This is a genomic window from Lentzea aerocolonigenes (assembly GCF_000974445.1).
GTDB classification, from domain to species: Bacteria; Actinomycetota; Actinomycetes; order Mycobacteriales; family Pseudonocardiaceae; genus Lentzea; species Lentzea aerocolonigenes.
Genome location: NZ_BBOJ01000015.1, coordinates 222319 through 264123, shown reverse-complemented (window position 1 = coordinate 264123; position 41805 = coordinate 222319). Strand labels below are relative to the sequence as shown.

The 41805-nt window shown below is 70.5% G+C and carries 39 protein-coding genes and 1 pseudogene (1 of these 40 only partly in view); 19 read left to right on the top strand and 21 right to left on the bottom strand.

Annotated features, from left to right (window positions below):
- Positions 1-330: transposase (locus AOM45_RS29045; protein ID WP_156249745.1), on the top strand; the 330-nt coding region annotated here is incomplete at its 5' end.
- Between the two features lie 658 nt (positions 331-988).
- Here the strand turns inward: AOM45_RS29045 and AOM45_RS29040 are convergent.
- The gene (locus tag AOM45_RS29040; protein ID WP_030466165.1) at positions 989-1750 is read right to left on the bottom strand and encodes an SDR family oxidoreductase; all 762 of its coding nucleotides are present in this window, start codon (positions 1748-1750) and stop codon (positions 989-991) included.
- Between the two features lie 99 nt (positions 1751-1849).
- Here AOM45_RS29040 and AOM45_RS29035 point away from each other — a divergent pair, with 99 nt between their 5' ends.
- Positions 1850-2689 carry a helix-turn-helix transcriptional regulator gene (locus AOM45_RS29035; protein WP_030466164.1) on the top strand — a complete coding sequence of 280 codons (840 nt, stop codon included), beginning with the start codon at positions 1850-1852 and terminating at the stop codon, positions 2687-2689.
- Here AOM45_RS29035 and AOM45_RS29030 read toward each other — a convergent pair.
- On the bottom strand, positions 2682-3161 hold the full coding sequence (locus AOM45_RS29030; RefSeq protein WP_301313768.1) for a GNAT family N-acetyltransferase: 480 nt from the start codon (positions 3159-3161) through the stop codon (positions 2682-2684). The genes AOM45_RS29035 and AOM45_RS29030 overlap by 8 nt on opposite strands.
- Before the next feature lie 193 nt (positions 3162-3354).
- Between AOM45_RS29030 and AOM45_RS29025 the strand changes: the two genes are divergently transcribed.
- The 3 genes from AOM45_RS29025 (at position 3355) to lnt (ending at position 7895) form a co-directional block, all read left to right on the top strand.
- On the top strand, positions 3355-4923 hold the full coding sequence (locus AOM45_RS29025) for a sigma-70 family RNA polymerase sigma factor (protein WP_051782914.1): 1569 nt from the start codon (positions 3355-3357) through the stop codon (positions 4921-4923).
- Between the two features lie 91 nt (positions 4924-5014).
- Entirely contained in the window at positions 5015-6430 is a 1416-nt protein-coding gene (gene mptB / locus AOM45_RS29020) for a polyprenol phosphomannose-dependent alpha 1,6 mannosyltransferase MptB (protein ID WP_051782913.1), read from the top strand.
- Positions 6417-7895 carry an apolipoprotein N-acyltransferase gene (lnt, locus tag AOM45_RS29015; protein WP_051782912.1) on the top strand — a complete coding sequence of 493 codons (1479 nt, stop codon included), beginning with the start codon at positions 6417-6419 and terminating at the stop codon, positions 7893-7895. The genes mptB and lnt overlap by 14 nt, the downstream gene beginning before the upstream one ends.
- A 2-nt stretch (positions 7896-7897) precedes the next feature.
- Here the strand turns inward: lnt and AOM45_RS29010 are convergent, their stop codons facing one another.
- From AOM45_RS29010 to AOM45_RS28980, 7 genes are all read right to left on the bottom strand, one after another.
- Entirely contained in the window at positions 7898-9343 is a 1446-nt protein-coding gene (locus tag AOM45_RS29010) for a phenylacetate--CoA ligase family protein (protein ID WP_030466159.1), read from the bottom strand.
- Between the two features lie 96 nt (positions 9344-9439).
- A complete protein-coding gene (locus AOM45_RS29005) occupies positions 9440-10717 on the bottom strand; it encodes a cation:proton antiporter (protein WP_051782911.1) in 1278 nt (425 codons plus the stop codon).
- Entirely contained in the window at positions 10714-11994 is a 1281-nt protein-coding gene (locus AOM45_RS29000) for a cytochrome P450 (protein ID WP_030466157.1), read from the bottom strand. The genes AOM45_RS29005 and AOM45_RS29000 overlap by 4 nt, the downstream gene beginning before the upstream one ends.
- A complete protein-coding gene (locus tag AOM45_RS28995; protein ID WP_030466156.1) occupies positions 11988-12983 on the bottom strand; it encodes an alpha-hydroxy acid oxidase in 996 nt (331 codons plus the stop codon). Before AOM45_RS28995 ends, AOM45_RS29000 begins: the two co-directional genes overlap by 7 nt.
- Positions 12980-14524, bottom strand: a complete 1545-nt coding sequence (locus AOM45_RS28990; protein ID WP_030466155.1) for an NAD(P)-binding domain-containing protein — start codon at positions 14522-14524, stop codon at positions 12980-12982. Before AOM45_RS28990 ends, AOM45_RS28995 begins: the two co-directional genes overlap by 4 nt.
- Before the next feature lie 15 nt (positions 14525-14539).
- On the bottom strand, positions 14540-15928 hold the full coding sequence (locus AOM45_RS28985; protein ID WP_063756982.1) for a class I adenylate-forming enzyme family protein: 1389 nt from the start codon (positions 15926-15928) through the stop codon (positions 14540-14542).
- The gene (locus AOM45_RS28980; RefSeq protein ID WP_030466153.1) at positions 15915-17459 is read right to left on the bottom strand and encodes an NAD(P)-binding domain-containing protein; all 1545 of its coding nucleotides are present in this window, start codon (positions 17457-17459) and stop codon (positions 15915-15917) included. Before AOM45_RS28980 ends, AOM45_RS28985 begins: the two co-directional genes overlap by 14 nt.
- 63 nt (positions 17460-17522) lie before the next feature.
- Here AOM45_RS28980 and AOM45_RS28975 point away from each other — a divergent pair, with 63 nt between their 5' ends.
- Entirely contained in the window at positions 17523-19013 is a 1491-nt protein-coding gene (locus AOM45_RS28975) for an aromatic amino acid ammonia-lyase (RefSeq protein ID WP_030466152.1), read from the top strand.
- A 77-nt stretch (positions 19014-19090) separates the two neighbouring features.
- Here the strand turns inward: AOM45_RS28975 and AOM45_RS53575 are convergent, their stop codons facing one another.
- The 5 genes from AOM45_RS53575 to AOM45_RS28950 all read right to left on the bottom strand — a co-directional run bounded on the left by AOM45_RS53575 (position 19091) and on the right by AOM45_RS28950 (position 24468).
- Positions 19091-20326: a sensor histidine kinase gene (locus AOM45_RS53575; protein WP_035909375.1), complete on the bottom strand. Its 1236-nt coding sequence runs from the start codon at positions 20324-20326 to the stop codon at positions 19091-19093.
- Positions 20323-20970 carry a response regulator transcription factor gene (locus tag AOM45_RS28965; protein WP_030466150.1) on the bottom strand — a complete coding sequence of 216 codons (648 nt, stop codon included), beginning with the start codon at positions 20968-20970 and terminating at the stop codon, positions 20323-20325. The genes AOM45_RS53575 and AOM45_RS28965 overlap by 4 nt, the downstream gene beginning before the upstream one ends.
- A gap of 289 nt (positions 20971-21259) precedes the next feature.
- A complete protein-coding gene (locus AOM45_RS28960; RefSeq protein ID WP_156249744.1) occupies positions 21260-22051 on the bottom strand; it encodes a glycoside hydrolase family 20 zincin-like fold domain-containing protein in 792 nt (263 codons plus the stop codon).
- Positions 22052-22085: 34 nt separating this feature from the next.
- Positions 22086-23783 carry a HAMP domain-containing sensor histidine kinase gene (locus tag AOM45_RS28955; protein ID WP_030466148.1) on the bottom strand — a complete coding sequence of 566 codons (1698 nt, stop codon included), beginning with the start codon at positions 23781-23783 and terminating at the stop codon, positions 22086-22088.
- Positions 23773-24468 carry a response regulator transcription factor gene (locus tag AOM45_RS28950; protein ID WP_201780083.1) on the bottom strand — a complete coding sequence of 232 codons (696 nt, stop codon included), beginning with the start codon at positions 24466-24468 and terminating at the stop codon, positions 23773-23775. The genes AOM45_RS28955 and AOM45_RS28950 overlap by 11 nt, the downstream gene beginning before the upstream one ends.
- An 80-nt stretch (positions 24469-24548) precedes the next feature.
- Here AOM45_RS28950 and AOM45_RS28945 point away from each other — a divergent pair, with 80 nt between their 5' ends.
- The 5 genes and pseudogenes from AOM45_RS28945 (at position 24549) to AOM45_RS28925 (ending at position 29054) form a co-directional block, all read left to right on the top strand.
- Positions 24549-25586, top strand: a complete 1038-nt coding sequence (locus AOM45_RS28945) for an efflux RND transporter periplasmic adaptor subunit (protein ID WP_030466146.1) — start codon at positions 24549-24551, stop codon at positions 25584-25586.
- Positions 25583-26251, top strand: a pseudogene (locus AOM45_RS28940) (ABC transporter ATP-binding protein); the annotation flags it as partial. The gene AOM45_RS28945 and the pseudogene AOM45_RS28940, both read left to right, overlap by 4 nt.
- Before the next feature lie 266 nt (positions 26252-26517).
- Positions 26518-27687: an ABC transporter permease gene (locus AOM45_RS28935; RefSeq protein ID WP_030466144.1), complete on the top strand. Its 1170-nt coding sequence runs from the start codon at positions 26518-26520 to the stop codon at positions 27685-27687.
- A gap of 20 nt (positions 27688-27707) precedes the next feature.
- Positions 27708-28244 carry a hypothetical protein gene (locus tag AOM45_RS28930; RefSeq protein WP_030466143.1) on the top strand — a complete coding sequence of 179 codons (537 nt, stop codon included), beginning with the start codon at positions 27708-27710 and terminating at the stop codon, positions 28242-28244.
- Positions 28245-28301: 57 nt separating this feature from the next.
- On the top strand, positions 28302-29054 hold the full coding sequence (locus AOM45_RS28925; RefSeq protein ID WP_030466142.1) for a class I SAM-dependent methyltransferase: 753 nt from the start codon (positions 28302-28304) through the stop codon (positions 29052-29054).
- Here the strand turns inward: AOM45_RS28925 and AOM45_RS28920 are convergent.
- Entirely contained in the window at positions 29038-29841 is an 804-nt protein-coding gene (locus AOM45_RS28920) for an alpha/beta fold hydrolase (RefSeq protein ID WP_162185616.1), read from the bottom strand. The two genes, AOM45_RS28925 and AOM45_RS28920, sit on opposite strands and share 17 nt — an antisense overlap.
- A 48-nt stretch (positions 29842-29889) precedes the next feature.
- Between AOM45_RS28920 and AOM45_RS28915 the strand changes: the two genes are divergently transcribed.
- Positions 29890-30501, top strand: coding sequence for a nucleotidyltransferase domain-containing protein (locus tag AOM45_RS28915; protein WP_030466140.1), 612 nt, complete (start codon positions 29890-29892; stop codon positions 30499-30501).
- 104 nt (positions 30502-30605) lie between these two features.
- Positions 30606-30914 (top strand): DUF1540 domain-containing protein, encoded by a 309-nt coding sequence (locus AOM45_RS28910; protein ID WP_030466139.1) that lies wholly within the window; start codon positions 30606-30608, stop codon positions 30912-30914.
- Here AOM45_RS28910 and AOM45_RS28905 read toward each other — a convergent pair.
- Both AOM45_RS28905 and AOM45_RS28900 read right to left on the bottom strand, forming a co-directional pair.
- Positions 30911-31336, bottom strand: a complete 426-nt coding sequence (locus AOM45_RS28905) for an MgtC/SapB family protein (protein ID WP_030466138.1) — start codon at positions 31334-31336, stop codon at positions 30911-30913. The two genes, AOM45_RS28910 and AOM45_RS28905, sit on opposite strands and share 4 nt — an antisense overlap.
- Positions 31337-31555: 219 nt before the next feature.
- Complete coding sequence (locus AOM45_RS28900) at positions 31556-32380, bottom strand: aldo/keto reductase (RefSeq protein WP_030466137.1); 825 nt, start codon at positions 32378-32380, stop codon at positions 31556-31558.
- A gap of 30 nt (positions 32381-32410) precedes the next feature.
- On the opposite strand from AOM45_RS28900, the gene AOM45_RS28895 reads away from it, so the two are divergent.
- Positions 32411-33052: a TVP38/TMEM64 family protein gene (locus tag AOM45_RS28895; RefSeq protein ID WP_051782910.1), complete on the top strand. Its 642-nt coding sequence runs from the start codon at positions 32411-32413 to the stop codon at positions 33050-33052.
- A 70-nt stretch (positions 33053-33122) separates the two neighbouring features.
- On the opposite strand, the gene AOM45_RS28890 is transcribed toward AOM45_RS28895, so the two are convergent.
- Both AOM45_RS28890 and AOM45_RS28885 read right to left on the bottom strand, forming a co-directional pair.
- On the bottom strand, positions 33123-33467 hold the full coding sequence (locus AOM45_RS28890; RefSeq protein WP_030466135.1) for an RNA polymerase-binding protein RbpA: 345 nt from the start codon (positions 33465-33467) through the stop codon (positions 33123-33125).
- Positions 33468-33705: 238 nt separating this feature from the next.
- A complete protein-coding gene (locus tag AOM45_RS28885) occupies positions 33706-34461 on the bottom strand; it encodes a thymidine kinase (protein ID WP_030466134.1) in 756 nt (251 codons plus the stop codon).
- Positions 34462-34944: 483 nt separating this feature from the next.
- Here AOM45_RS28885 and AOM45_RS28880 point away from each other — a divergent pair, with 483 nt between their 5' ends.
- Genes AOM45_RS28880 through AOM45_RS28870 form a run of 3 tightly spaced genes read left to right on the top strand, consistent with a single transcriptional unit; the run spans position 34945 to position 37030 of the window.
- Entirely contained in the window at positions 34945-35292 is a 348-nt protein-coding gene (locus AOM45_RS28880; protein ID WP_308202576.1) for a PadR family transcriptional regulator, read from the top strand.
- Positions 35289-36149: a hypothetical protein gene (locus tag AOM45_RS53570; RefSeq protein ID WP_156093647.1), complete on the top strand. Its 861-nt coding sequence runs from the start codon at positions 35289-35291 to the stop codon at positions 36147-36149. The genes AOM45_RS28880 and AOM45_RS53570 overlap by 4 nt, the downstream gene beginning before the upstream one ends.
- Complete coding sequence (locus AOM45_RS28870) at positions 36146-37030, top strand: hypothetical protein (RefSeq protein WP_030466131.1); 885 nt, start codon at positions 36146-36148, stop codon at positions 37028-37030. Before AOM45_RS53570 ends, AOM45_RS28870 begins: the two co-directional genes overlap by 4 nt.
- Here the strand turns inward: AOM45_RS28870 and AOM45_RS28865 are convergent.
- Positions 36993-38399 (bottom strand): MFS transporter, encoded by a 1407-nt coding sequence (locus AOM45_RS28865; RefSeq protein ID WP_030466130.1) that lies wholly within the window; start codon positions 38397-38399, stop codon positions 36993-36995. The two genes, AOM45_RS28870 and AOM45_RS28865, sit on opposite strands and share 38 nt — an antisense overlap.
- 54 nt (positions 38400-38453) lie before the next feature.
- Entirely contained in the window at positions 38454-39215 is a 762-nt protein-coding gene (locus tag AOM45_RS28860; RefSeq protein ID WP_030466129.1) for a glycerophosphodiester phosphodiesterase family protein, read from the bottom strand.
- Positions 39216-39596: 381 nt separating this feature from the next.
- On the opposite strand from AOM45_RS28860, the gene AOM45_RS28855 reads away from it, so the two are divergent.
- Positions 39597-39938, top strand: a complete 342-nt coding sequence (locus AOM45_RS28855; protein WP_030466128.1) for a hypothetical protein — start codon at positions 39597-39599, stop codon at positions 39936-39938.
- A gap of 72 nt (positions 39939-40010) precedes the next feature.
- Positions 40011-41805, top strand: partial view of a putative bifunctional diguanylate cyclase/phosphodiesterase gene (locus AOM45_RS28850; RefSeq protein ID WP_236703865.1) — the 5' portion only. The gene runs 206 nt beyond the window's last position; 1795 of the gene's 2001 nt are visible here — the first part of the coding sequence; it begins with the start codon at positions 40011-40013; its stop codon lies beyond the right edge, outside the window.

The window sequence follows — 41805 nt, the reverse complement described above, 5'->3', positions numbered from 1 at the left end:
CAGCTGTGCTCGTGGGCCGGGCTCACCCCGAAGCATTACGAGTCCGATCGCACGGTGCGGCGTGGTCACATCACCAAGCAGGGCTCGCGGCTGCTGCGGTGGGCGCTGGTCGAGGCCGCCCAGAAGATCCCTGCCAGTGCGGGCTGGCCGGTCGCCACCCGCGACGGTATCCGGGACCGCCGCGGCAAGGGCATCGCCACCGTGGCGGTCGCCCGCCGGCTGTGCACCCTGGTCTACTTCGGCCTGCGCGACGGGCACATCCGTGCCCTGGACCCCCAGACCACCACCACTGGTTCACCGGACACCACATCACCGGACGCCGCGGCATGAGCCGCGGGCCTGGTCGTGACCGGGGCGCGGATCGCCCGAAGTCTGACCCCCACCACACGGTGGCGTGGTCGTGGTCTTGATTGACCCCGCCCGGTCACGGTCGCACCCTACCACGCACACACCTGCGAATAGATGACCGGCAACCAGGCAACTGGTCTGCCACCGGGAACAGACCCCGGCACGGTGAACGCGACCCCACACAAAGAGCCCTCCGGCAATTTCCGGCTCGAATAGCGTGACGCGTCCAGCGACGGCGTCAAGACCCTCCGGCCCCCTCCGGGGGCGGCCTACGGCCGATCTTGACCCCGCCCGCCGGACACGCCTGCCCACACACAGCCGAAAACCCCGAAAACCAGCCTTAGCAAGGCACTTGACCGGCCCCGCTCCTTCATAGATGACTTTGGGTGCGAGGTGCTAGCCTTTCCGGATCGGGCGGGTGCGAAGCATCCGACCTTTTCCGCCTGACACAGCGCCTCGCAAGGGCCCCGAAGTCAAGCCCCAATCGCAATCGTCGCGAAGCGGCGATGGAATGACCCGGCTCGTCATACAACCCAAAGCGACCACCAACACAAAGCGACCACACCAGCAGAAGGCGACCCACCCCGCTGGAACCCGCGCCGAACCACCCAAGCCGACCCGCGCCAACTCGCCCCGAGCGTCACTTCCCGTGCGGGTCCGAGCCGTTGAGCGCGGCCACGACCTGGTCGTAGTCGCCGCGCGCCTCGCCGTAGCGCAGGAACTTCACGCGCTCGACCTGGATCTCCCGCGCGTCCGGCTGTTCCTCGATGATGCTCATGACCTCCGCGACGTAGGAGTCGAGCGGCATGGCGTGGTCGTTGTCCGCCTGGCCGGGCAGCAGGTCGGTCTGCACCGACGGCGGCTCCAGCTCCACGACCTTCACGGTCGTGTCGGCCAGTTGCAGGCGCAGCGTTTCGCTGAGCATGTGGATGGCCGCCTTGGACGCGTTGTAGCTCGGCGTCACCTTCAGCGGCGCGAACGCGAGGCCCGAGGAGACGGTCATGATCGTGGCGTCCGGCAGGGTCTGGAGGTGCTCGACGAACGCGGCGATCAGGCGGATCGGGCCCAGCACGTTGGTCGTGATGATGTTCTCGGCGGACTCCAGGAAGTCCTGGCGGTGCCAGTCCTCCACGCGCATGACGCCCGCCATGGTGATCAGCACGTTCACCGACGGGAAGCGGGCGATCACGTCCTTGGCCGCGGCCTGGACGCTACCGGCGTCGGTGGTGTCGATTCGGACGGTTTCGACGCCGGGGTGCTCGGCGGCGATCTTCTCGAGCAGCTCGGTGCGGCGGCCGCCCACGATCACGGTGTTGCCGCGCTCCTTCAGCGCGAGGGCGAGCGCCAGGCCGATGCCGCTGGTGGCGCCGGGGATGAAGACGGTGTTTCCGGTGATGTCCATGCACCGAGCTTCTGGCACCGCGACGAGCCGCGGCAGAGACCGCTCATCGGGGGATCGGCGATCCCTGGTTGAGGGACGCGGTCTCTCCATACTGGGCTCATGGATCGTGTGGAGCTCGCGGCGTTCCTGCGCCGCCGCCGGGAAGAGCTGCGGCCGGAGGACGTCGGCCTGCCGGTCGGTGCGCGGAGGCGGGCGCCGGGGCTGCGGCGGGAGGAGGTGGCGTCGCTCGCCGCGATGTCCACGGACTACTACACGCGCCTTGAGCAGCAACGGGGGCCGCAGCCGAGTGAGCAGATGCTCGCCGCGCTGGCCCGCGCGCTGCGGCTGAGCGACGACGAACGCGACTACCTGTTCCTCGTCGCCGGCCGCAACGCACCGTCGCCGCGGGTCACCTCCACGCACGTCGCTCCCGCGTTGCAACGGGTGCTGGACCGGCTCGACGACACGCCCGCGCTGATCCTGTCCAACCTCGGCGAGGTCCTGGTGCAGAACCGGTTCGCCGAGGCCCTGTACGGCGACTCGTCCCGCTTCACCGGCCTGGCGCGCAGCGGGATCTACCGCTGGTTCACCGACCCGGACGAGCGCCTGATCTACCCGGAGCACGACCGCGAACGGCAGAGCCGCGCCCAGGTGGCGAGCCTGCGCGCCGCCTACGCGTCGATGGGCGCGCGTTCACGGGCCGGCGAGCTCGTGCGGGTGCTGCAACGCGAGAGCGCCGAGTTCGCCGAGCTGTGGGAACGGCACGAGGTCTCGAAGAGGTTCGAGGACCACAAGGTGCTCGTGCACCCGCAGCTCGGCGAGATCGAGGTGGACTGCCAGGCGCTGTTCACCGAGGACCAGTCGCAGGCACTGCTGGTGCTGACCGCACCGCCGCGCACGGAGGCGTTCGAGAAGCTGCAGCTGCTCGGCGTGCTGGGCACGGAGAAGTTCGTCAGCTGAGCCGCAGGATCGTCTCCTCGATCTCGGCGTTCCTCGCCTGCGCGTAGCCGACGTCGGTGCCGACGACCTCGAAGCCCGCCTTGGTGAGCACCCGCAACGAACCCGCGTTGTCACTGGCGGCACGCCCGTACAACGGCCGAACGGTGACCTCGCGCAGCAGGAGCTCCACCGCCCGGCTGGCCACGCCCTGTCCCCAGACGGCGCGGTCGACCCAGTAGGTGATCTCGGTGTCGCCCTCCATCACGAAGGCCGCGATGCTGCCGACCACCCGCCCGTCAGAGACGATCACGCGGTTCGTGGTGTCGGTACGCGCCAGGATCTTGCGCATGTGCGCGTCGAACGCGGCACGGTCGTCGGGGTCCTTCGCGGTGAACGCGGCCATCCGCACCGACTCCGGATCGCGCATGAACTCGAACAACGTGTCGAAGTCCGCTTCCTCGACCGGCCTCAGCGACACTTCACCAATCCCCATGAGCTGATCCAATCACGGTTTCCGCAGGCGCGGTGCTCACGGCGAAGGCACCGGTTCCCCTCTCCACGGCGTTCTGGCAGGACGCTGCCCTAATTGTGTGACCTGGGTCACCTATGGGCCCGGTTTCTGTGACCGGAGGTGAGACTCGCCGGTCTCCCATGGCGTGCGGAAGTCGTCGGCGAAAGGTGTGGCAGTGACGGGTCGGGAGTGGCTGGGGCAGGTGGACGCGGAGCAGGTGGAAGCCGCGCGGGCCGGTGATCGGGCGGCGCTCGACACGGTCGTCGCGGCCTGCCTGCCGCTGGTCTACAACGTCGCCGGCCGGGCGCTGAACGCCGACGCCGACGTCGACGACGTGGTGCAGGAGACGATGGTCCGCGTGATCCGCGGCATCGACGCGCTGCGGGAGCCTGACCGGTTCCGCTCGTGGCTGGTCGCCGTCACGATCAACCAGGTCCGCGAGCACTACCGGCGCCGTGACCTCGCGCCGGCCCCGCTGGAGGAGTACGACAGGGCCGATCCGGGCGCCGAGTTCGTCGAGGCCGCCCTGTCGCGCCTGCACTTCGCCCAGCAACGTCGCGAGGTCGACGAAGCCGCCCGCTGGCTCGACCCGGCCGACCGCGAGCTGCTGGCCCTGTGGACGCTGGAACGCGTGGGGCAGCTGACCCGCGCGGAGGTCGCCGACGCGCTGGACCTCGGCGCCCACGCCGTGACCGTCCGGGTCAGCAGGCTCAAGGGCAGGCTGGAAACCATCCGCCACCTGGTCCGCGCGTTGTCGGCGGACCCGAGGTGCACGGGCCTGGACCGGGCGGCGCAGGGCTGGAACGGCGAGCCGAACCCGTTGTGGCGCAAGCGGCTCCTGCGGCACGTAGACGAGTGCGGCCGGTGCCGGCGCGGGGTCGCCGACGCGATGCCGGTGGAGCGCATCCTGACGGGCGCGGCGCTGCTCACCGTGCCGGCGGCGTACCTGCCGCGACTGCTGGAGAGCCTGGGGGAGGTGACCCCGGTGGCGCTCGCGTCCAGCCTCGACCACCGCGCCGCCCACCTCGCCGAAGCCTCCGGCCCCCTGTCCCGGCTCACCGGATTGGCGAGCGGCAAACCTGTGCTCGCCATCGCGGGCGCCGCCGCCGTGTGTGCGCTGGTCGGCGTGGTCGGCACCGTCGTGCTGTTCCCGTCCGACCCACCGGCCGCCGTGGCGATCCCGAACACCCCGCCACCAACGGCCGTGACCACGACCTCCTCCGCCACCGAGAGCAGCTCCGAGACGACCACGAGCACCACCACGACGACCACGACCACGACCACCACGACCCCGACGCCGGAACCGGTCCGCGTCGCCACGCCAGAGGAACGGGTCCTGGCGCTGATCAACGAGACCAGGGCGAAGCAGGGCTTGCCGCCGTTGACCGTCGACCCGGCCCTGGTCACCGCGGCCGACCGGCACACGCGGGCGATGATGAGCAACGGTTGCGGGCTCTCCCACCAGTGCCCCAGCGAGAGCGGGCTCGGCGAGCGCAGCACCGCGGCGGGCGTGAGGTGGAGCTCGGTGGCCGAGAACGTCGGCATGGGCGGTCCGGTGAAGGACACGGTCGAGTCGATCTCGAAGATGGCGCTGAACCTGACCCAGGGCATGATCGACGAGAAGCCGCCGAACGACGGTCACCGCAAGAACATCCTCAGCAGGTCGTCCACCCGGATCGGCATCGTCGTGATCCGCGACGCCAAGGGAACCGTGTGGATGACGCACGACTTCGCCGGAAGTTGAGCGGGCCGGAAAAGATCATCCTGAAGTCGTACGCGGGAACGCGACCTCAGTCGGACGCGTGACGATCCGTCCGGAAAGCACTGTCTCATCCGTGCAGACCGTCACCTACCGCTGGCCCACGCGCGTCACCACCGACACCCCGGATCTGCTGCGCTGGACGGGTTTCGCCGGCGCGGCCCTGCTCACCGCCGGGGCGTGGGCCGTGAGCGCCGGAGCCGGGCCGACCGGGCTGGGCGCCGCCATCGGGGGCGCCGGGCTGGTCGTGCTGGCCTGGGCGTTGCTCGGCCGCACCCGGCCGGACGGGTCGTGGCTGCGTCGCACGCTGGCCTGGTGGTGCGGTCCGCTGCTGGTGGCGCCGCCGTTGTTCAGCGCGGACGTGTTCAGCTACCTCGCCCAGGGCGAGGTGGCGGCGCGGGGGTTCGACCCGAACGTCGTGAGCCCGGCCGCCGGGGCGAGCGCCGAGGCAGTCGCGCGGGTGGGGCTCTACTGGCGGGAGACGCCATCGCCGTACGGGCCGCTGTTCACCACGATCGAACGGCTGATCACCCAGTTCACCGGCGGGGATCCGGTGCTCGGGATCGTGCTGCACCGCGTGGTCGCGGCAGCCGGCCTGCTGTTGGTCGTGTGGGCGGTGCCGAGGCTCGCTGCGATCGCGGGGACGTCCGAGCGGGCCGCGTTGTGGCTCGGCGTGCTGAACCCGTTGGTTTTGTGGCATCTCATCGGCGGGATGCACAACGACGCGTTGATGCTCGGTCTCATGCTGTGCGGCACTGTCATCGCGTTGGACGCGTTGCCCGAGCTGAAATTGTGGCCGCTCACGGCCGGTGTCGCGCTCATCGGGCTCGGAGCGCAGGTGAAGCTGCCCGCGCTCGTCGCGCTCGCGGTCGTGGGCACCGCGCTGGCCCGCCGGCTGGGCGGTGGCGTGGTGCGATTCGTGCTGGCTGGCGCGAGCATGGTCGCGGCCGCCGTGGCGGTGGCGGTCGCGACGTCGCTGGCCGGCGGTGCGGGATTCGGCTGGGTGCAGGCGCTGGGCACGCCGTCGAAGGTCAACAGCTGGATGGCGCCGACGAACTGGCCGGGCTTCCTGGCGGGTGCGGTGTTCGGGCCGGAAACAGGTCAGGCGATGATTTCCTCGGCACGGATCGCGGGGCTCGTGCTGATCCTGTGCGGGATCGTGGTGGTGCTGAGCCACCAGCTGCGCGGCGGGATCTCTCAGGTGACGGCGCTGGGGATGATGATGAGCCTGATCGTGGTGCTGGGGCCGGTGATCCAGCCGTGGTACCTGCTGTGGGCGGTGCTGCCGCTGGCCGCGTGCCTGCCGGAGGGGACGTGGCGGACGAGGGTCGCCGTGCTCGCCGGGGTGTTCGCGCTGCTGGTGCCGCCGCTCGCGGGCAACTTCGCGGGCCGTGTCCACGAGCTCGTGCTCGCCTACGCGCTGGGGATCGCCCTGGTGGGTGGCGCGTACCTCGTCCTGCGGCGGGCGAGGGTGTCCGTTGCGCAGAGCTGACTTCGCGCGCTGCGGCGCGGCTGCCCTGGCCGGTGGCGCGCTCGCGCTGAGCTTCCCGCCCCGCACCATCTGGTGGCTCGCCGTTCCCGCGTTCGCCGTGCTCTGGCTGACGTTGCGGGACGTGACCGGCCGCCGCGCCGCCGGCCTCGGGTTCGTGTTCGGCCTGGCGTTCTTCCTGCCGCACCTGTGGTGGATCCAGCACTTCCTGGGCCGCGAGTTCGGCCCGTGGCCGTGGCTGGTGCTCTCGGCGTTGATGGCGTTGTTCATCTGTGCCGTGCTGGCACTGGTCCCGCTCGTGTCCAAGCTGCCCGCCGCACCCGTGTGGGCCGCGCTGCTGTTCGTGCTCCAGGAGACCGCGCGCGGCCTGGTCCCGTTCAACGGCTTCCCGTGGGGCCGTGTGGCGTTCGGCCAGGTCGACGGCCCGTTCGCGCGGCTGGCGATGGTCGGCGGCGCGCCGCTGGTCACCTTCGCGGTCGTCGTGACCGGGTTCGGGCTGGCGGCCTGGCTGCCGAAGCTGCGGGAATGGCGCCGCGGCTGGGCCCTGCTGCCGTTCGCCGCGGCTCTCGCGCTCGGTCCGCTGGTCGCGGTCGAGGCGCAGAACGGGCAACGCACCGTCGCGGTCGTCCAGGGCAACGCGCCCGACGCCGGCCTCGGCCTGCTGGAGGAGAGCGCCACGCTGCGGGCGAACCACCTGCGCAAGACCGCGGAACTGGCGGCGCTGATCCGCGGCGGCGCGGTGCCGAAACCGGATCTCGTGGTGTGGCCCGAAAGCGCGACCAGGACCCGGGACCGCGACCCGGTGCTCGACCAGGCGATCACCGACCTCGGCGTGCCGACGCTGGTGAGCGCGTTGCGCGACGGGCAGAACGCCGTCATCGCCTGGCAGCCGGGCACCGGCGCGGGGGAGTCGTACGCGAAGCAGGAGCTCGTCCCGTTCGCCGAGCACATCCCGCTGCGCCCGCTCGCCAGGCTCGTCACGCCGTTCGCGGACCAGCCGGACCTCGAAGCGGGCACGAAACCGGGACTGCTGAGGATCGCGGACACGCAGGTGGGCCTCGGCATCTGCTACGAGGTCGCCTACGACTACGTCCTGCGGGAGAGCGCGGCCGAGGGCGCGCAACTGCTCGTGGTGCCGACCAACAACGCCTGGTACGGCCGCGGCGAGATGACCTACCAGCAGCTCGCGATGGCCCGCCTGCGCGCGATCGAACACGGCCGGGCGGTCGTCGTCGCGGCGATCAGCGGCGTCAGCGCGGTCGTGCGCCCGGACGGCAGCGTCGTGCAGCAGACCGGGATGTTCACCGACGACCTGATGGTGGACACGGTGCCGTTGCGGTCGGACATCACGTTCGCGACGAGGTTCGGCGGCGCGATCCACGTCCTGCTCACCGGGGCCGCGTTCGCCGCGTGCCTGATCGGGGTGTGGACGCGCCGCCGTGCCTCAGTTGTCGCCGAGCAGGGCTGATCTCACGACCGTCGGGTGTACCTGTGCTTCACCCCGACCGGGAAGTACTCCGGGTCGCCGGACGGCCGCAGCACCACTTCGGGCAGCTGCCGCCCGGCCGGGACGTAGTGCGCGAACTCGCTGTTGAGCCGCAACAGCTGCTCCCGCACCGACTCGGCGATCGCGGCGGCGTCGGCGGTGCGGCCGGGCGCGGTCTCGACGGTGATCCGCAGCAGCCGGTCGCGGTCGGCGTCCTCGACGGACTCGATCACGAACTTGCCCGTCACGGTATCGCTGATGCCCGGCTGCTCCAGCCCGACCGTCACGTTCTCCGGATAGACGTTCGCCCCGAAGAACGACACGGTGAACAGCGACCGCCCGAAGAGGTACACGAACGGCAGCTCGGGGCCGGGCGGGGGAGTGAAGCCGTGGCCCGCGCAGAACTCCAGCAGCTCGGCGTGCCCGAAGATCCCGCCCTCGTCGGCGATCCGGTAGCGGATCAGCGGAATCCCCCCGTCCGCGGTGAACACCAGCGTGCCGTCGTGCACCTCGAAGAACCGGCTCGCCGGGTCGTACTGCACGAGCGTCGGCAGCCGCGCGTCGCCGAAGACCTCCCGCGCCAGGTCCGGGCGGATCGCGAAGAACCGCCGGATGCCGGTCGAGACCGCGGTCTCGTTGCCCAGCACGCCGGAATCCGCGGTGCCGTAGAGGGACGCGATGTCGCGGACGGGGTCGGCGATGCCCGCCCGCTGCGAGACCAGGTCGCGCCACTGCTCGCTGAACACCTCGCCGGCCAGCACCAGCTTGATCGCGTACGACGGCCAGTCCACGGCCTCGGCCAGCCCGGTGTCGACGACGTCCTTGACGAACGGCGGATAGCCGAGCAGCACGACCTGCTCGAAGTGCGGCGCGAGCTCGGGCAGGACGCGCAGGATCTCCGCCTTGTTGTTGCCCGGCGCCACCACGGTGATCGGGCAGCCCTTGGCCGCGAGGTGCCGCACGCACGCCTGCGTGAACAGCCCGCCGACCCACGTGCCGAGCGGGAAGCACACCACGGCGAGCGTGGCGCGCCGGTCGGCGCCGAACCCGTCCACCAGCACCTGCTCGAACCGCCGCGCGACGTGCAGCTCGTCCTCCAGCGACCGCGGCCAGATCGTCGGCCGCCCGCTGGAACCGGACGACACGGCGATCATGTCGCAGCCGCTCAGATCGCCGTCGCGGCAGAGCTCCGGCAACGGGTACCGCTCGTGGTAGTTCGCCTTGTCGAGCAGCGGCAGCCGCTGGAAGTCCTCGAACGTCGTGATCGCCGCGGGGTCGATGCCGTTCTCCTGCAACAGCTTGCCGTAGGCGGGCACGGTCCGGGCGGTGTGCTGGAACAGGTCGAGCACCCAGCTGCCGGACCTCGGTTCGGTCGGTGCGAAGAAGTCGTCGAACGCCTGGCGCACGCGGGTCTGCCGACTGCTGTCCATCGCCTGAGCCTATCGATCAATCCATTCGACTCGTTCCCTCTATAGCTTCAGTGTTTACTGAAATGGAGCCTCTCGCCGCCGTCGTCGTCGTGCGGCTCACCGGACTGGTGCGGGGGAGCGTTTGACGTCCGCCTGAGCCTCCAGGTGGTCGGGCAGGGAAGCGCGGTAGATCGGCATGGCCGCGGCGGTGGTGACGATCGCGACGGCGACGAGGATCGCGAACATCTCCGGTGTCACCAGGTCGTAGGCGAGTCCGATGTTGATGAAGATCAGGATCATCAGGCCGCGGGCGTTCATCAGACCGCCGACCGCGGACGCGTAGCGCCACGAGTAGCCCTGGGCGCGCACGACCAGCCCGCAGCCGAGGTACTTGCCGGCGAACGCGGCCAGCATGATCACCGCGAGCGGGAACCACAGCCTGCCGCCCGCTCCGAAGCCCGAGACCTGGGTGTTGAGGCCGCTGAACGCGAAGAACACCGGCAGCAGCAGGATCGAGTTCAGGTCGGTGAGCTTGGTTTCGAGCTCGTGGCGCACGACCGAGTTCTTCGGCATCGCGAGGCCGGTGATGAACCCGCCGAACACCGAGAACACGCCGATGTAGTCGGTGAACCAGCCCGCGAGGAGCACCACCAGCAGGATGATCGCCATCATGTCCCGGCTGAGCTTGCCGTCGCGTTCGGCGCGCTCTCCGAGCTTGGCGAGCCACTTGCGGCCGAGCGTGAGCATGAGCACGGCGAAGATCGCGGCGCCGACGATCGTGCGCACGGCACCGCCGGGGCTGCCGGACGCGCCGACGGCGATGATCAGCGCGAGGAACGCCCACGCCACGGCGTCGTCGATCGCCGCGGCGACCAGGGTGAGGCCGCCGATCGGGGTGTTCGCGATGCCGCGTTCCTGCAGGATCCGCGCCAGCATGGGAAAAGCGGTGATCGACAGGGCGCCGCCGACGAACAGCATGAAGACCCACAGACGCGATCCCTGCGGGCTCAGCGAGTCGAAGAAGATCACCGCCGTGCCCGCGCCGAGCAGGAACGTGGGCACGATGCCTGACACGGCGAGCACGGACGCCTTGCGCGCGTTCGCACCTGTGGTCAGGCCGTGGTCCAAAGAGGACCCGACGAGGAACATGTAGAACGTCAGCCCGATCGTGCTCAGCACGTACAGGGTGCTCTTGACGTCGGCGGGGAAGAGCTGGGCCTGCACGCCCGGCGCCACGGCTCCGAGCAACGCCGGTCCCAGCAGCACGCCGGCGACCATCTCGCCGACCACCCTGGGCTGCCTGACCAGCATGGCGAGCCGCCCGCACACGGTGGTGGCGACGAGCACGACGGCCAGTGCGGCGAAGACCTGCAACGCGAAGTGGATCTGGTTCACGTGATCTCCCGGTCGGTGTCGAAGTAGCGGCCGGCGAGCCGCAGCCGGTGGGCGTGCAGCACCATCGCGGTGCCGAGCACGAGCTGGACGACGCTGAGCCAGACGCTCTCCCAGCGGTCGCGCACCCGCATCAGGGTCAGGCGCCAGGACGGGACGCGGCCGTCGCGGACGAGCAGGCACGGGCCGCGGCTCGGCAACGACCGGGTGTGGGTGACGGGGGAGCGCAGCGTGACGCGGCGCAGCACTTCCCTCGTGGCCGCGCGCAACGCGAGCGGGGAGAGCCGCCACGCCGGGCACGGCCGGTTCGCGGCTATGCCGAACGGGATGTGGTGCGCGGTGCGGGCCGCCGTGCTCTGCCAGCGGCCGGGGTCGAACCGCTGCGGGTCCGCGTAGCCGGTGGCGTGGTAGGCGGGATAGTTGAAGCACAGCACCGAACCCGCCGGGAACGTCGTCTGCTCGTCGAGCGAGATGTCGGCGGTGGTGATGCGGTGGGCGATGCCGAACAGCGGGTAGAGGCGGAAGGTCTCGTCGAGCACGTGGGCGAAGTAGCGGTCGTCGTCGATGCGTTCCGCCACTTCGGGGTGCTGGGCCAGTGCGAGCAGCAGGTGCGCCATCGCTTCGGACATCTGCACGACGGCGGTGTTGAAGTAGGTGCCTTGCAGGTAGTGCACCTGCTCGGTCTCCGACAACGTCCGGGGCAGGGGGTGCCGGACGTCCGGGAGTCGTTCTCGCAGGTAGCGGGTGAGCCGCGCCCGCCGGGCGGGGTGACGCAGGCCGGTGCACTTCAGCGACGTCACGACGTCGTCGGCGTGCCCGACGATCAGGTCGCGGGCTTCGCGTGGGCACGGTTCGCCGAACACGAGCTCGTAGAAGTACTCGGCCCACACCGGCATCATCAGGTCGCGCAACCGGACGCGGGTGACCCTTCTGGTGATCACCTCGTCGAGCACGTGGGCGGTGCACCGTGCCGCCAAGGAGGCGAGTGCCCCGCTCGACCCGGCGAGGAACGTGCGCGTCGTGCGGGCCACGTCGTCGTAGCGCGGCCCGGCTTCGAGGTGTTCCTGGTGCACTTCCGGGCCGGGGGAGAGCCAGTACCAGAACAGGTCCGACAGCCCCGCGCCACGGCTGCGGCCGTTCGCTGCGGGGTGGCCGTAGAGCTCCTCGAACCGTTCCGGGCCGACCTGGGCGTTCGGGACGGTGATCGCGTTGTCGCCGTTGACCTTCTCGAACACCTTGGCGCGCAACGCGACGACTCGCGCGGGCAGCCGGCTCAGCACCGGACCACGACCATGTCGCGGCTGAGCTGCCCGCCGCACAGGGCGAGGACGTGTTCGAACTCGTCCCGCAGAGCGTCGAGGACCTTGCGGACCCCTGCCTCGCCGTCGGCCGCGAGCCCCCACAGCACCGGCCTGCCGATGCCCGCGGCGGACGCTCCCAGCGCCAGCGCCAGCGCGATGTCGGCTCCACTTCGGACACCGCCGTCGAGCACGACCGGTATGCGGCCGCCGACGGCGTCCACCACTGCGGGCAACGCGTCCAGGGCCGCCGGGACGACGTCGAGCTGACGGCCGCCGTGGTTGGAGACGAAGATCCCCGCCGCCCCGTGCCCGACCGCCAGCACCGCGTCGTCCGGGTGCAGAACTCCCTTGAGCCACAACGGAAGCGAGGTGAGCTCGCGCACCCGGTCGATGTCGGCCCAGGTGAACGGCGCCATCTCGATCTTGCGCAGACCGGTCGTGCCGGGCAGGTCCCGCATGTTCTCCGCCGCCAGTCCCGCGGGCAGGTCGTGGAAGCCGTGCGCGATGTCCCTGCGGTGCCGACCGAACACGGGGGAGTCGACCGTCACGACCAGCGCGGCGCACCCCGCCCGTTCCGCCCGCCGCACCAGCTCCTCGGTGACCTCGGGATCCGGCTGGAGGTACAGCTGGAACCACACGGGCCCGGTCGCGGCGGCCACGACGTCGGCGATCGGCACGGTCGAGGCCGTGCTGGACACGAGCGTCGCGCCTTCTGCCGCCCGTGCGGTCGCCAGCTCGCCGTCGGGGTGGGCGAGCTTGTGGAACGCGGTCGGTGAGATCAGCACGGGGAACTCGGGACTGTTCCCCTTGCCCCGCAACACCCTCGGCAGCAACGCTCGCCGCCGGAACGCGGCCTCGTTGTCCGCGAGCACGACCTCGTCCCCGGCCCCGCCCGTGAAGAAGTCGTAGTGGACGGGGTCGAGCACCGCGCGTGCCTTCTCGTGCAGTTCGGCGAGCACCGGGTTCACCGGAGGAACGCCCGCAGCGGAGCCTTGTGGACCTGTTCGCTGTCCCACTCGTTCTCGAGGTTCTCGGTCAGGTGGTGCTCGCCGACCAGCTCACCGGCGCGGAACCGGCGGATCACCGGGTGCAGGTAGCGGCCGTCGAGCCCGCTGGTGTCCTGCTGCGACGTGCGGCCGGCGGTGATGTCGAACGGGTTGACCTTGTCGTGGTCCGCGCCGTACTCGAGCGTGACGGCCAGGTAGGACTCGACGTCGCCGAACTCGCCGCGCGCCACGGCTTCGTGCAGGTGCGCGACCGGGACCTCCTCGACGTACCTCGCCGTGCCGTCGTGGGCGATCAGCACCGCGTCCGCCATGAACGCGAACAGCTGCCACAGCGCGGAGGTCCGGTTGACCCGTTCGATGATCGCGTCGGCGACGGCCTCGGGTGCCACGTCGCGACTGGGCCAGTCCACGCCGTGGCAGCGCTGTTCGAGGATCCGGTGCAGGGCGCGGACGCCGTAGCGGAAGCCGTGGATGAACCCGCTGGTGGACTTCTTGAAGTCGCGCGACTGCGTGATCGTGCCCGCGAAGAACAGGCCGGGCACGTTCACCGACTCCCAGGCGGAGGTCAGGTGCGGGAAGCGCGAGTTGATCGTGAGCTCCGGCCGGCAGTCCGCGGCGAAGATCGAGGCGTCGAACCGGAACCCGGTCGCGAGGATCACCCGGTCGTAGCGGATCTCCTTGATCACCTCGTTGACCCGCTGGAAGCTGACCTCCACGAGGTAGCCGTCGCCGTCGCGGCGGATGCCCGCGATGTGCCCGTCCAGCACGGCGTTCTGCGACTTGAGCTGGTAGGTGTCGAGGAAGTTGTTGTTCACCGCCCGCAGGTGGCCGACGAAGTGCGTCTGCCACGCGAGCTTGAGCGACCCCGGCCCGGCGACGTGGATGACCGACGCGGTCTCGACGAGGTTGTCCGCGGTCTCGAACGCCGAGTTGCCGCGCCCGATGATCAGCACCTTCTGGCCGGTGAAGTCCCGCGGGTCGACGGAGACGTCGGAGTACGGCTCGGCGTGCTCGACACCGTCGATGTCCGGCACGTGCTGCTTCGAGACGCCGGTCGCGACGATGATCCGCTTCGCCCGGTAGGTCATGCCGTGCTGGTCGCGCACCACGAAGTCGTCCGGCCGGGTCACCGAGACGACCTTGGTGTCGTAGCGGACCGGCAGGTCGTTCTTGACGGCGAAGTCGCCGAGGTAGCGGACCATGTCGTCGGCGTGCGGGAAGTAGCGCGGGGTGTAGCCGGTGAACAGCAGCTCGGGATCGTCGCTGAGCAACGAGTTCCAGTCGACGCGCAGGTTCAGTTCCGGGTCGTCCCAGCCCGTGTGCACCTTGTTGATGGAGATCAGCTGCCGGTGGCGGGGGAAGCGGGTGAAGAACGTCCCCGCCGCCGCACCCGCCTCCAGCACCAGGTGGTCGCGGCCGGCGCGCTGGAGCAGGTAGGACGCCTGCAACCCCGCCGGACCGGCGCCGATCACGAGACACTCGGTCGATACCTGGCTGGACACGGCTTCTCTCCTCACTCAGATCAACTGGCGCTTGTCGGGTTTGCCGCTCGGGGCGAGGGGCGGTTCGGCGATGGCGGTGACGCGGACGGGGGCGCAGGCCGCGCCCAGCCGTGCGGTGACGAGGGCCCGCAGCTCTGCCAGAGCGGGCTCGCGGTCCCGCCGCGGCACGACGAACGCGTGCACCGCCTCGCCGGTGTCGTCGTCGGGCACCGCGACCACGTAGGCCTCGGCGACGTCCGGGTGTTCGGCGAGGACCTGTTCGATCGGCCCGGCGTGGTGGAGGTTCGCGTTGACGATCACGACGTCCCTGGCGCGGCCGGTCAGGCGCAGGTGCCCGCGGGCGTCGAGGTGCCCGAGGTCGCGCGTGCGGACCCAGCCGTCGACGAACACCTCGGCCGACTCCTCGGGATTTCCCCAGTAGCAGCAGGCTTGTGCGGGCGTGCGGACGTAGATCTCGCCGTCGCGGATGTCCACGTCCACCGGTGGCGTCCCGACGGTGCCGGGCGGGTCGGACGGCGTGGCCATCGAGATCATGCCGGTCTCGGTCTGGCCGTAGCCGTGGAACACGACCGGGCCGAGCACTTCCAGAGCCTCGCTGTGGCGTTCGGCGGTCAGCGGTGAGCCCGAGACGAGCAACGCGCGCAACGTCGGCAGGCCGGGGGAGCGGGCCACGAGTTTCGCCAGCGCGGGCACGGTGATCACGCGAGCCGTGGCCTCGTGGCGGGTGATCGCGTCCGCGGGGTTGTCGGCGACGACGACCACTCCGCCCGCGGTGAGGGTGATGACGGCGTACTCGAACATGACCTGGCTCGACAGGGACCCGAACACGAGGTAGCGGTCGAGGCGCCGGGCGAGCTCACGGATGGCGGGTGGCCAGGCGTCCGGGCGGGCGGCCCAGGCGTTGGTCATCGAGGCGTAGGTCTGGGCGCACGCCTTGGGTGCGGCGGTGCTGCCGCTGGTGTGGATGAGACGGGCGATGTCGCCGGGGCGGCCGTCGCACCGCAACGGTGCGGGGGTGGAGCGGAGCAAGGCCGCGACCGTGAGCCGCGGCGGAGACTCCGAGCCCTCGCCGGAGTCCGTGACCACCCTCGCGATGTCCAGCCCGAGCAGGTGCCGGACCTGAGCTTCGGTCAACCCCGGCCGCACCCCCACCACCCGCGCGCCCACCACGTGCGCCGCGAGGATCGTCGCGAACGCCTCCGGGTGCACGCCCAGGAGCAGCGCGACGCCGTCACCGGGCCCGATTCCGTTGCGACGCAACCCGTTCGCGATCCTCGCGACCAGGTCGAGCAGATCGCCGCCGGTCACCACGCGGGTGCCGTGCTCGAACACCGGCCGGTCCGCGGCGGCGCCGAGCACGTCGAGCACCGCGCGCGGGAACGGCTCGGCCTCACGCGCCGGCAAGGCATTCCTTCACGAACACCACCAGCGGCTGCTGGTGGACCTCCGGCAGGTCCCAGTGGTTCTCCAGGTTCTCGGCCAGGTGGTGGGTCGCCGCGAGCACGCCCTGGCGGTAGTGGCGGACCACGGGGTGCAGGTAGCTCGCGTCGGCGGCGTTGGCCGCGTCGTTCTCGGCGACGCGCGGGATCGTGATGTCGAACGGGTCCACGGTGTCGTGGTCGGGCCCGTACTCGAGCGTCGCGACGAACCGGTGCTCGGCCGGGCCCTGGCCGCCGTCGGCGACGTGGGCGACCGGCACCTCCTCCTCGTAGCGCGCGGTGGTCCCGTCGACCGTCACCACGTCGCCGATCACCGCGAACTGCTGCCACAGGCACGACGACCGGTTGACCCTGGCGATGATCGCGTCGCTGATCGCCTCGGGGGACAGCTCCAGTTCCGTTGCGGGCCACGGGGTGTCGTGGTGACGGGCGTTGAGGACACGGTGCAGGGCGCGGGCGCCGTAGCGGAAGCCGTGGATGAACCCGCTGGTGGACTTCTTGAAGTCGCGTGACTGCGTGATCGTGCCGGCGAAGTACAGGCCGGGGACGTTCACCGACTCGAACGCCGGGGTGAGCTCGGGGAACCGGTCGTTGATCACGAGCGCCGGGCGGCAGGTCTCGTCGAAGATCGAGGCGTCGAACCGGAACCCGGTGCACGCGATGATCCGGTCGTACTCCAGCTCGCGCAGCTTCTCGACCGTGCGGGCGTACCGGAACTGGATGCGGAACCCGCCGTCGGGCCGCGGCTCGATGCGTTCGATCGTGCCGTCGATGACCGCGTTCTCGGACTTGAGCTGGTAGGTGTCGAGGAAGTTGTTGTTCACCGCCCGCAGGTGCCCGACGTAGTGTGTCTGCCAGGCGAGCTTCACCGAGTGCGGTCCGGCGACGTGGATGACGGCGGCGTGCTCGACGAGCGCGTCGGCGGTCTCGAAGCCGGAGTTGCCCTTGCCGATCACGAGCACCCGCTGGTCGGTGAACCCCTCGGGGTCGGTGTCGAACGTGTCGTACCGTTCGACGTGCTCGATGCCGGGAATCGGCGGCACGTAGAGCTGCGAGACGCCGGTGGCCATCACGAGGTTCCTCGCCTGCCAGGTCTGTCCACTGTGGTCCTGCACCGTGAACCCGGTGCCGTTCTTGGAGATCCTGCTGACGTCCACGTCGTAGCGGACGTGCAGGGTGGCGGCGAAGTCCTGGAAGTACCGGACGATGTCGTCCGCGTCCGGGAAGTACTTCGGGCTGTAGCGGGTGAACAGCAGCTCCGGGTCGTCGGTCAGCAGCGAGTTCCAGTCCATCCGCATGCGCCGCTCGGGATCGGTGGACCCGGTGTGGACCTTGTTGATGGAGATGAGCTTGCGGTGCCTCGGGTAGCGGGTGAAGAACGTGCCGGCCCCGCTGCCGCGTTCGAGGACGGCGTAGTCGCGACCGTCCCGCTCGAGCAGTGCGGCGAGCTGCAAACCGGCCGGTCCAGCGCCGATGATCAGGTAGTCGTACGCCATGGCACGGGAAGCTACCCACGTGATCTCAGAACTTTCTGAGATCGGCTGCCTACCGTCCGTGCGGTGACCACGACCGCTGTCCCGGTGGACCTCGACTCCCCGCTGACCCCCGCACACCTGCTGCGCGCCGCCGCACCACTCGACGTGCTCGTCAGCGCCGCCGTGGCGGACCGGGTCGCGCGCGGCCGGGAGTACCTGCGCACCGTGCTCGCCGACGACGAACGCCCGGTGTACGGCGCCAAGACCGGATTCGGCGCCCTCGTGGGCTTCGCGGGCCGTTCTTCGGAAGCCGACCAGTGCGACAACACCCTCGCACACCTCGGCGCGGGCCAAGGGCCCGACCTTCCGCCGGACATCGCCCGTGCCGCGCTGCTCGTGCGGACCTGGTCCCTGGCCCAGGGCTTGTCCGGGGTGTCCGCGCACGTCGTGGAGGGGCTCGCGGCGATGTTCGCGACCACGTTCACGCCGGCGATCCCGCGCTACGGCTCCGTCGGCGCCAGCGGAGACCTGATTCCGTTGGCGTACGCGGCCCAGGCGTTGCGCGGCCGCGGTCACGCCTACCTCGACGGAGTCCGGTTGCCCGCTGCCGAGGCTTTGGCGTTGGCGGGGCTTTCGGCATTGCAGCTGGACGGCCGCGACGCACTGGCGCTGGTGAACGGCACCTCGGTGACCTCTGCGGCCACCGCGCTGGCGCTGTCGTCGGTGCGCGCCTCACACCGCGCGTTGGCGGACCTCACGTGTCTGCTCGTGGACGTCCTCGGTGCCGACCCCGGGTTCGTGGACGCGCGCCTGATCTCCGCGTTCGGCCACACGGGCGCGGTGTCGGTGGGAGCGCGGATGCGTTCGACGCTGGAGGGCGTGCGCCCGAGCGGACTGCGCGCTTTGCAGGAGCCGTACAGCATCCGGTGCTCACCACAGCTGCTGGGCGCGGCGGAGGACGCGTTGCGGTACGTGGACGGCGTGGTGGCGGCAGACCTCGGCGGCGTCAGCGACAACCCGTTGTTCTTCCCCTCCGACGACCTCGTGGCCCACGGCGGCAACTTCTTCGGCCAACCGGCCGCGTTCGCCGCCGACGTGCTCGCCATGGTCACGGCCTCCCTCGGCAACCTGGCCGAACGGCAGCTGGACCTCCTGGTGGACCCGGCCCGCAACACCGGCCTGCCCCCGATGCTCGCCGCGGGCCCCGGCCGGCAGCACGGACTTCAGGGCGTGCAACTCGCGACGACGGCGTTCGTCGCGGAGATCCGGCGGGGCGTGCTGCCGTCGAGCACCCAGAGCCTGCCGACCAACCTGCACAACCAGGACGTCGTGCCGTTCGGCACCCAGGCCGCGTTGCGCGCCTACGACCTCGCGGAGTTGTTGCGGCTGCTGTGCGGGTCGCTCGCGCTGGGGTTGCGGCAAGCGGTGCACGTGGGTGGCCGACGGCCGACGGCGCCGCGGTGTGCGGCGCTGCTGGACGCGTTGGCGGAGGTGATCGCGCCGGTGGACCCGGACCGGCCGCTGGACGTCGACGTGAGGGTGGCAGCGGACGTGGTGACGGGTGGCGAGTGGTGACGGGTGGCAGAGGGAGACGGTGTGCTGGCAGCCGTCGTGGATCGTGCTCGGGAGCCACCGCCCATGATCGCCGGCCCTCACCCGCAGCCCGACCCGATCCTCTCCCGCGCGGCCATCGAACTCCGCCCCGCCACTGGCAACCGCAAGATGAACCGCGCTCCCCGCCCCGGATGCCCCACGGCCCGAACCGTCCCCCCGTGCCCGGCCACGATCTCCCGCACCAGCGCGAGCCCCACCCCGAACCGGCCTTCGGCGCCGCGCTGGAACCGCTCGAACAGCCGCTCCGCCTCGTCCTGCTCGAACCCGGACCCGGTGTCGGCCACCTCCAGCTCCACCCACCCGTCGCCCGCCCGCAGCCGCACCGCGATCCGCCCACCCTCCGGCGTGTGGCGCACCGCGTTCGCCAGCAGCTCGTCCACCGCCCGCCGCAACGCCGTCTCGACCCCGACCACCACCACCGGCCCGCCACCATCCTCAAGATCCAGCGATATCCGCCGTTCCACTGCCCGCTCGGTCTCACCCACCACCGCCGCCGAGGCGATCCCGGCCAGATCCACCGGCGCCCCGGCGGACCCTTGGGACAGCTGGGCCGACAGCAGCAGGTCGTCCACCACGTCCGCGAGCCCGCGGATCGACCGGGCCAGCGCGTCGAGGTCGCCCCGCTGGTCGTCGGGCAGGTCCGCGGCCAGCAGCTGGGCCCGCAGGTACGCGCGGGCGATCGGGGTGCGCAGCTCGTGGCTCGCGTCCGTGACGAACCGTCGTTGCCTGGCCAGCGCTTCCGCCAGCGGGCCCACGGCGCGGCGACTCACGCCGAGGCCGATCAACGCCGCCGCGATCAGCCCCGCGACTTGGGCGATCCCGAGCGCGAGCAGCAGGTGCCACCGGTCGGCCAGCAGGTAGCGCATGTCGAACACCGCCTGCACCACCGCGTCATCCGACCCCGGCGCCGTGAGCACCATGTACGAGGTGCCGTTCGCGGAGACGTCACGCGACACGGCCGCACCCGACGAGCGCACGGCGTCGAGGTCGCCGCGCAGCGGGAAACCGTCCGGCACCTTCAGCGTGCCCTCGTCGAGCACCCCGTCCCGGAGCGTGAACACCCACGCGCAACGAGGAGCCACGTCCGGCACGCCGTACCGGGCGTTGTACCGCAGCTCGCGCGCCACCTGCGTCTCCTGCGCCTGCACCATGACCACGTAGGCGATCCCGCCGACGAACGCGATCATCAGCGTGATCGCCAGCCCCACGAGCACGCTGACCCGCAGCCGTGCCCGCCGCACCTCCGCGCGTTCCGCCTCGGCCCACGTCCTCACAGGGCCCCCAACCGGTAGCCGACTCCCTGAACGGTGTGCACGACCGTCCGCCCGACCTTCGACCGCAGGTAGTGCACATAAGTGTCCACAATGGACGACGAATACGCGTCGTGGAACACCGTCCGCCGCAACGCCGCCCGCGTGTGCACGGTGTCGGGGTGGGTGGCGAGCACCCGCAGCAGCGCGAACTCCCTGGACGTGAGCGGGACCGTCGAGCCGTCGGGCAGCACGACCTGGTGCTGTTCGAGCTCCAGGCGGCCGGCACCGATCCGCAACACGGCGGCCAGTTCCGCGGCCCTGCGGCACAACGCCCGCAGCCGCGCGGTCAGCTCGCCCAGGTCGAACGGCTTGACCAGGTAGTCGTCCGCGCCGGCGTCGAGGCCGTCGATGCGGTCGTGCACCGAACCCAGCGCGGTGAGCACCAGCGCCTGCGTCCGCACGGACCGGGAGCGCAACCGGGACAACAGGTCCAGCCCGTCGAGCACCGGCAGTCCGCGATCGATCACGACCACGTCGTAGGGGCGGGTGAGCGCGAGGTGCAGCCCGCGCTGCCCGTCCAGCGCGACGTCCACCGCGTACCCCTCGCCGCGCAACGCGGCGGCGAGCAACTCCACCAGCTCCCGGTCGTCCTCCACGAGCAACAACCGGAACTGCTGCACCGGCCGGAACTTCGAGGTCCCCCGCACGTCATCACGATGGCACGTGATCGGCGGGCCAGGCCAGGTCGGCGAGGTGGCCGGGCAGCCGGCGGACAGCAGTTCACAAACGCGATCACCAGGCCCTCAGCAGCGGGATCCGGGCCTCGGGGAAGCAGGTGATGCGTCATTCGGCGCACACCAGAGCAGCGGGCGCACCACCGGACCGGTAATTCAACGGTAAACAGGGAACTCGCGGACCTGGCCTGACCTGCGGGCACGCCACAGGTGTGAACAGCTACCAGGCGGGAGCCACTGCGGCGCCGGTGGGCAGACCGCCCACCCAGCCCGCGGTCGCGACCGCGCGCAACCCGTCGTCGCCCTCGGCGAGCCGTCCGTGCGGGCCCAGCACGTCGGCGTTGCCGTCGTGCCAGCGCACCGGCAGGCGGCCGTGCCGGCGCAGGAGGTCGGCGAACCTCGTGGTCAGCTTGGCGCTGCCGATGTGCACCCACCGGCTGGGGAAGAGGTCGAGCAGCTCGATCGTCGCCGGGCTGAGCTCGGGCACGACCGTGATGCCGTGGTCGCGGCCGTACTCGACGAGATCGCGCAGGGCCTCCGGGTCGCCCTCGGGGAAGACGTGCAGGACGTTGAGCTTGTAGGCGGCCATCCTGTCGATGGCCTTGCGCATCTCCGGCGCGGGCAGCAGGGCGCTCGACACGCCGCGCCAGGCGAACGCGGGGGAGTCCCGCAGGTCGGCCGCGCGGACCGTGCCGTCGCGGGTCATCAGCTGCCGGAACGACTGCACGCCGTGCCGCAGTCCTGCCTGGGTGCCCGCGCGGAGCATCACCGCGTCGTTGCTGACCAGCAGCGCGTAGCCCTCCGGACCGAGGCCGCGCATCGCCGGGTCGTGCGACACCATGAGCATGCCGTCCGGCGACTCGGCGAGCAGGTATCCGGTCTGGTTGAAGACGTGGTCGCGCAGCATCGCGGCCGCGGTGCGCGCCTGTCCGGTCACGCGGACCGCGACGTCCTCGGTCAGGACGAACGAGCCCGTGCGACGGGGCGCGCTCGTGGGCATGGGAACAATCACCGGTTTCCTCTCCAGCGGACTAACGCTGGCAGTATCAGGCGAGTTCCGGCAACCCGAGGGTGAACGTGGTGCCCAGGCCTGTTGTGCTGGTCACACCGACGGTGCCGCCGTGCGCCTCGACGAGCTTGCGGACGATCGCGAGACCCAGCCCGCTGCCGCCGGTGCTGCGGCTGCGCGAGCGGTCCGCGCGCCAGAACCGGTCGAACACGTGCGGCAGGTCCTCCTGCGCGATGCCGGTCCCGGTGTCCGCCACCGCGATCACGACCTCGCCGTCCCCGGCGGACGCGCTGACCGTCACGGACCCGCCGGACGGCACGTAGCGCAGGGCGTTCGCGACGAGGTTGTCGAGGATCTGCCGCAGCCGCACCGCGTCCGCGCGGACGACGAGTGAAGGGTCCGCGGACACCGACAACGTGACGCCCGCCTGCGCCGCCCGTGCCTCGTGCGCCGCCCGGACCTGCTCCAGGGTGCCCGCCACCGGGAGCGGTTCGACGGTGAGCCGCAACGCGCCGGCGTCGGCCACGGCGAGGTCCTGCAGGTCGTCGACGACGTGTTGCAGCACGAGCGCTTCCTTGAGCAGCAACGTGATCAGCGCCGGGTCGAGGTCGCTCACGCCGTCCTCGGCCGCCTCCAGCCAGCCCCGGATGTTGCTCAGCGGCGTGCGCAGCTCGTGCGCGACGTCGCTGACCATCGCCTTGCGCGCCTGCTCCAGCTGCGTCCTGTTCGCGGCCATCGTGTTGAACGCCCTGGTCAGGCCCGCGATCTCGTCCTGGCCACGCACGGGAACCGGTGGGATGTCGCTGCCCCCGGACATGTGCTGCGCGGCGGCGGTCAGCGCCCGCAGCGGCCGGGTGATGCGGGCTCCCGCGAACGCCGCCACCCCGACCGCGGCCAGCAGCACCGCGGCCGCGGCACCGGCGACCGGCCAGCCGTTGCCGGACAACGAGATCGCCGTGGTCGGCGTGCCGGAGGGGTTGGTCAGGTAGAGCAGGACCGGCGGGGCCACGTACGGCGCCAGCTGCTCCTTGCGCGCCGCCGTGACGCAGGCGGCGACGGCGGGCTCGTCGGGGACCGGCAGGCCGGTGGTCTGCTTGGCCGCGGGCGTGTAGTCGGGGTCGAGCTCGACCGGCGGCAGCGACCTGCGCGCGAGGCAGGCGTTGACCAGGTTCTCCAGGTCGAGCAACGCGTAGAAGTCGGCGGCGGTGTCGAACGGCAGCTGCGAGTCCCTGCAGTCCACCGCCGTTTCCTTGCGCTTGACGAACCGCAGGCAGATCAGCGTTCCGGTGCGGTCCTCGCGCTCGCGGAAGTCGATCGGCGTGCGGAACGGCCCCAGCACCCGCTTGTCGATCCGGTCGGCGGGCGCGTCCGGCACCAGCACCGGGTCGACCGCCAGCGGGTCGACCACCGCGGCGGCCGTCGCGGGCAGCTGGCCGCCGTCGCCGCCGCGGTCGGAGATCGTGCGGCCGTCCTTGGTCACCAGGACCATCCGGCGACCGGGGTGCTCCGACATCAGCGACGAGACGTAGGCGTCCACTTCGGACCAGTCGCGGTGCCCGGCCGCGTAGGAGAGCAGCGTGGCGTAGATCCGGTTGTCCGAGGCGAGCTCCCTGCCCTGTTCGCGCGCGATGGACGCGGTGGTGAGCAGGGTGGCGAGCCAGGCGGTCGCGGCGATCGAGCAGACCGCGATCAGCACCACGACGACGAGCAGGCGGGTGAAGACGCTACGGCGCATCGCGGCGTCCGGCGGTGAGCTTGTAGCCGATGCCGTACACGGTGACCAGGTGCTCGGGTGTGCGGGTGTTGGTCTCGATCTTGCGGCGCAGGTTCTTCACGTGCGTGTCGATCGTCCGGGCGGTCAGGAAGCTGTCGAAGCCGTGCATGCGTTCCAGCAGCTGCTCGCGGGTGAACACCCGGTCCACCTGGGACGCGAGCACCTCCAGCAGCCCGAACTCGCCCGGCGTGCACACGATCGGCTCGCCGCGCACCGTCACCTCGTGCCGCACCGGGTCCACCACGATCGGCCCGACCCGCAGCGACGGCACCGGACGTGCGGCGGGGCGCCGCCGCAGCAACGTCCGCACCCGCGCCACCAGCTCGCGCGGGCTGAACGGCTTGGTCATGTAGTCGTCCGCGCCGATCCCCAGCCCGTGCAGCAGGTCGTCCTCGGTGGACCGCGCGGTGAGCATCAGCACCAGCACGTCGGAGTCCGCGCGCAACGCGCGGCAGACGTCCAGGCCACCCAGTCCGGGCAGCATCAGGTCGAGCACGACGAGAGCGGGCTGGTGGATGCGGACCACGTCGAGCGCGTCGCGGCCGTCGTGCACCACGAGCACCCGGTGATGATCCTGCTCCAGGTAGCGCCGGATGAGTTCGGCCTGGTTCTCGTCGTCCTCGGCGACCAGGATGAGAGCGCTCACGGGGGCGATCATAGAAACGCCCTCGGTGTGATCACCGGTTCGTCACAGGATCCTCACAAGCGCCTTCGAAGATCCACTGCATGCGCAAGACAGTCATCGCGGCCACGCTGCTCGTCGTCGTGGTCGCCACCGCCGTCGTCGTGCTGGTCGTGCGCGGCAGACCGCCGGAGCCGGCGGCGGCACCACCACCCGCGGTGAAGACCACGACCGTGCGGAAAGGAGACCTCGCGAACACCCGTGTGCTGCAGGCGAACCTCGGCTTCGGCGCCGCCCGCCCGGTCAAAGGAGGCACGGGAACCGTCACGAAGCTGCCCGCGGCCGGCCAGGCCACGGAGCTCGGCAAGGAGCTGTACCGGGTGGACGACCAGCCGGTGGTCGTGTTCTTCGGTGCGACCCCGCTGTTCCGCGCCCTCGACACACCGGGACTCAAGGGCTCGGACGTCGCCGTGGTGATGGACAACCTCGCCGCACTCGGTTACCAGGTCGGCACCAGGCCGAACGACGTCTCGAAGGCCGAGTTCACCCCGCGCGTGGTCGACGCGCTGAAGAAGTGGCAGAAGGCGCTGGGCGTGGAGCAGAGCGGCACGCTGGCACCGGGCCGCGTGCTGGTGCTGGAACGCCCGATGCGCGTGGCGTCGGTGAAGGCCCAGCTCGGCTCGCCCGCCTCCGAGGAGTTGTTCGAGATCACGCCGACGACCCGCCTGGTCACCGCACAGGTGCCGGTGAACGAGGCCGGCGTGCTGAAGGCGGGTCTGCCGGTGGTGGTCGTGCGCCCGGACAGCCGCGAGGTGCCCGGCAAGGTCACGTCCGTGACCACCGCGCCCGCCCAGGAGAACAGCTCCGGCGAGAAGATCGACGTCGTCGTCACCCCGGACAACCCCGCCGACGTCGGCGACCTGGACACCGCGCCGGTGCGGCTGAAGGTCACGACCGAGAGCCGGACCGGCGTGCTGACCGTGCCGCTCGCGGCGCTGATCGCGTTGAAGGAAGGCGGCTACGCCGTGCAGCTGCCCGGCGGCGGTTTGAAGGCCGTGAAGACGGGTCTCTACTCGCAGGACAAGGTCGAGATCTCCGGCGACGGCATCACCGACGGCCTGGAAGTGGTGACGGCGCAATGACCCCGGTGCTCGCGCTGCGCTCGGTGACCAAGACCTACCCCGGCGGCGTCACGGCGCTGAACGACGTCTCGCTGCAGGTCGGCGCGGGGGAGCTGCTCGCGATCGTCGGCCCGTCCGGCTCCGGCAAGTCGACCCTGCTGCACCTGGTCGGCACCCTGGACCTCCCGTCGTCCGGCACCGTGGAGATCGACGGCCAGGACATCTCGTCGCTGTCGGACCGCCGGCTGTCGGCGTTGCGCGGCAGCAGGCTCGGGTTCGTCTTCCAGCAGTTCCACCTCTCCGACGGCCTCACCGCCGCGGACAACGTCGCCACCGGCCTGCTCTACGCCGGCGTGCGCCGCAAAGACCGGCGCGCACTGGCCGTGGAAGCGCTGCACCGCGTGGGCCTGGGCCACCGCACCGACCACCGCCCTCCGCAGCTGTCGGGAGGGGAGAAGCAGCGCGTCGCGATAGCCCGCGCGGTGGTGAACAACCCGTCACTCGTGCTGGCCGACGAACCGACCGGAGCGCTGGACACCGCGAACGGCCGTGCGGTGCTGGAGCTGCTGCGGGAGCTGAACGACCAGGGCACGACGATCGCGCTGATCACGCACGACCGCGAGATCGCGGCGTCGCTGCCGCGGCAGGTGGAGTTGCGGGACGGGCGGATCGTGTCGGACACGGGGGCCGCTGCTGAACGGACCGTGGTGGAGGTGAGGGGTGAGCTGCGCGGCGCCCGGCCCGTCGTTGAGCGGACTGTCGTGGACGTCGGGAGTGAGCGGCGTGGCGGCCCGCCCATCGACGCGCGGACTGCTGCGGACGTGAGGGGAGAGCGGCGAAGCGACCCGTCCGCCGCCGACCTCACCGCCGCCGATCCCACCGTTGGCGCGCCCGCTGCGGCCGACCCCACCGCCGCACCCACGCTCAGGTTCCCCCGCCCCAGGAGCGCCCGGTGAGCCGCCTCTCCGTCGCCGACCTGCTCGCCCTCGGCTCCCTCGGCATCCGCACCCGCAGGCTCCGCGCCGCCCTCTCGGCACTGGGCATCGCGCTCGGCATCGCCACCGTCGTCGTGGTCACCGGCATCCCCGCCTCCAGCCAGCAGGCGCTGCTGGACGAGCTGACCGCGCTCGGCACCAACCTGTTGCGCGCCCAGCCCGTCCAGCGGCAGGAGAACCCGGTGCGGCTGCCCGAGTCCTCAGTCGCGATGGTCCAACGCATCGGCCCGGTGACCGCCGCCGCGGCCGTGGCCAACACCCACGTCCGCGTCCGCCGCAACGACCTGCTCGACCCCGGCCACAGTTCGGACATCACCGTCCTCGCCGCGACTCCCGGCCTGCTGGAGACGGTCAACGGCCACGTGCAGAGCGGCGAGTTCCTGTCCCGCCCGGACTTCCCGTCGGTCGTGCTCGGCAACGTCGCTGCCCAACGGCTCGGCATCCCCGACGTCGGCGAACGGCCCGCGGTGTACGTGGGGGAGCGCTGGTTCACCGTGACCGGCGTGCTCGGCCCGATGCCGCTCGCCCCCGACCTCGAACGCGCGGTCCTGGTCGGCTGGGACGCCGCGCGCACCCAGCTGGGCTTCGACGGCCACCCGACCGTCGTGTACGTGAAGGCCCGCGAGGAGTCCATCGAGGACGTTCGCGCGGTCCTGCCCGCCACCCTGTACGGCGAGGTCCCCGGTCTGGTGCAGGTGAGCCGCCCATCCGACGCGCTGGCGGCCAAACGCGCGACCCAGAACGCCTACAGCGCCCTGTTCCTCGGCCTCGCGGGCGTGGCGTTGCTGGTGGGCGGCGTCGGCGTGGCGAACACGATGGTGATCTCCGTGCTGGAACGCCGCAGCGAGATCGGCCTGCGCCGGGCCCTGGGCGCCACCCGAGGCCACATCCGCGTCCAGTTCCTCACCGAGGCGGTCCTGCTGTCCGGCCTCGGAGGCCTGGCGGGCACGGCGCTGGGCGCGGCCGGCGTCGCCGGCTACGCGACCCTGCACCGCTGGCCGCTGGTCATCCCGCTGCCGATCCTCGCCTCCGGTGTGCTCGCCGCGTTCGTCGTGGGCGCCGCCGCGGGCCTCTACCCCTCCATCCGCGCCGCGCGGCTCACCCCGACGCAGGCGCTCTCCGCGTGACGAAAGGAAATCCTCCTCCGATGAAGAAATCCGCACTGGCCCTGCTGCTGCTCCTGGCCGCCTGCTCCAAGCCCGCCGACCAGCCCCAGGTCGCGTCGATCTCGACGCCGTCGAGCAACGCTGCCCCGTCGTCGGCCGCGCAGGAACAACGTCCCCGCGAACGCCTCGACATGACGCCGGAGGACCTCGACGCCCTCTACAGCGCGTACGACCGGTGCATGGAGCAGTTCGGCCTGGACAAGAAGGGCCAGGTGTCAGCCGGTCGGGCCGGCGTGCAACCGCCCAAGGGAGACGTCGACAAGGCGCTGAAGGCCTGCGAGTCGAAGGACCCGCTACCCCCGTGGGAGAAGGACGTCAACAACCCGGACGCGGTCGACTTCGCCGCCCGCGTTGTGCAGTGCCTGCGGGAGAAGGGCGTCCGCTACGTGGAGGTGCACAACGAGCCGGGGGCCGAGGCCGTCTCCTACGCGTTCGGCGGCCCCAACAACGACGCGGCGTCGATCACGCTCGGTCTGGAGCACGCGAAGGAGTGCGAGATCGCCTCGTCCAAGAAGTGATCAGCTCACGCTTGTTCTCGCGAGGCGGGCTCGGGGCACACCCGCTAGTTTCCAGGCATGTGGGACGGCGGTGACGCGTACGAGCGCTACGTGGGCCGGTGGAGCCGGCCGGTCGCGGTGCAGTTCCTGAAGTGGCTGGACGTACCGCCCGGCTGGACGTGGCTCGACGTCGGCTGCGGCACGGGCGCGCTGAGCGAGACGGTGCTGGCCCACGCCGAACCGGCGTCCGTCACCGGCGTCGACCCGTCGGCCGCCTTCCTGGAACTGGCCCGGCAGCGGGTGTCCGGTGCGACGTTCGAGCTCGGCAACGCGATGGACCTCGGCGCCCGGGCCGTCGACGTCGTGGTCAGCGGCCTGGTGCTCACCTTCGTGCCCGACGTGCCCCGCGCGGTCGCGGAGTTCGCGCGCGTCGGCTCACACGTCGGGTCGTACCTGTGGGACTACACGAGCGGCATGCAGATGATGCGGCTGTTCTGGGACGCGGCGAAGGACGTCGACCCCGCCGCGGCGTCCGAGGACGAGGGACTGCGCTTCGGCGAGGTGAGCGATCCCGATCCGTTGCGCACGTTCTGGACCGACGCCGGCCTGCGCGACGTCGAGGTCCGCGCCATCGTCGTGCCCACGGTGTTCCGCGACTTCGACGACTTCTGGAACCCCTTCGAAGGCGGCACCGGCGCCGCGCCCGCCTACGCCGCGACCCTGCCGGCGGAGCAGCGCGGCGCCATCCGCGACCTGCTCCGCTCCCGGCTGCCCCGGGAAGGCCCGATCGAGCTCACCGCGCGGGCCTGGGCCGTCAGAGGTTCGCGCTGAGGAACCGCTCGAGGTGCGGGTTCACGTCGGCGGCGTGCGTGAGGCTCAGGAAGTGCGCGCCGTCCTCGACCAGCACCAGTTCGGCCTTGGGCAACGCCGCCACCAGCGCCTCGGCCTTGGCGACGGGGTAGGCGAGATCCGCCGTGCCGTGCAGCACGAGCACGGGCGCGGTGATCTCCCCGACCCGGTCGAGCACGCCGTCGCGGCGGGTGAGCGCGTTCGCGATCAGCCGCAGCCGCTCGGGCTCGACCGCGCTCCACTTCGGCGTCCACTCCGACGCGTCGTAGTCACCCAGGCAGATCTTGGCGGTCGCGTCGACCACCGTCTCCGGCCCCTGCGCGATCCACACCTCGGTGAGCTGGTCGTACGCGGCGGCGATCTGCTCGTCCTCCGCCTCCCCGGACGTCCCGAGCACCGCGAGCGCCGTGACCCGTTCCGGTGCCAGCAACGCCATCCGCAGCGCCACGAACCCGCCCTGGCTCGTGCCGATGACAGCGGCCCGGTCGAGGCCGAGGTGATCCAGTACCGCGAGCGCGTCCCGGGCGACGTCCCAGTAGTCGAACGGCGCGTTCGCCGGCGTCGCACCGTGACCGCGCTCGTCGATCGCGATCAGCCGGTACTGCTGCCCGAACGCGGCCACCTGTGGTGCCCACATCGTCACGTCCATCAGGAAGCTGTGCAACAGCACGACCGCCGGGCCGTCACCACCGTGGTCCACGTAGGACACCAGCTGCCCGTCACCCGTCGTCATCGTCGCCATTCCCGACACCCCAGTCGTCGTTTCCACGGAGTGGATCATCAGCGTCGCCCGCGCGGAGCGCAATAGTGTGCCCGGATGCGGCAACTGATCGAGCTCCCGTGGGACCCGCTGACCCCGTCCGAGGTCGCGGAGCTGTTCTGCGGGACGTCCTGGTGGATCGCGGGTGGTCACGCGATCGAACTGGCGGCCGGTCGCCCGCTGCGCCCGCATTCCGACATCGACGTGGCGTTGCTGCGCCGCGACCAGCTCGCCGCGCAACGAGCGCTCACCGGCTGGGAGTGGTGGGCAGCCGACCCGCCGGGAGAATTGCGACCGTGGCGGCCCGGCGAGATCCTGCCAGCGCTGGTGCAGGACGTCTGGTGCCGCCCGGTCGGTTCCGATCGCTGGCGAGTCCAGGTGATGCTCGACGAATCCGACGGCGACGAGTGGATTTTCCGGCGTGACCCACGAGTGCGGCGTCCAGTCGCCACGCTCACTCACGTCACCCCGTCCGGCATCCCGCACCTGGCTCCGGAGATCCAGCTCCTCCACAAGGCCGCGGCGCCGCGCGCGAAGGACGAGGCGGACTTCGCCGCGGTGTTGCCGCTGCTCAGCGCCGGACAACGACGATGGCTGGCCGAGGCGATCACCCTCACCGCCGACGCGCATCCGTGGCTCGACCGGTTGCACGGAAATGACATTTCCTGATTCCCGAAAGGATAGGCTCGCCTAATTCCTTTCGAATTGCGGGCCTTCTGCCGTGGTGGCATCGTCCGAATCACCGAACCTTTCCCACCACGGCAGGAGCGGACATGACCACCCTCGAGAACCCGGCGATGCCCGCCGTCCACGATTGCACCGTGAGCGACTGCTCCTACAACCACGACGGCTGCCACGCCTTCGCGATCACCGTGCGCGGCGACAACGGGGCCGCCGACTGCGGCACCTTCATCCCGCTGGGCACCAAGGGCGGCCTGGACAAGGTCATCGCGCAGGTGGGCGCCTGTTCCCGCACGGACTGCGTGCACAACTCCTCGCTGGAGTGCACGGCGCAGAGCGTGCGCGTAGGCCAGGGCGAAGGCGACCACCACGCGAACTGCCTGACGTACCAGCCGCGTTAGACCTCCTCGTCCTTGCGGTCCACGGCCCGGCCCAGCTCCCGCAGGCCGACGTTGACCGCGATGATCGCCACCGTGCCGGCCGCCGCGACGACGTGCAGGCCGGCGCCGGCCAGCGAGCCCACCGCGGCCGCGCACCACAGCGTGGCCGCGGTGTTCAGCCCGCGCACCGACAACCCGTCGCGCAGGATCACGCCCGCGCCGAGAAAGCCGATGCCGGACACGACCTGAGCCGCGACCCGCGTGGGGTCGCCCTGGCCGTCGAAACCCTGTGCGGACAGCAGGACGAACAGCGCCGCGCCCACGGCCACGAGGGCGTTGGTCCGCAGGCCTGCCATGCGCGAGCGGTACTGCCGCTCAAAACCGATCAACGCGCCGAGGCCCATGCTCTCGGCAATGCGCAGCGTCATGTCGAAGACGTGCATCGTGTGACTCCCCTTGTGTGCAGGGGTGTGCGTCACACGCCAGAACTCGAGCGTGCGAGGTGAAATGACCTGCGCGGGCTACTGTCGCCTGGCATGTGTCGCTCACCTCGCTTCCTTGTGTCTGGTTGGCAAGACCTGTCCACGTTAGCGGGCCTGGCGTGAGTCCGGGGTGAGAGTGGGACGCACGTCCCAGTCGAGGTGGCCGGCTCACGTCCGGAACTAAAGCATCTCGAGCGGCTCCGGCCCGTCCGGAGGCGGAAACGCGCCATCCAGCTCGGCGAAGTCCTCGTCGGTCAGCCGCAACGACAGCGCCGCCGCGTTCTCCCGCACGTGCTCCACGGTGCCGGCCTTGGGGATCGCGTTCACGTGCGGCAGCCGCAGCACCCACGCCAGCGCCACCTGAGCGGGCGTGGCGTCGTGCCGGGCGGCCACTGACGCCAGCACCGGCGAGCCCAGCAGCCGGCCCTGCTCGACGGGGGAGTAGGCCATGACCGGGATGCCTGCCGACGCGTGCCACGGCAGCAGGTCGTGCTCCGGGCCGCGGCGCGAGAGGTTGTAGAGGATCTGGTTGGTCTGGCAGTGGCCCGGCAACACCGTGAGCTCCCGCATGTCGTCCAGATCCAGGTTGCTGACGCCCCAGTGCCGGATCTTGCCCGCTTCCCGCAGTCCCTCGAACGCCTCCACGGTCTGGGCGAGCGGCACGCTGCCCCGCCAGTGCAGCAGGTACAGGTCGAGGTGGTCGGTGCCCAGGCGGCGCAGGCTCGCCTCGCACGCGCGCACCGTGCCGGCCGCGGAAGCGTTGGACGGCAGCACCTTCGACACGAGGAACACCTCGGAACGCCGTCCCGCGATCGCCTCGCCGACGAGCGACTCGGCGCCGCCGTTCGCGTACATCTCCGCGGTGTCGATCAGCGTCAGGCCCAGGTCGAGGCCCTCGCGCAGGGCGGCGATCTCGGAGGAGCGGTGGGAAGGGTCCTCGGCCATCATCCACGTGCCCATGCCGAGCGCGGGGACGGCTGAGCCGGACGGCAGCGCGACAGTCATGCGTCCCAGCTTGCCGGGTACGTTGGTGTGATGCGACGCGGAGGCCTGATCCTGCTGGTGCTGCTCGTCGTCGCGCTGGCCGTGCTCGCCCAGTTCGTCGAGATCCCCGACGGCGCGGTGCTCCGCGACGAGGTCGGCAAGGCGGGTGGTGCGGCTCCGCTGGTCTTCGCCGTGGTGTGCGCGCTCGGGACGGCGGTGTTCTTCCCCAAGCCGGTGCTCGCCACCGCGGCCGGGCTGCTGTTCGGCGTCGGGTGGGGGAGCGTGCTGGCGATCGCCGGGTTCACGGCCGGGGCGATGATCGCGTTCACGATCGCGCGCAGGCTCGGTCGGGCCGCGGTCGAGGGCTGGCTGGGGGAGCGGCTGCACGTTCTCGAACAGGTCTTCGCGCGCAAGGGCGTCGAGGCGACGCTCGTGATCAGGCTGCTGCCGGTCGTGCCGTTCACGCTCGCCAACTACGGGGCGGGCGTCACGTCGGTCAGGGACAGGCACTTCGCGGCGGGCACGGCGCTGGGGCTGGTGCCGTCGACGGTCCTCGCGGCGGTGCTGGGGGACGCGCTGAGCGATCTCGGGTCACCCCGCTCGATCGCCGCGTTGTCGATCTGGGCCGTCCTGGCGGCCGTCGGGGTGTGGTGGGGCCGGAACTTGATCACAGGGGCCGCACGGGCCTCCTAGACGCGCGAAAAGCCGCCCCGGCGGGAGACCGGGACGGCTTGAAGCGTCTGTGATCTTCTCCGCGAGGAGATCAGGCCGTGCGGGTGCGGCGTCCGCGAAGCTCTTCGAGTCGCTCGTCGAGCAGCTCCTCGAGCTCGGGGATCGACCGGCGCTCCAGGAGCATGTCCCAGTGCGTGCGCGGCGGCTTGACCTTCTTCACCTCCGGCTCGACACCATCGATGATCTTCGACTCGGTGCCGTGGAGACGGCATTCCCAGGTCGGCGGCAACTCGGCGTCGTCGGAGAACGGGACCTCGAAGTCGTGTCCCTTGGGGCAGGCGTACCGCGCTGCCCGGCGCGGAGCGAGATCGTGATTGCGGTCGGTCTCGTAGCTGACTGCTCCGAGCCGGCTTCCACGCAAAACGCGGTCGGCCATGGCGGTGTCCTTTCGCTCGGCTCAGGGCCGGGGCCCAGGCTTCTTGCTCACCGTGTGCAACGCTCGGATTGCTCCGTTTGTTTCCGGCTCGCTCTCATGGTCGCCCACAGTGACGTCGTTCACTCGTCAACGAAGGCTTCCTACTAATGGATGCGATCGCCACAGGATCGTGACGCGTTATCAAGCTCCTGCGCTCATGCATCACTCTAATGGCCTAGCCAACCCTGTGGGTAACCGCCTAGGCCAAGCGCAGCTGGCCACTTTGTGCGACGTCAGGGCCCAGGTCGCCCAACCGGAAGTGACGCCTGCAGAGCACCTGATAACGGACAGTAGTTTCCGTGGTATCGGTTACACCGTTGCTCTCTGTACCCGATCGGTGCTGTTCCGTGTCCGAAACCGTGTCGGCGACGAGAACGGTGTCTCCGGCGCGAATCACTCGTCCGGCCCGCACCCGCGCGTTGAACCGTCCCGGCACCCCGCACCAGCACAGGACCTCGACCTGGATGGCCTTGAGCTCGTCCGCCAGTTCGAACAGCCGCTGCGAGCCGGGGAACATCTCGCCGCGGAAGTCCGTGGCGAGCCCGAAGCAGTAGACGTCGACCTGAACGTCGTCCGCGAGCTCCGCCAGCTGTTCCACCTGATCGGGGGACAGGAACTGCGCCTCGTCGACGATCAGGTAGTCGACCCTCCTGCCCTCGGCCCACTCCGCGCGGACCAGCCGGCGGAGATCGTCGTCGCGGATCTCCGCGGCCTCCCGCGTGATGCCGATGCGGCTCGAGATCTGCGGCCGCCCCGACCTGTCGTGCCGCACCAGCAACAACCCGCGGCGACCCTGCCGTGAGTTGTTGTGGTCGATCTGCAGCGCGAGCGTCGACTTGCCGCAGTCCATGGGGCCGAAGAAGAACTTGAGGTGGCCCACCACCGGCGTCGTTCGTCGGGAACCCGCGACAGGTACAGCGGAGAGGGCATCTGTCGGATCGGGAAGGGCGTCCACGGCGGGTCACCCTAGTGCCTGGATCCCGATCATGAGGAATCCCCACGGAATGTCCCCGCCCATCGCCCTGTCCTTCGCGTCGGTCGCGCCGCTGTCGGGTGTGCATAGCCGCTGCGCAGGTCGTCGAAACATCTTCTTGATTCGAGTTGCTCGATAACTTCAGTGTTGACCGAACTTCATGCCTTGCATCGGTCGTTCAACACCCAGAAGTGCTCCCGCCTCACTACGCCAGGAGCGGAAGGGATGGTGGGTCGAGCGATGGAGAGGTGCGTCGAAGGGGTCACCTGGCAGGGCAGGGTTCGCCGTTCGCGCGGGTTGGTGCACCGGGTGCCGCCGCCGCGGTCCGGCATGCGGGGCGTCGCCTGGGCAGGGTCGATCGGCGGTGCCTGTCCGGGCCTCGGCAGCTGTGGCCCGAGCCGGATGTCGACCGTCCCGAAGTATTCTGCTTCCCGATATAGCTCGTCGCGCGATATATTCAGCGGCATGAGTGGTCGAGTCATGTCCGAGCAGACGTTCCTCGTGCTCACCGCCCTCGCGGAGGAGCCGCTGCACGGCTACGCGATCGTCCAGGCGGTCGAGCAGCTGTCCGAGGGGCGCACGGTGCTGCGGGTCGGCACGCTCTACGGGGTGCTGGACCGGCTGGTGGCCGACGGGTTCGCCGAGCGCGACCGTGAAGAGGTGCACCAGGGCCGGCTTCGGCGTTACTACAAGCTCACCGACTCCGGTGTGCGGGCGTTGCAGGCGGAGGTCGCGAGGCTGAGCGCGAACGTGCGGGCGGCTTCCGCGGTGCTGAGGGGGAGGGGCGTCCAGGCATGGGCGAACAACGCGTGAGCAACTTGGAGCGCCGGTACCGGCTGCTGCTCAAGGTCCTGCCGCGGTGGTACCGGCAGGACCGCGAGGAGGAGATGGTCGGGATCTTCCTGGCCGACCGGACGGACGAGCTCGACCTGGAGCACAGCTGGCCGGGGTGGGGCGAGACCGGGGCGGTGCTGGGGCTTGCCGTGCGCACGCATCTGGCGGCTGGGGCGGCGCTCACCAACGTGCCGATGAAGGTCGCGTGGCGGGGCGAGATCGTGCGCGCGTTGGGCATGATCGGGCTGTTGCTGGGTGTGTTCTACGCGGGTGCGTCGATCACGAGCATGGTCTACGCGTACCAGCATCCGGAGATCGTCGGCGGACTCACGTGGATGCGCGTGTTCGACGTGGCGCCGATCGTGGCGTTCGTGGCGCTGCTGGCGAAGAAGCGCACGACGGCGAAGCTCGCGGCCCTGGCCGCCGCGCTTCCTGCCGTTGTCACGGTCGGGCCGCACATCGGGGCGTGGTTGTTGTTCCAGCTGCCGTCGCTGGTGACGTTCGTGGCTCTGTGTCTCGGTTTTCACCGTGAGGCGCCTACGCCGCCCGTGCGCAGGCTCGCCTGGTGGGGTGGGGGAGCGCTGCTGGTGGGCGTGCTCGGCGGGTTCGCGCTGGGGGCGTTCGTGGTGCCGGTGGCCGCCGTGGTGCTGCGGGTGGTGGCGTTCGTGCGCGGTGACTTCGTGCTGGGACGGGCGTTGTCGGTGTTCGCGGTGCTGGAGCTGGCGCCGCTCGCGTTCCTGCTGGCCGGGGGAGAGGTGTTCGGCGTCGCGCTCGTGCTGGCGGTGTTGCTGGTGATCAGCGCGGTGGCGCCGGTGCGCCGGGTGCGCACGTCGTGAACAACCTGGAGCGCCGGTACCGGCTGCTGCTGAAGGTCCTGCCGCGGTGGTACCGGGAGGACCGCGAGGAGGAGATGGTCGGCCTGTTCCTGGCCGACCGGACCGACGAGCTGGATCTGGAGCACAGCTGGCCGGGGTGGGGCGAGACCGGGGCGATGCTGGCGCTGGCGATCCGCACGCGGTTCGCGGCGTCCGGCGCTCCTTCGAACGCCGTGCGGCTGGGGGAGGTCGCGCGGTGGCTCGCTGTGCTGGGGTTGTTGCTGGGCCTCAAGAACGTCGTGCACGTCGTCTACACCGAGATCGTGTTCGGCACGGGCGAGGCGCCGCAGTGGGCGGCGGTGCTGGCGAACTTCAGTCCGGTCGTGGTGATCGCACTGCTGATGCGCGGGCATCGGACGTGGGCGAAGGTGGTGGCCGGTGCGGCGTTGGTGCCGTGGGTGGTCAACGCGGTGACGGATCCCGGTCCGGCGGGGGCTGCGAGTGTGTTGTGGCAGCTGCCGACGCTGGTGGCGTTCGTGGCTCTGTGTCTGGGTTTTCACCGTGAGGCGCCGACGCCGACGAGGTCGATGCTGTGGTGGTGTGGGGGAGCGGTGCTCGTGGGTGCCGCGGAACTGCTCGTGTGGTGGTTGAACCCGGTCGTGCTGCCGGTGGTGGTGCTGGCCGTGCGTGTCTATGCGTACGTGAGCAGCGCACCGGCGTTGGGGCGTGCGTTGTCGATTTTCGCGTTGCTGTTCCTGCCGGATGTCGTCGTCACGGGCGTGCGTGGTCCGGCGGAGCTGCGGGTGGTGTTCGTGGTGGCGGCGGCGCTGTGGTTGGTCAGCGCCGCCGCCCCGGTCGGACGGGTCACACGAGAGCGGGTTCTTCGTTCCCGACGGCCTTGATGGCGCGGCGCACCGGCACGAAGATCAGCAGGACGAAGCCGGCGACGAAGAAGATGATCAGGGCGAGGATGGCGGGGCGCAGGCTGCCGGTGGCCTGGCCGACGCCGGCGAACACCAGCGGGCCGAGCCAGCTGGTGGAGCGTTCGCCGACCTCGTAGAGCGAGAAGTACTGCGCCTCGCGGCCGGGCGGCACCATCTGGCTGAACAGGCTGCGGGACAAGGCGTTCGTGCCGCCGAGCACGATGCCGATGCCCGCGGCGACGAGGTAGAACTGCATCTCGTCGCCGGCCTCGACGAAGAACGCGGCGGTGATCACGACGATCCACACGAGCAGCGAGCCGAGGATCGTCTTCTTGGCGCCGACGCGCTTGGCGACGAAGCCGTGCAGGACGCCGCCGATGAACGCGACGAACTGGACGATCAGGATCACCGTGATGAGCGTCTGCTGTTCGAACTTGAGCTCGACGCTGCCGTACTGGGCGGAGACGTTGGCGACGGTCGCGATGCCGTCGGTGTAGATCAGGTAGGTGCCGAGGAAGGCCAGGGTGAGCGGGAAGGCCTTGGCCTGCTTGAGGGTCGTGCCGAGCTCCTTGAAGCCCGCGGAGATCACCGAGGCGCCGTGTTCGCGGCCGTGGGGTGACTGGTGCTCGGTGAGGCGGGTGAGTGGGATGAACGTGAAGCCCGCCCACCAGAGGCCGGAGATGACGAACGCGATGCGCGCGGCGTCGCCCGCGGTGATGCCGAGGGAGTCGGCGGACAGGGTGATGCCGAGCTGGATCGCGAGGGCGACGCCGCCGCCGAGGTAGCCGAACGCCCAGCCGCGGCTTGAGACGGCGTCGCGTTCGTCGGGTGCGGCGATCTCGGGGAGGAAGGCGTAGTAGACGACGACGCTGGCGCCGTAGCAGATGTTGGCGATGACGAAGAACAGCACGCCGAGGGTCCAGTTGGTGCCTTGCACGGTCGCGAGCGCGATGGTGGCCGCGGAGCCGGTGAAGGCGAAGAAGGCGAGCATCTTCTTCTTGTTCTGGGTGCGGTCGGCGATGGCGCCCATGACCGGCAGCACGACGACCTGGATCACGGTGGCGAGGGAGAGCAGGTAGCCCCACAGCGAGCCGGCGGGGAACTGCAGTCCGAGGAACGTGACGTCGCAGTGGTCGAACGCGTTGTCGCCCGCGCAGGGGTTCGCGCCGTTGAGCGCGGTGTCGGCCTTGGCGGCGTTCGTCGCGATGCTCGTGAGGTAAAGCGAGAAGAAGACTGTGACCACGGACGTGGGGAACACGGAGTTCGCCACGTCGTACCAGACCCAGCCGCGCTGTTCGCGGCGGCGGGCGGTTTTGGCGTCGGCGGCGTCGTCGCCCTTGACCTTCATGTCGGCGGACTGTACTTGTCCGCCGACACGGCCGATGATCGACTGTCCAACCTGTTACCAGTTGCCGCGCGAGCGGAGTACTTCGCGCAGGACGTCGGGCCTGTCGGTGACGAGTCCGTCGACGCCGAGGTCGAGCAGGGCGCGCATGTCGGCTTCGTCGTCGACGGTCCACACGTGCACTTCGAGGTCGCGGCGGTGGGCGGCCTGGACGAACTTCCCGTCGACGATCTTGAGGCGTCCCTGGTTGACGGGTACCTGGGCGACCTGGCCGCGGACGGCGAGTCCGGCGAACGGGATGCGTCCGGCGGCCCAGAGCGCGCCGGCGGAGCGGGGTCCCATGGAGGTGAGCAGGCCGGGTCCGCCGCGGCGGCGCAGGCGGGCGAGGCGGTTGTCGGAGAAGCTCGCGAGGCAGACGCGGTGCAGGGACTTGGCTTTGCGCAGCAGGGTGATGATCGGTTCGACGGCGTTGTCTGCCTTGACGTCGATGTTGAAGAACGTGTCGGGGAGTTCTTCGAGGACGTCGGCGAGGCGGGCGATGGGTTCGCGTCCGCCGATGCGGGCGTTTCGCACCTCGGTCCACGGCAGGTCGGCGACGCGACCTTCGCCGTCGGTGGTGCGGTCGAGCGTGTGGTCGTGGTGGACCACGACCTCGCCGTCGGCGGTGGCGTGGACGTCGGTCTCGATGTAGCGGTAGCCCTCCTGGACGGCTCGGCGGAACGAGCTGAGGGAGTTCTCCATGCCGGTGAGGTCGTCGACGTGCCAGCCGCGGTGGGCGAAGGCTCGAGGGCGCGGGCCTGCGAGGTACGGGTGGGTCACCTCCTGAGTGTGCCTTCCGGGAATGGCTCCGGGGTGGACTGTGGGTGGCGTGACACTTTCTTCTTGTCCTCTATTGCTTCAGTGCAGTCTGAAATCAAACCTGTCAGTCGTCCCGTCCACAGAACAGTCCTGAGTCAACAACGCCACGGAACCGGGGCAGCCCCGCGGTCATCGAAGAGGATCCGGAGCCGCGTCAGGGAGAAGTCGTTGAAAACCGATCAATCGAAGCAGCCGCAACGTCATCAACCGACTCAACGCGACCAAACCCCACCCGAAACGAACAGCAATCGCCGAAACGGTAGTGTCCGGTTCCCTACGAAGGTCGGGCTTTCTGGCGCGTCGCTGGAGGTCAACCGCCGCAGTTCGCTACCGTCGCGCGCCATGGAGCGCTCCATGGAGGCGGATGAGCCCAGGCACTGTGCGTGGTGCGGGCGGCGGTTGCCGGGGAGTGGGCGGATCGGCCGGCCGAGGCGGTACTGCGCACAGCCGTGCCGTCAGCGGGCTTACGAACGCCGGGCGGCGCTGCAGCGTGGTGGCCTTCCGGAGGACGCGGTGGTGCTGTCCACCGCGGAGCTGGCGGACCTGCAGGACAGGTTGTTCCAGCTGCGGTGTGCCGCGGAGGACGTGGTCACCGCGGCACAGGACGGGGCGGAGAACGACGAGCTGAGGAAGCTGGCGGCGGAGCTGGTGGAGTCGGCGAAGGGTTTGGAACGGCTGCGTTAGCCGTTCGTGAAGTTGCGAACTGACCGGCGTAGCGGGTTGCTTACGTCCGGTGATCGGACGATCATGACGCGCGTGACCTCCTACTGCCGCACGGTGCTGGACCGAGCGGATGTCGGCTATGCCGTGACGGACGCACGCGGGAACCTGTTGTGGTGCAACCGCGCTTTGGGTGCTGTGCTGGGGGTTCCGGTCGAGCAGGCGTACGGGCGGTCGTTGCCCGCGCTGCTGCCCGGTGTGCCCGAGGGACCCGCTCCGACGCGGGAGGTGCTGGCGCCGGGGCCGAAGTGGCTCGAGGTGCGGTGTTCACGTCTGGGTGACGACCTGATGTACGAGGTCGTGGACGTGTCGGCGTGGCGTGATCGCGAGCTGACGGTGACCCAGGAGGCGGACGCGCTGCGGCGGGCTCAGGCGCTGGGGCGCATGGGGACGTGGGAGTGGTCGATCTCCGAGGACCGGGTGACGTGGTCGGACACGTTGCTGGAGATGTTCGGGTTCGAGCCGGGGACGGCGTTCGACTTCGAGCTGTACTCGCGGCTGGTGCACCCGGACGACCTGCCGATGATCGAGGAGACGCTGGACGCGGCGTTGAAGTCGGGATCGGTGTTCTCGTACACGCACCGGATGTTGCGTCCGGACGGTGCGGAGCGGGTGTTCGAGTGTTTCGGTGAGGTCGTCGTGGATGACGACGGGACGCCGTTGCGTGCGTTGGGGACGGCGCACGACGTGACGCAGTCGTCGCGGGTGCACGACGAGCTGGTGCGGATGGCCGAGCAGGACCCGTTGACTGGGTTGCCGAACCGGCGTGCGTTGACGCGGGCGTTGGAGCAGGAGCTCGCGAACAACGGTTCGGGTGCGTTGCTGGTGCTGGATCTGGACAACTTCAAGGACGTCAACGATCTGCGGGGTCACGCGGTGGGTGACCGGGTGATGCGGATGCTGGCGTCGGCGTTGCAGTCGCGTCTGGGTGATCGGTTGATCGCGCGTCTGGGCGGTGACGAGTTCGCGGTGGTGTTGCCGGGTGCGTCGTTGAAGGACGCGTCCGAGGTGGCGGACAACCTGAAGGAAGCCGTGGCGGGTTTTCCGCTGGCGGGGATCGGTACGCCGGCGCGGATCACGGTGTCGACTGGATTGGCGGAGTTCGGTCCGGGGGATTCGTGGGAGCTGGTGCTGGCGAACGCGGATCTGGCGTTGTACGCGTCGAAGGCGGCGGGCCGGGACCGGGTGACGGTGTACGAGCCGAACCACTACGCGGACACGGTGAAGCGGGTCAGTGTGCTGGACCGGTTGCGGTCTGCGCTGGCGGGTGGCGGGCTGGCGTTGTACGGGATGCCGATGGTGGAGCTGTCGTCGGGGCAGACGCTGGGGCACGAGTTGTTGTTGCGGTTGGAGGACGGGCAGGAGCCGTATCTGGGGCCTGCCGACTTCCTGCCGGTGGCGGAGCGGTCGAACCTGATCCTGGAGGTCGACCGGTGGGTGTTGTCGACGGCGATCGACGCGTTGGTGGCGGAGCCGGACTCGCGGTTGCGGTTCAACGTGAACGTGTCGGGGCGGACGTTGGAGGATCCGGACTTCGGGAACTTCGTGCTGGACAAGCTCGGGTCGGCGGGGGTGGCGCCGGGCCGGTTGGGTTTGGAGATCACGGAGACGGCGGCGGTGACGAACCTGGACGCGGCGGTGACGCTGGCGACGCAGCTGCGGAGTTTCGGGTGCCGGATCACGTTGGACGACTTCGGTTCGGGGTTCGGGTCTTTCGTGCACCTGAAGCATCTGCCGATCACGGGGATCAAGATCGACGGTGAGTTCGTGAAGGGCATCGAGACCAACGACGCGGACGCGGTGCTGGTCTCGGGGATCGTGCAGATCGCGA

Excerpts from the sequence above, each read along its gene's own strand:
- AOM45_RS28930 (WP_030466143.1), top strand. The coding sequence starts at position 27,708 with ATGAAGAAATCCGCACTGGCCCTGCTGCTGCTCCTGGCCGCCTGCTCC.
- AOM45_RS28900 (WP_030466137.1), bottom strand. The coding sequence starts at position 32,380 with ATGACTGTCGCGCTGCCGTCCGGCTCAGCCGTCCCCGCGCTCGGCATG.
- AOM45_RS29030 (WP_301313768.1), bottom strand. The coding sequence starts at position 3,161 with ATGGGGATTGGTGAAGTGTCGCTGAGGCCGGTCGAGGAAGCGGACTTC.
- AOM45_RS28925 (WP_030466142.1), top strand. The coding sequence starts at position 28,302 with ATGTGGGACGGCGGTGACGCGTACGAGCGCTACGTGGGCCGGTGGAGC.
- AOM45_RS28905 (WP_030466138.1), bottom strand. The coding sequence starts at position 31,336 with ATGCACGTCTTCGACATGACGCTGCGCATTGCCGAGAGCATGGGCCTC.
- AOM45_RS29040 (WP_030466165.1), bottom strand. The coding sequence starts at position 1,750 with ATGGACATCACCGGAAACACCGTCTTCATCCCCGGCGCCACCAGCGGC.
- AOM45_RS28945 (WP_030466146.1), top strand. The coding sequence starts at position 24,549 with ATGCGCAAGACAGTCATCGCGGCCACGCTGCTCGTCGTCGTGGTCGCC.
- AOM45_RS28955 (WP_030466148.1), bottom strand. The coding sequence starts at position 23,783 with ATGCGCCGTAGCGTCTTCACCCGCCTGCTCGTCGTCGTGGTGCTGATC.
- AOM45_RS28910 (WP_030466139.1), top strand. The coding sequence starts at position 30,606 with ATGACCACCCTCGAGAACCCGGCGATGCCCGCCGTCCACGATTGCACC.
- AOM45_RS28880 (WP_308202576.1), top strand. The coding sequence starts at position 34,945 with ATGAGTGGTCGAGTCATGTCCGAGCAGACGTTCCTCGTGCTCACCGCC.
- AOM45_RS29035 (WP_030466164.1), top strand. The coding sequence starts at position 1,850 with ATGGATCGTGTGGAGCTCGCGGCGTTCCTGCGCCGCCGCCGGGAAGAG.
- AOM45_RS28915 (WP_030466140.1), top strand. The coding sequence starts at position 29,890 with ATGCGGCAACTGATCGAGCTCCCGTGGGACCCGCTGACCCCGTCCGAG.
- AOM45_RS28895 (WP_051782910.1), top strand. The coding sequence starts at position 32,411 with ATGCGACGCGGAGGCCTGATCCTGCTGGTGCTGCTCGTCGTCGCGCTG.
- AOM45_RS28980 (WP_030466153.1), bottom strand. The coding sequence starts at position 17,459 with ATGGCGTACGACTACCTGATCATCGGCGCTGGACCGGCCGGTTTGCAG.
- AOM45_RS28890 (WP_030466135.1), bottom strand. The coding sequence starts at position 33,467 with ATGGCCGACCGCGTTTTGCGTGGAAGCCGGCTCGGAGCAGTCAGCTAC.
- AOM45_RS28855 (WP_030466128.1), top strand. The coding sequence starts at position 39,597 with ATGGAGCGCTCCATGGAGGCGGATGAGCCCAGGCACTGTGCGTGGTGC.
- AOM45_RS28865 (WP_030466130.1), bottom strand. The coding sequence starts at position 38,399 with ATGAAGGTCAAGGGCGACGACGCCGCCGACGCCAAAACCGCCCGCCGC.
- AOM45_RS29010 (WP_030466159.1), bottom strand. The coding sequence starts at position 9,343 with ATGGACAGCAGTCGGCAGACCCGCGTGCGCCAGGCGTTCGACGACTTC.